The following is a 57,671-nucleotide window of genomic DNA, read 5'->3' on the forward strand; positions in this document are numbered from 1 at the left end:
GGAATCGCCCGACAGTTCGTTGAGGGTCGAAACAGCACGCTTGTGGCGCAGCAGTGACTTCGGCGTCATCATGATGAGCGGCTTACGGAAGTCACGCTTCATCTGACGGCGCAGAATATGGAAGTAATTAGCCGGCGTCGTAACGTTGGCGACCTGCATGTTATCTTCCGCACACATCTGCAACCAGCGTTCCAGACGAGCCGACGAATGCTCCGGTCCCTGTCCTTCATAGCCATGCGGAAGCAGGCAGACGAGGCCCGACATACGCAGCCACTTGCGTTCACCCGACGAGATGAACTGATCGAAGACAACCTGTGCACCGTTGGCAAAATCGCCGAACTGGGCTTCCCAGAGAACCAAAGCGCGCGGATCAGACAGCGAATAACCATATTCGTAGCCAAGCACCGCTTCTTCCGAAAGCATCGAGTTGATGGCTTCGTAGATCGCCTGTCCCTTCTGAATATTGTTCAGCGGGATATAGCGGTTCTGGGTTTCCTGATCATAGAGAACCGTGTGACGCTGCGAGAAGGTGCCGCGTTCCACATCCTGACCTGACAGGCGGATCGGGCTGCCTTCAGCGACCAGCGAACCAAACGCCAGCGATTCAGCAGTTGCCCAATCGATGCCTTCGCCAGTTTCGATCATCTTGGCACGGTTGTCGAGAAAGCGCTGGATAGTGCGATGGACGTGGAAGCCCTCTGGCACTTCAACAAGTTTCTTGCCAATTTCCTTGAGCGTCTTGATCGGAGCTCCGGTCTTGCCGCGGCGCTGTTCGTCAGCATTGTCTGCAGTGCGCAAACCGCTCCAGGCGCCATCAAACCAGTCTGCCTTGTTTGGCTTATAGCTCTGTCCGGCTTCAAATTCCTGCTCAAGCTTTTCACGCCAGTCAGCCTTCATCTTATCGATGTCAGCCTGCGTTACGAGACCTTCTCCGACCAGCTTTTCGCTATAAAGCTGAACAGTGGTCTTATGAGCGCGGATTTCCTTGTACATCAACGGCTGGGTGAAGGATGGTTCATCACCTTCATTATGGCCGAAGCGACGGTAGCAGAACATGTCGATGACAACCGGCTTGTGGAAGATCATACGGAATTCCATCGCAACCTTGGCCGCGAACACCACTGCTTCCGGATCGTCACCATTGACGTGGAAGATCGGCGCTTCGATCATCTTCGCCACATCCGATGGATAAGGCGACGAACGCGAGAAGGCCGGATTGGTGGTGAAACCGATCTGGTTGTTGATGATGAAATGCAGAGTACCGCCTACACGGTGCCCCTTGAGGCCCGAAAGGCCGAGGCACTCAGCGACAACGCCCTGACCAGCAAATGCGGCATCGCCGTGCAGCAGCAGCGGCAGAACCTTTGCGCGTTCGCTCAATGGCACCATGTCATCGCGGGTGCGGCCGACAAGCAGGTCCTGCTTGGCGCGCGCCTTACCCATGACAACCGGGTTGACGATTTCAAGATGCGATGGGTTTGCGGTCAGTGAAAGGTGAACCTTGTTGCCATCGAACTCACGGTCCGACGAAGCGCCAAGGTGATACTTCACGTCGCCCGAACCTTCCACATCGTCCGGCGTGTAAGAACCGCCCTTGAACTCGTGGAAAATAGCGCGATGCGGCTTGCCCATAACCTGAGAAAGTACGTTCAGACGACCACGGTGCGCCATGCCGAGCACGACTTCCTTGAGGCCCATCTGACCGCCACGCTTGACGATCTGTTCAAGCGCCGGGATCAGCGATTCACCGCCATCAAGGCCAAAACGCTTGGTGCCCTTGTACTTCACGTCAATGAACTGCTCGAAACCTTCCGCTTCGATCAGCTTCGACAGAATGGCCTTCTTGCCTTCTGCAGTGAAAGCATAGCCTTTATCCGGACCCTCGATGCGTTCCTGAATCCAGGCCTTTTCGACCGGATCGGAAATATGCATGAATTCGACGCCGATATTGCCGCAATAGGTACGCTTGAGGATATCAAGCATCTGCGGAACGGTCGCGTATTCGAGACCGAGCACGTTGTCGATGAAGATCTTGCGTGTGTAATCAGCAGGCGTAAAGCCATAGGTCGACGGATCGAGTTCGCTGAAGTCATTTGGCTTTTCAGCAAGGCCCAGCGGATCGAGATTGGCGTGCAGATGACCACGCATACGATAAGCGCGGATCATCATGATAGCGCGAACGCTGTCGCGTGCAGCCTGTGCAATCTCCTCAGCGGTCAGTGCAGCAGCCGCCGCATTTTTGGTGTCGCCGCCGGAATCACCCTTGCCGGCCTTGCCCTTCAGCTTGTCGGTAACGTGCTTTTCAACGTCAGCCCAATTGCCATCCAGCGCAGATACCAGCTCGCCATTCGCAGGAATGGGCCAATTCGGCTTTGTCCAGGATGCACCCTGCGCATTCTTGCGCACATCATCGGCATCATCTTTCAGCTCCGCGAAGAAATCGCGCCACTCAGGATCAACCGAGTTGGGATCATCCTCATACTTGGCGTAGAGCTCCTCGATATAGTCGGCATTGCCGCCATAGAGGAACGAGGTAAGGGCGAAAACGTCGTTGGCTTGTTCTTGCCTTGCCATAACCTAATCCGGAGCCTCCGCTCCGTCTCCTTGTAGTAGCTCATCATGCGCGGGCCGGAAGCTCTCTCAGCTTCATCCCTCACGCCGCCGGGGAGGAACCACAACAGACCCCGGCATAACTCGATCACAAACTCAATTCCTGCGGAAGAATGATGGCCAAAGCCTGACATTCTCTTAAACCGGCCGTCTCCGGTATCTGTATTAAACCCGGCAGCAGCTTTCGCCGCTGCCGGGGCATTTCAATCAGCAATGCGATCTCAGCCCTTGAGGACTTCGACCAGCGTCTTGCCAAGCTGTGCTGGCGAAGGAGACACGCGAATGCCAGCCGATTCCATGGCTGCAATCTTGTCTTCCGCGCCGCCCTTGCCGCCCGAAATCACGGCACCAGCGTGGCCCATAGTGCGTCCGGCAGGAGCCGTACGACCAGCGATGAAGCCGACCATTGGCTTGGAACGACCACGCTTTGCTTCATCCTTGATGAACTGCGCAGCTTCTTCTTCAGCCGAACCACCGATTTCACCGATCATGACGATCGACTTGGTTTCATCATCGGCCAGGAACATTTCCAGCACGTCAATGAACTCGGTGCCCTTGACCGGATCGCCGCCGATACCGACAGCAGTTGTCTGGCCGAGGCCTTCGTTCGAAGTCTGGAACACTGCCTCATAGGTAAGTGTGCCGGAGCGCGATACAACACCCACCGAACCCTTCTTGAAGATATTGCCTGGCATGATGCCGATCTTGCACTCTTCAGGGGTCAGGATGCCCGGGCAGTTTGGTCCGAGCAGGCGCGACTTCGAGCGTTCCAGACGCTCCTTGACGCGAACCATGTCCATGACCGGAATGCCTTCGGTGATGCAGACGATGAAGCTGACTTCAGCTTCGATCGCTTCGATGATTGCAGCCGCAGCACCTGCTGGCGGAACGTAGATCACCGATGCGTCTGCACCCGTGCGTTCCTTGGCTTCTGCAACAGTCGCGAAGATCGGAAGCTGTTCGCCCTTGGAGCCTTCCCAGGTCTCGCCACCCTTCTTAGGGTTGATACCGCCGACCATCTGCGTGCCGTAATAAGCAAGCGCCTGTTCGGTGTGGAAAGTACCGGTCTTGCCGGTCAGGCCCTGTACGAGAACCTTGGTGTCCTTGTTAACGAGAATGGACATGCCTTAATTCCCCTTCACTGCAGCGACGATTTTCTGCGCCGCATCGTCGAGATCGTCGGCCGAAATAACGTTGAGGCCGCTCTCGTTGATGATCTTCTTGCCGAGTTCAACATTGGTGCCTTCAAGACGGACAACCAATGGAACCTTGAGACCGACTTCCTTGACCGCAGCGATAACGCCTTCAGCGATCACGTCGCACTTCATGATGCCACCGAAGATGTTGACCAGAATGCCCTGGACAGCAGGATCAGCAGTGATGATCTTGAACGCCGACGTTACCTTCTCCTTGGTAGCGCCGCCACCAACGTCGAGGAAGTTAGCTGGCTCTGCACCGTAGAGCTTGATGATATCCATGGTTGCCATGGCAAGGCCTGCGCCGTTGACCATGCAGCCGATGTTGCCATCAAGAGCGACGTAAGCGAGATCGTGCTTGGAAGCTTCGATTTCTTTTTCGTCTTCTTCCGACAGATCGCGCAGTTCGGCAATGTCAGGATGACGGAACAGTGCATTGCCGTCGAACGATACCTTGGCATCGAGAACGCGAACGCGACCATTGGTCATGACGATCAGCGGATTGATTTCCAGAAGGCTCATGTCCTTCTCGGTGAAGGCCTTGTAGAGGATCGGGAACAGCTTGATGCCGTCTTCACGGGCTTCACCTTCAAGCTTCAGCGCGTCGGCGAGCTTGTTGGCGTCTGCATCGGTCACGCCCTTGGCAGGATCGATGGCAACCGTGATGATCTTTTCAGGGGTTTCTTCAGCGACAGCTTCAATGTCCATGCCGCCTTCGGTCGAAACGACGAAAGCAGGACGGCCAACGGTACGGTCGATCAGGATCGAGAGATAAAGCTCACGATCGATGTCTGCACCATCTTCAATGTAAAGACGGTTGACCTGCTTGCCAGCGTCGCCGGTCTGCTTGGTAACGAGTGTGTTGCCGAGCATTTCCTTTGCGTGGGAAACGACTTCTTCGATCGACTTTGCGAGGCGCACGCCGCCCTTGGCATCAGGACCGAGTTCCTTGAACTTGCCCTTGCCGCGTCCACCAGCATGAATCTGGCTCTTGACGACGTAAAGCGGGCCGGGAAGCGTCTTTGCCCATTCTTCCGCCTGTTCGACGGAATAGACAGCCACACCATTGGCGATCGGGGCGCCGAAGGTGTGAAGCAGGCGCTTGGCCTGGTATTCGTGAATATTCATCTGGTTGTCCTCTACGGATTCCCGGCCCTTTCAACTGAGCCGGTACGGCCCGAATCTTCGACCGATAATTGATAGCCGGAAAAGGCCGGAACTGCGTGTCTCGCAGCGATCCGGCCTTGTCTGGAATTATTTCAGTGACGGAGCAATGCCGATGCAGGCTTCGCAAAGACCGGCAACAGATGCGACCGACTTTTCGAACTCGGCCTTTTCGTCCTTATCGAGATCGATTTCGATAATACGTTCAACGCCATTGGCACCGATCACTGTTGGAACGCCGACATACATGTCCTTGACGCCATACTGACCGGAGAGCTGCGCTGCAACAGGCAGAACGCGCTTCTTGTCCTTGAGATAGGATTCAGCCATCTGAATGGCGGAAGCTGCCGGTGCATAGAAGGCAGAACCGGTCTTGAGCAGGCCGACGATTTCTGCGCCGCCATCACGGGTACGCTGAATGATCTTGTCGAGCTTATCCTGGCTGGTCCAACCCATCTTGACGAGGTCTGGCAGCGGGATACCGGCAACGGTCGAGTAACGAGCAAGCGGAACCATGCTGTCGCCGTGGCCGCCCAGCACGAATGCCGTGACGTCTTCGACCGACACGTTGAATTCTTCTGCAAGGAAGTAGCGGAAACGGGCGCTATCGAGAACGCCAGCCATACCGACAACCTTGTGTGCTGGCAGACCGGAGAACTTCTGCAGAGCCCAGACCATCGCATCAAGCGGGTTGGTGATGCAGATGACGAAAGCTTCAGGCGCATATTTCTTGATGCCTGCGCCGACCTGTTCCATGACCTTCAGGTTGATACCCAGAAGATCGTCGCGGCTCATGCCCGGCTTACGCGGCACGCCTGCGGTAACGATGACAACGTCTGAGCCTTCAATAGCGGCATAGTCGTTTGCACCGGTGAACTTCGCATCAAAACCGTCAACCGGTGAAGATTCTGCGATATCCAGTCCCTTACCCTGCGGAGTGCCTTCCGCAATGTCGAAAAGGACGACGTCGCCGAGTTCCTTCAGACCAGCAAGATGAGCGAGCGTGCCGCCGATCATGCCGGAGCCGATGAGGGCAATCTTGTTGCGTGCCATGATTGTTTCTTTCCTCAAGTTTGATCCAGAAACGCATGAAGCTATCCGGTTTCCTCCCGGAAAACGCGTCTGCGCTGCGAGGGTTCGATAGGACTCTTTGCAAAAAAACTCAACTCATTATTTTGCGACTAATGTTTTCAATCGTTTAGAATTATATGTTCTTACGTAAACGTAAGATATTTTGGCAAACTCAAGGCAATTCGCCGCCTTCGTCCGGCTGTTTTGCATTGCTCATAATGCGTCAGCCGGGCCGCAGATTAGTTTTACAGGCAAGGACATGCGATCAGGAAACAACCGCATTCAACCCAAGCTCTTGCCAGAGCAACATAGCCCGTACTTCCTATAAGTCGAGTCTGTGGCAGTTCAATGATAAGGAAGGAAAGACGGACACGCCCGTCTCATCCCTCTGTTTTCTCGGAAAATGCATCAAGATATTCAGCGCTCTGCATTTCAAACAGACGCGAGGCCGTACGGTCAAATTCGAAAGCTTCCACGCCCTGTTTGGCTTCATAAAGCTTTTCAGGCTCCGCTTCGGCAGAGATAAACAGCCGCGCGTGATGATCGTAAAGCACGTCGATCAGCAGAATAAAGCGCTTGGCTTCATTGCGACGTGAATAATCGAGCATAGGCACATCGTCGATAAACAGCGTCTGGTAGCGTGTGACGATGGCAATGTAGTCAGATGCTGCAAGCGGCTGCGCGCAAAGTTCGTCAAAGGTGAACCGTGCAGCCCCCGGCACTGCACTGCGCACGGGAATTTCACGGCCCTTAATGTGGATCACGTCGGGCTTTTCTTCCACACCGTTCTTATGGGCGGTCCATGCTGCATCCATACGCTTGGTGGTCTCGGAACCAAGTGGCGTCAGATAGACCGGCTGACGGTCGAGCTTTTCCAGACGGTAATCGGTGCGCGAATCGAGGTTGATCACATCGACATGCTGCTTGAGGTTACTGACGAATGGCAGGAAGAGCTGACGGTTGAGCCCATCGCGATAAAGATTATCGGGCGCAACATTGGATGTTGCAATCAGCACCACGCCGCGTGCGAACAGGGCGCTGAACAGACGCGACAGGATCATCGCATCGGCAATATCGGTCACGGTGAATTCGTCGAAGCAAAGCACCCAGGCCTGAGCAGCCAGTGCTTCTGCAACCGGCGGAATCGGATCTTCCTGCTTGGTTTCGCCACGCTTCAAAGCCTGACGATGCGCATTGATGCGCTCATGCGCGTCGGCCATGAAATCATTAAAATGCGCGCGACGTTTGCGTTCGACCGGCAAAAGCTGGAAGAACATATCCATCAGCATCGTCTTGCCGCGCCCGACTTCGCCGTGCACGTAAAGTCCCTTGACGATTGCGACTTCCTTGCGCTTGCCAAACAACCAGCCAAGGGCACTTGATTTGCGCGACAAACGCTTGGTGCAAATTTCCTCGATCAGGCGATCATAGCGTTTGGTGAGCTCAAGCTGCGCTGGATCGACTTCAACTTCGCCTGCCCTGACCAGCGCATCATAATGCTCACTGACCGAAGGAAACGCTTTCAGATTACCGTCGAAAGACATGATTGCTTCCGTTCACCGCTCTAATTGCAAAAACGGCGGAGCGTCTTGCGACTGCTCCGCCTGTCTTTAGCTTAATTGCCTTATCAGCGCGACAGCGAAACTGCCTGACCGCCTGTGGTCTGGCCATCGAAACGGCCCTGACCGGAAGAATAGAGCGTCGCAACGGTTCCGCCATTCGCATCATAGAGCGAAAGCTGCTTGCCACTGACCGACCACGAAGCAAGGCTGCCGAGTTCGCCCGGGCAGCGCAGCGGACCTGCGCGATAGCCCTGACCATACTTGGTCTGCGGCGTTGCAATCTTGCAGTTCTGACCGGCAAGCGATGCATTCCATACACCTGCGACGGTACCTGGCGTCAGATCAGGAGCCGATTCGGGCGGCAGGCTTGCCACTTGAGTGTTCCCATCCTGTGGAGCCGTATTGGTCATCGGCGCCGTCGGGAAGGAATTCGGAGCATTCAGATTACCAGACTGTACGGAACTGACGGGAGCAGATCTCAGTGGTGCTGGTGGCGGCGGCGATGCATTATTGTCAAAGCCTCCAACCCGGGAGCTCTGGCAACCCGCCAAAATGACGCCCGCTGCAGCAATGCTGAGCAAACTTGCTTTCGAAATTCCCATCCTGGTTCTCCAATTCCGCCATGTCCGTGGGGCGTGTTCGTGGGGCTGACTAATCGGGGGAGTGCCCCTCGCACCGTCGAGTATCAAGACTCAACTTAAAAACAATATTGCACTGATAAAATGGCGATATGGTTAAAAAATCAACCGTGCAATGGGGCAAATATCAGTGAGATGGCATCAAGAACGCTTGAAATAGCTTAGAAATTTTCAAAATGGCGCAGGAAGGACACAGTTTTTGAGTAATCTGCGGGCCTCAACGATGATGAACCAATACCGGTGCGGCCAATAGCGCGCCGGTACTGGCAATTTGTGGGCTTTTCCGCCATATAGAGCCTTTCCAGCATGAACGGGACCCGGAAGCAGCAATGAGCAAGGCCACTTTCGCCAAGATGAACGGACTGGGCAACAAGATCATTGTTGCCGATATGCGCGGACGCAGCGATCGTATCGCTCCGCTTGCAGCAATCCGTTTGGCCGCAGACGAAGCCACCTCGTTCGACCAGATCATGGCCATCCATGACCCCAGGACGCCCGACACCGATCATTATATCGAGATCATTAATTGTGACGGCACGCAGGCGCAGGCTTGCGGCAATGGCACGCGCTGCGTGGTGCAATGGCTTTCCAATGAAAGTGGCAAGCAGGATTATATTTTCCAGACACTTGCAGGCATCCTGACCGCCAACGAACATGAAGATGGTCTGATCACCGTTGATATGGGCAAGCCGCATTTCGATTGGCAGGAAATCCCTCTCGCGCATGAAGTGGCCGACACACGTGCAATCGAGCTTTCTGCTGGTCCGGCGGACGCGCCCATACTCCAATCACCATCGATTGCTTCCATGGGCAATCCTCATGCAATCTTCTGGGTTGAGAACGACGTCTGGTCCTATGCACTTGATCAATATGGACCGGGGCTGGAACATGATCCGATCTTCCCCGAACGCGCCAATATTTCCATCGCACAAGTTACATCGGCCGAAAGTATCAACCTGCGTACATGGGAACGCGGTGCGGGTCTAACCCTTGCCTGCGGCTCGGCTGCCTGCGCTGCTGCCGTTTCAGGCGCTCGAACTGGCCGCACTGAGCGCAACATCACAGTCAACGTCCCCGGTGGCCCGCTTAAAATCGAATGGCGCGAGGATGATCACGTCATGATGACTGGCCCTGCCGAATGGGAATTCGACGGCACATTTGATCCTGCAACCGGCGAATGGGAGTACGCCCCGGATAGAAATCTCGATCAGCATCAGGGAGCTGCCTGATGGGCGTGGAAGTTGTAACCTTCGGATGCCGTCTCAACACCTATGAATCCGAGGTGATGAAGCGCGAAGCAGATGCCGCGGGTCTGGGCGAACTGAAAGACGGCGCGATCATTTTCAACACCTGTGCAGTGACATCGGAAGCCGTGCGTCAGGCGCGTCAGGCAATCCGCAAGGCGCGTCGCGACAACCCGGAAGCCCGCATCATCGTGACCGGCTGTGCCGCGCAGACTGAATCGGCCAGGTTCGAAGCAATGGATGAAGTCGACCTCATTTTGGGTAATGAGGAAAAGCTCAAGTCCAACTCCTACCGCATGCTGCCTGATTTCGGCGTGAACCAGTTCGAGAAGGTTCGCGTCAATGACATCATGGAAGTGCGCGAAACTGCAAGCCACATGGTTGATGCCATTGAAGGCCGTGCGCGTGCTTTCGTTCAGGTGCAAAACGGCTGCGATCACCGCTGCACTTTCTGCATTATTCCCTACGGTCGTGGCAATTCGCGCTCGGTCCCCATGGGCGGCGTCATTGATCAGGTCAAGCGCCTTGTGGATAACGGTTATGCCGAAGTGGTTCTGACCGGTGTAGACATGACTTCCTATGGTCCTGATCTGCCGGGAAGCCTTCGTCTCGGAAAACTGGTGAAAACGGTTCTTACACAGGTGCCGGGTTTGCAGCGCCTGCGTCTGTCATCCATTGATTCCATCGAAGCTGATGACGATCTTATGGACGCCATCGCCAATGAAAAGCGCCTGATGCCGCATCTGCATCTGTCGCTTCAGGCAGGTGACGACATGATCCTCAAGCGCATGAAGCGCCGTCATCTTCGTGATGATTCGATCCGCTTCTGCGAAGATGTGCGCGCACTACGTCCCGATATCGTGTTCGGTGCCGACATCATTGCCGGTTTCCCAACCGAGACCGAAGACATGTTCGCAAACTCGATGAAGATCGTCGAAGAATGCGGCCTGACGCATCTCCATGTCTTCCCTTACAGTGCACGCGAAGGCACACCTGCCGCACGTATGCCGCAGGTTAAGCGCGAAATCGTCAAGGAACGTGCAGCCCGGCTGCGTGCTGTCGGCGACCGCGCTTATGAAAAGCATCTCGCTTCTCTCAACGGCACTCACCAGCGCCTGCTGATCGAGAAGGAAGGCATTGCCCGCACAGAAGGCTTTACGCTCGCCGTGATCGATCAGGGTAATCCCGGCGAAATCATCGATAGAATTGTGACGGGGCATGACGGTGAAAAACTCCTCACCCATCGCGCAGAGCCGCAAGCGGCTTAAAGCTTAAACAGGGCATCAGATTTCATGGCAATGGGTTTCATCAAGAAAATGTTCTCCTTCGGCAAGAAGGAGGTCGAGGAAAAGCCGGTCGAACAATCGGTCCCCGATACTGTTGAAGCTGCGGTTGAAACTGCCGTGGAAGCACTGGCACCCGAAAACCCAGAGCCTGTTGAGGCGCCCAAAGAAGCGGAAATCACTGTCGCTGAAGTGGTCGTAGCCGAACCGGAAGCACCTTTGGTCGTAGCCGAGCCGGTTGAAGAAGCTTCGGCTGAAACGGTGGAAGAAGAAAAGGCCGAGCCGGAACATCCGGTTGCCGAGATTGAAATTCCGATCGAACAGCCGCCGGTGATGGAACCGCTCGCAATTGAACCCGTCGTGGTTGAAGTGCCAGCGATTGAGCGGGTTGTTGAGCCTGAACCGGAAACTGTCGTCGAGCCGGATCAAGACGAAATTCCAGAGGTCCCCGAAACCATTGAGACACCTGTTGTCGAGGAAGTGGTTGAACCTGCACCTCAGCCAGAACCGGTAAAACCTAAAAAGGTCAAAGTCGCCAGGGCCGTTGAAGAACATCAGGATGAAACGCCTGTCGAAGCCGCGCCAGAGGCAAAGTTGTCGTGGTTCGAGCGTCTGCGTCGCGGATTGTTGCGTTCATCGAATTCGCTGAGTGATTCCATCGGCAGCATTTTTACCAAGCGCAAGCTTGATGAAGACACGCTGCAGGACCTTGAAGACGTTCTCATTCAGGCTGATCTCGGACTTGAAACCGCGATGCGCGTGACGGACGCGCTGTCATCGGGCCGCTATGGCAAGGATGTGACCGGCGAAGAAGTCCGCAACATCATGGGTGCTGAAATCGAGAAGGTGCTTGGCCCTGTTGCCAAGCCGCTGGAACTCGATCTTTCGCACAAGCCACATGTGATTCTGGTTGTCGGTGTTAATGGTACGGGCAAGACCACGACTATCGGGAAGCTGGCGGCAAAACTTACCGCAGGCGGCCTCAAGGTCATGCTTGCAGCAGGCGATACGTTCCGCGCTGCTGCTATCGAACAGCTCCACATCTGGGGCGAGCGCACCGGTTCGCCGGTTGTCTCGAGCAAGCTCGGTGCCGATGCGGCAGGTCTCGCCTATGATGCCTGGAACCAGGCGAAAGACGCAGGCAGCGACGTGCTCATCATCGATACCGCTGGCCGCTTGCAGAACAAGGCCGAGCTGATGGAAGAACTCGCCAAGATCGTCCGCGTTCTAGGCAAGCACGATCCGGAAGCTCCGCATACAGTCCTTCAGACGCTTGATGCCACCACCGGGCAGAATGCGCTCAATCAGGTTGAGATTTTCAAAAACATTGCTGGCGTCAACGGTCTCGTCATGACCAAGCTTGACGGCACCGCTCGCGGCGGCATTCTGGTGGCAATCTCAGCCAAACACAAACTGCCGATCTACTTCATCGGCGTCGGCGAAGGCGTCGACGATCTTGAACCATTTGCGGCCAAGGATTTTGCCCGCGCCATTGCAGGAGTTGCCTGATGCAGCATCCCGTTTTCGAACGCGACCCGTCGCAGAAGACAGAAGCCGAACGCAAAGAAGTTCCGCCGCTGCTCAAGCTTGCATTGGAACTTGGACCACTTCTGGTGTTCTTTTTTGCCAATGCACGCGGCGAAAGCCTGATTGAGCGCTTTCCCGTGCTCGGTCAGATCGGCGAGCCGATCTTTCTTGCTACAGCACTTTTCATGGTGGCTACAGTCATAGCACTTGCTGTTTCATGGTCGATGACGCGTACATTGCCAATGATGCCGCTTATCTCCGGCATCGTCGTTATGGTGTTCGGCGCACTGACGCTTTGGCTGCACAACGACACCTTTATCAAGATGAAGCCCACTATCGTGAACACGCTGTTCGGCGCGATCCTTCTGGGTGGACTTGTGTTCGGCAAATCCCTGCTCGGTTATGTGTTCGATTCGGCTTTCAAGCTTGATGCCGAAGGCTGGCGCAAACTGACCTTCCGCTGGGGACTGTTCTTTGTTTTCCTCGCGATTGTGAATGAAGTGGTTTGGCGCAATTTTTCGACGGATGCCTGGGTTTCCTTCAAGGTCTGGGGCATCATGCCGATAACTATTGTCTTCACGCTTTCACAAATGCCGCTTATCCAGAAGCACACTTTGCCAGAAGCCAAGACAGAATAAATCCAGATAAGGAGGACGCCATGCCCCAGATTGAAAAACGGCTCGATATCGAACAATTCATCTGCCGTAGCGATAATTATGGCGTTCTCATTCATGATCCTGAAAGCGCGCTGACGGCTGCGATCGATGCGCCCGATGCAAATGCCATTGAAGCAGCGTTAAAACGCCGTGGCTGGACGCTGGACTTCATCTTGACGACCCATCACCATCTCGACCACGTTGAAGGCAATGAGGCTCTGAAAGCCAAATTCGGCATCAGCATCATCGGACCAAAGGCCGAGGAAAGCAAAATCCCCGGCATTGATCGTACGGTTGCGGATGGCGACGAATTCACCTTCGGTCTGTTCAAGGTGCGGGTCATCTCGACACCCGGACATACGGCTGGCGAAATTTCCTACTATCTGCCGGAAGCAAAAGTGGTGTTCACTGGCGACACGCTTTTTGCGCTGGGTTGTGGTCGTCTGTTGGAGGGAACACCCGCAACCATGTTCCAGTCGTTGCAAAAGCTTGTGACGCTACCCGGTGACACAGCAGTTTATTGCGGTCATGAATATACCGAAAGCAATGCCCGCTTCGCATTGACCATAGACCCTGACAATTCGGCGCTCAAAGAGCGGGCACAGGATATTGCGCGGTTGCGCACGGCAGATAAAATGACCCTGCCCTCCAGCATCGCGCTCGAAATGGCCACCAATCCGTTCCTGCGCTGGCACGACGGCCGCATTCGCGCACGGCTTGGAATGCAGAACGCAACGGATGACGCGGTTTTTGCGGAAATCCGCAAGCGCAAGGACCTATTTTAGGATGTTCCCATGAAGAACTTTTCGCACTTCAAAAGCCTCCATGCAGCAGCCCTTTTCGGCTTATCGCTTATGATCCTGCCGCAGTCTGTGAAAGTGGCCGTGGCCGAAGATATTCTGGCAATCGCAACGCCACCGCAAACGCCCGCTGACATCAACAATTTTAAGCTGACCGAAGATCTTCTCGCCCGGATGGAAAAAATCCATAACAAGCTTGATGATATGCAGCTCTCACCAACGGCCGAAGAAGGGCAAGATGCCCAGCCTTCCATGGATTCCATGGTGAAGAGCATTGAATCGCGCCCGCAGGTTGTTGAGGTTATGAAGGCTGAGAATATCGAGCCACGCGATTATCTTCTCGGCTATTTTGCCATGATGAGCGCGCTTGCGGCCGCTGATGCCGAAGAAGAAGATCAGCTTGTCGATGAAGTGAAGCAGATCAATCCCGAGCATGTCGCTTTTGGCAAGCAATATGGCGAACGCATTCGCGAACTGATCGGCGAATAAAAAAGAGCCGGCGAAGTCACCTTCGCCGGTTTTGTATTTGGAGCATAATCCGACCGGAGTGAAACGGGGATCGATAAGATTATGCTTTAAATAAGGGGTTTAGAGCGCCGATCTGAGTCAATCAGATCGAAACGCGCTCTAAGAAGGCTGTCTCAACAACCGCAGCGCATTGATCGTCACCAGAACGGTCGCGCCTGTATCGGCCAGAATGGCAGGCCATAGGCCGGTAATTCCCAGCACCGTGGTCACAAGGAACACAGCCTTCAGCCCAAGCGCGATTGTGATGTTCTGATGGATATTGCGCATGGTCCGCTGGGAAAGATCGACCATCGCAGCCACATCCCCGACACGACCATGCAGCACGGCTGCATCTGCCGTTTCCAGAGCAACATCAGTGCCGCCACCCATGGCAATGCCGACATCTGCGGCAGCCAGCGCAGGCGCGTCATTGATACCGTCGCCAATCTTGGCAACGACCTGACCTTCATTGCGAAACTCACCAACGATGCGCTGCTTGTCTTCCGGCAGGAGTTCTGCGCGCACCTCGATACCGAGGTCTTTGCCGATGGCTTCTGCTGTACGACGATTATCGCCAGTCAGCATCACAGTACGAATGCCGGCATCTTTCAGCGTTTTCAGACCTGCAATCGCGTCAGCACGCGGCTCATCACGCATGGCGATAGCACCAGCTATCTTGCCATCCGCCACCAGCACCGAAACCGTCTTGCCTTCGTCGTTGCAAACTGCAATTCGAGCCGCAAGATCATCCGGAATGGCCGAGATGTCATTGGCAGCCCTGCGTGAGCCAAGGAACAGTTCTGTGCCAGCAGTTGTGCCTGACACACCCTTGCCGCCATGCGCTTTGCCAGCTGAAATATCCGAAAGCTTCAGGCCCCGCGCCTGTGCAGCGCCGACAATTGCCAAGGCCAGCGGATGACTGGAACCGGCATCAAGCGATGCAGCAAGACGCAGAACTTCTTCTTCTGAGCGTGTGCCCGGCAGAACATCCGTTACCTTCGGCTTGCCTTCAGTCAGCGTGCCGGTCTTGTCGAAGCAGGCGGTTGTGATCTTACCGATGGTTTCGAGAACCGCGCCACCTTTCAGCAAAAGACCACGACGTGCGCCAGCGGAAAGCGAAGCCGCGATGGCTGCAGGCGTTGAAATGACCAGCGCACAAGGGCAACCGATCAGCAGAATGGCAAGACCTTTGTAGATCCATTCATCCCATGCAGCACCTGCCACCAGTGGGGGCAGGATCGCAACCAGAGCTGCAACCACAACAACGCCCGGCGTGTAATAGGTCGAGAAGCGATTGATAAAGCGTTCGGTCGGCGCCTTGGCTTCCTGCGCTTCTTCAACCAGTCGCACAACACGCGCAATGGTGTTGTCTTCAGCTGCAGCCGTAACCTTTACACGCAGCAGTCCGTCACCATTGATGGTGCCAGCAAAGACGCTATCGCCCACAGCCTTACCCACCGGCGTGCTTTCACCCGTGACCGGCGCTTCATCGATAGCACTTTCGCCCGAAATGATTTCGCCATCCGCTGGCATGCGATCGCCGGGACGCACTGAAATCACATCGCCCACACTCAGATTTTCCGCTGGCACTTCTCTTGTCGAGCCATTGCTTTCAAGAAAAGCGGTCTTGGGTACCAGCGCCGTCAGCGATTGAATGCTTGCACGTGCCTTGCCTGCGGCAACACCTTCCAGCAACTCGCCAACGAGAAACAGAAATACGACAGCTGCTGCTTCCTCGGTTGCACCTATGACGACCGCACCGATCGCCGCAATTGTCATCAGCATTTCGATGGAAAACGGCGTGCCGTTGATGGCTGCCGAATAAGCGCGCCTGGCAATCGGTATAAGACCAATCAGCATCGCAGCCGTGAACGCCCATAATGCAATCGGCGGGTACAGATGACCGACAATATAGGCAACCACCAGACCGCCGCCACAGGCAAGCATCATCTGACCTTTGCCACTCTGCCACCAACGTTTGGGCCTTACGGGTGCGGTCGACGATGCCTTCCTGCCAACGGACTGCTGCGCACTGGCCTTGTAGCCAAGTGCAGTCACTTTTGCGGCGATCTCATCGGCACGCGCCGTTCCATCATGATTGACGGTCATAGTGCCATTGGTCACAGAAACCGAAACATCCTTCACGCCACCGACGCGACGCACCGCCGTATCGATCTTGGCTGCACAGGAAGCGCAATCCATACCATCGACCTGGAAACGGAAACTGTCAGTGCTTGAAGCAATCTGTTTTGCTTCTGCTTCTTCATGGCTGTGATCATGATCATGGTCGTGGTCATGATCGTGGCCGCTACAACCTGCATGATCGTGATCATGAGATTCATGCTTGGCGGGAGCTTTTTCATCAGCCACCGGCTCAACACGGTAACCGAGGCTGCGCACCTTTTTGGCAACGCTTTCCAGATCGCTGCTGCCATCATGGCGCACCGTCATCATGCCTGTTGTTACCGATACAGAAACATCTTCCACGCCTGAAACACGACGTACCGCTGTATCGATTTTCGTCGCACAGGAAGCGCAGTCCATGCCTTCCACACGAAATCGGTTTTGTTTCAGAATCTCGTTCATGACTTGCCCTTTTCAGAACGCCCTTGAATTATCTGAAACAAGGTCTACATCCTCTAGTGACTAGAGGAGCAAGCGAAAAAATGATTACCAATGTTCCCATTGGCGAGGCATCAAAAGCCAGCGGCGTAAAAGTACCAACCATCCGTTATTACGAGCAAATCGGGCTTCTACCGGTACCGCCACGCACTGAAGGCAATCGCCGTCTTTATGACAAGAGTGATGTTCAGCGGCTTCTGTTTATCCGTCATGCCCGCGATCTGGGTTTTGAGGTGGATGCGATCCGCACGCTTCTCGACCTTCAGGATAATCCCGACCAGTCCTGCGCTGCTGCTGATTCTATTGCACGCGTACGGCTGATCGATGTAGAAAATCGCATCGCAAAACTGATGTCTCTCAAGACGGAATTATTGCGCATGCTCGACTGCACGGCCCATGGCCGCATCGATCAGTGCAGGGTTATCGAAATTCTCGGCAATCACGAGGAATGCCTGCATCCCAGTCACTAACGTTGCCCGGCCAGAGCTTTACTCGGCCGGAACTTTACCCGGCCAGAACTTTACCCGGTCGGAACTTTACGCGGCCGGTACCGCTTCTTTGCGCCGCGAAAAAATCATGTCCTTTGCAGCCAGAGCCGCACCTGCCGTGATCAGCAGGCAAGCGGCGAGAATGCGCATGGACGGCTGAGCCGTACCCGCTGAAATCAGCACAAGCGTGGATAGAAGTGGCGCCGCGTAGCTTGCCGCGCCCAGCACCTGAATATTGCCGCGCTTCACCCCAAAATCCCAGGCATAAAACGCCGCTCCCACGGGTAGCAGGCCAAGTGCCAGGACACAAAGCCACTGCGTTACCGTTTCCGGCCAGACAGTCTGCTCAAGCACCAGATGGCAGATCAGTGAGAGGATGGCCGTTGCCACACAGAAGCCGGTCACAGTGTCCGTCGGTACACTTGAAAAACGGCGTGAGAGCAGCGAATAGCCCGACCATGTCAGCGCGCAAAGTGCCGCCATTGCATACCCAAAGCTGTAACGGGCCTCAAAGCCGAAGCCATTGCCTTTGCTCACAATCAGCACGGTCCCACCAAGGCCAAGAAGCGCACCAGCAATGTGATACCAGTGCAGCCGCTCGCCGGGCATCAGAGCAGATCCGACCACGATCAGCAGCGGCCAGAGATAGGCGATCAGGCTGGCATCAACCGCAGGCGCATTTCGGAGCGCTGTAAAATAGAGAAAATGATAGCCGAAAAGGCCAACCACACCGACGAGCCAGACGATTGGCGGTTGGCGCAGATGCTTCACAGCGTCCGGACGCCATAGCCAGGAAATGAGGCCGATGGATGCGCCGATTGAAAACGTCATGGCAGACAGTTGGAACGGAGGAACCTGACCGGAACCGGCAGTAAAAAGCGCTAAAAGCGCCCACATCGCTATGGCCGAAAAGCCGATCAGCGTCGCAACCTTCATGATCGATCCCCATTGTCAGGGATCGCTCGTTCGGCTCATGCCGTCTTTTGCGTCCCGTTACCTGATTTTCTCAAATCGCGTCGCCTCGATCTTCAGCGTTCCCAACTGTGTGCCGATGCGTGCCACAACGGGCGCATAGATACCGGAATCACCCAGCGATGCAAAGGAGATCGTGATCTTGCTGCGGGTGCTCAGATAATCGATGGCTTTCTTGCCCTTCTGATAGCCCGAGATGGGCGTGAACTTGGCAGAGCAGATCACCGATTCGCCCGTAAACCCCTCAGTCGTGAAAGATTCGGTGCCATTAAAGGCCAGCCGGATATCGGCGCGTGTCTGACCGTCAAAGACGCTCAGCGTGCGATTACAAACAGCTTTGGGGTCTTTGGTCGGAATCATAAGAGCGCTGAGCGGATCACTGACATTGACCAGATCGTTTGGTGCTGTCTCCACCCAGGGATCGCGTTTTTTGACCGGCGGCACATTTTCAGATTCAGTTACTTTGCCGCCCGCGAAACGTATCTTGGTGCTCTTGTTCTTTCGTCCATGCTTATAGGCAAGATCAAAGGCCGAGGGCGTCACCTTATCCTGAGCAGAGCTGCCGCCCACATATACCGTCCCATCCGTATCATCGAAAACGCGCGCAATACCGGATGTCTTAAAGCGTCCGTTGACGCCGTAATTGGCACCTTTGACAACGGTTTCGATCGCTGAACGTGCGATGGAAAGGCCAAACATCGAGATATCATATTCAGTTCGGTAGAGAGCGTCTGCCTTAGCGCTACTCACCGCAGCTATACTCGCAATCGTCACTCCGGTAAGAATTGCAAGTGCCCGCCGCTGTGCCCCATTCCTGATCATCTTGCTCTCAACCGGCTTGAAGAAATGCGATTGATCGATCATGCCAGATTTTCCTTTCGCGATATCCACTTTGATAGCACCGTACACCCGCACGGACAGTGCTCCAGCAAACCAATTATGCCCAAATCCATGCAACACGCCTGCAAAACGATTCTGTTTATCTGACCCATGCTCTGGTTTGTCTTTAGCCTTCTGACTATAAATGGCCCCAGATTCTCGTTTTACATTCCCTGTCGAACAGGAAAAACCGGCGAAGTTATGATCGGGCAGACCACCAGACACTTCAAAACGCTGTAAATGCGCGCCTTAGGGCCTTCACGATGGAATCTGTCTTGACTGTAATCGCTACTGTCACTATAGAAACGCGACTTTCCCAATAGGCCGCCTGTCCGAGATCGCGCGCCAGCAGCAGCAAACTGCTATGATTGCTTTGAATTCGGACATTCGGGTCGGGGCCTGAGAAACAAAAATTTGAAGGTGAGACCAAAATGTCCCGCGCTTGTGAATTGACCGGAACCTCGGTCCAGTACGGCAACAATGTGAGCCACGCGAACAACAGAACGCGTCGCCGCTTCCTGCCAAACCTCTGCAACGTTACGCTTATGTCCGAAGTTCTCGGCCAGAGCTACCGTCTTCGTGTTTCCGCTTCTGCTCTGCGTTCGGTTGAGCATCGCGGTGGCCTTGACGCTTTCCTTGCAAAGTCTGACGACAAAGAACTTTCGCAGCGCGCTCGCCTGCTGAAGCGTCAGATCGCGAAGAAGCAGGCTGAAGTTGCTGCATAAGCAATCAGCTTTTTAAAATTTGACAAAAAAGGCTGACTCGCGTCGGCCTTTTTTGCTGGTTCCATCACCCAGGATAAAAAAATGCCTGTTACAGGTCCTTCTTTTGCCCGGCTTATACCGGCAGTGCTGGCAATGTGTGCGGCAGTTGCCGCTTCGAACATCCTTGTCCAGTATCCTTTTCAGCATTTTGGCCTTGGTGAACTGCTCACCTATGGTGCCTTCACCTATCCGGTGGCATTTCTCGTCAATGATCTGACGAATCGCCGCTTCGGTCCTTCGGCTGCCCGCAAAGTCGTCTATGCAGGTTTTGTGCTCGGCGTTCTCATGTCGATCTGGCTGGCAACGCCGCGTATTGCCATTGCCTCTGGCTCGGCGTTTCTGATCGCACAATTGATGGATATCACAGTCTTCGACCGCCTGCGTCGCCAGACATGGTGGAAAGCACCCTTCGCAGCCGCCATGTTCGGGTCTGTCGTCGATACGATCCTGTTCTTCTCTATCGCTTTCGCAGCAAGCTTCGCATGGATCGACGCGATCACCGGTATGCCAGATTCTTCATTGACCGAGCCTGCCACTTTTCTTGGCCTTGGAATGCCGCTCTGGGCTTCGCTGGCAACGGGTGACTTCTTTGTGAAGGTTGTCATGGGGACGCTGATGCTGTTGCCCTACGGCGCTATTCTGGCCATTTTCGCCCCAACCCTTTATGCGCCGGATCGCACAGCATCAAACAAACATTGATTTTAGAGCGCGTTTCGATCTGATTGAATCAGATCGGCGCTCTAAACCCTTTTATTTGAAACATAATCTTATCGATCCTCGTTTCACTCCGGTCGGATTATACTCTAAAATAATCACGATCCCTTGATATAAATCAAAGCTGGTTTCTCTCAATTATAGAAACCTCTATGCACATCACTCCGATAGGTATGCAGAATTAAATGCATATTTATCTATCGGAGTGATTTTAGTTTTTTCCAAAAACAAAAAGACGCGACATTATTTTGAGTTACGGCATTATGTCGTTGTGTTGCATAATTTATATTTATATTTAGATAGGGATTAATTAGATGTCCTTGAACAAGGAAAAGCTTCCGCTTGTTATTATTACCGGCGCAAGCTCCGGTATCGGCCTTGCCGCAGCCAGAATGTTTTCAGATCGCGGTCATCCATTGCTGTTGCTTGCACGCCGTCTCGATGCAATGGAAAACCTCAAACTGCCAAACACGCTTTGCAAATCCGTTGATGTTACGGATCGTAACGCATTGCTTGCAGCAGTTCAGGAAGCCGAAGCAAAGTTCGGCCTTGCCGATGTCATCGTCAACAATGCCGGTGTGATGCTGCTGGGTGACGTGACCAAACAAAATCCCGAAGAATGGGATCGTATGCTTGAGGTCAATGTCAAAGGCTTGCTCAATGGCATTCATGCCGTTTCTGCTGGCATGGCTTCCCGCAAGCACGGCACAATCATCAACATCAGCTCAGTCGCGGGCCGCAAGACATTTGCCAGTCACGTCGCCTATACCGCCACAAAATTCGCGGTCCATGGCCTGTCAGAAAACCTGCGCGAAGAGCTGTCAGCACATGATGTGCGCGTGGTGACGATAGCGCCGGGTGCCGTTGAAACCGAACTGCTCAGTCACACCAATGATGCGAGCATCAAGGCAGGCTATGAGGCTTGGAAAAAGGATATGGGCGCGCCAGTACTGTCGGCCAATGATGTGGCGCGGGCCATTGTCTATGCCTATGACCAGCCGCAAGGCGTGTGCATCCGTGAGATTGTGCTGGCTGCCACCCGCCAGCAAGCATAAAAAAGGGGCCTTTCCGGCCCCTTTATTTTATCGCCTGCCTGCGCGGCGGCGTCCTTTACCAGACGCCTCTGCGCCTTGTTCCTCGAATAGAGAGGCAAGCTGTTCGGTCATTGCACCAGCCAGCTCTTCCGCGTCCACGATGGTCACAGCACGCTGATAATAGCGCGTAACGTCATGGCCAATACCAATGGCGATCAGCTCCACCGGCGAACGATTTTCGATCTCTTCGATCACAGCGCGCAGGTGACGCTCCAGATAATTGCCTGGATTGACCGACAGCGTGGAATCATCCACCGGCGCACCATCTGAAATCATCATCAGAATCTTGCGCTGTTCAGGACGCGCCAACAGGCGATGATGCGCCCAGATCAGCGCTTCGCCATCGATATTTTCTTTCAGCAGCCCTTCACGCATCATCAAACCAAGATTGCGCCGTGCACGCCGCCATGGCGCGTCAGCACTCTTGTAGATGATATGGCGCAAATCATTGAGACGACCCGGATTGGAAGGCTTGCCACGACCAAGCCATGCCTCACGCGATTGGCCGCCCTTCCAGGCTTTGGTGGTGAAGCCGAGAATCTCGACCTTCACACCGCAACGCTCAAGCGTACGGGCCAGAATATCGGCACAGGTCGCAGCAACCGTGATCGGACGCCCGCGCATTGAGCCGGAATTGTCCAGCACCAGTGTTACAACCGTATCGCGGAAATCTGTATCACGCTCCATCTTATAGGAAAGCGGCTGCGTCGGATCGATAACGATACGCACCAGACGGGCCGAATCGAGATAGCCCTCTTCCAGATCGAAATCCCACGAACGGTTCTGCTGCGCCATCAGGCGGCGCTGCAAACGGTTGGCAAGTCTTCCGACTACCCCCTGCAGATTGGCAAGCTGTTTGTCGAGGAACCCGCGCAGGCGCTCAAGTTCAGCTTCATCGCAAAGATCCGTCGCCTCGACCTCTTCATCAAATTCGCGCGTGAAGACATTGTAATCGACATGCTCGGAAAAATTGGCAAAAGGCTGGTTCTGGCGGCGTGTATCGCCCGGCGTTTCCGCGTCGACATCTTCGCTGTCGTCCATGTCGTCGGAGGCAGCATCGGCGGCGTCCATTTCGCCCTGCTCGCCCTCTTCACTGGAGCTGTCCGATTCGTCACTTTCGGCTGAATCAGAGCCTTCCTGACTTTCTTCGCCGCCATCCTCGTTTTCATCCGAATCGGGCGTCTGTTCGTTGTCCTGATCCTGCTCGTCGCTTTGCTCTTCCTGAGAAAGCTCTTCAGCCATATCCATCGAGGCCAGCATATCGCGCACGGTGCGCGCAAAAGCCTGCTGATCTTCCAGATTTTCGCCAAGACGCGCCAGGTCAGGACCAGCCTTCTGCTCAATCCATTCACGCCACAGATCGAGCACGGGGCCAGCTTCGGCAGGTGCCGCGCGCCCGGTCAGCTTTTCACGCAGGAGAAGCGACACAGCTTCTTCAAGCGGCGCATCTTCTTTGTCAGTGACGGAAGAGAAATTGGCGCGGGCATATTTATCCGCAAGCATTGTTGCGAGATTGTCCGCAACACCGGCCATGGCGCGGGCACCGATGGCTTCAACGCGAGCCTGTTCGACCGCATCGTAGATCGCCCGTGCCTGCTTGCCTTCCGGCGCGAGGTTCGCATGAATACGGGCATTGTGGCGCGCCTGACGCAGCGCCATGGAATCGCCAATGCCGCGCGTAACCGCAACATCATGGGCGGTTGGGCGCTTTGGCAGGTCAGGCAGGCGGGCACGCTTGGCAGTCAGCGCCGGGCGATCATTGCTGAAAGCAACTTCCAGCTCGTTCTCACCGGAAATGGCGCGCATTGTGGCCGTCATCGCACGCTTGAACGGTTCGGAATCCACCGGTCCGTTTTTACGCTCACGCGAATTATCGCCCATTCCTGACATTTGGCCCGACATCTGCCTATCCTGACTTCGCTCTACAGCACTGCCGCCCGTCATGGGCGGCAGGCATCATCCAGTCTTATGCCAAAACGATATTGGCAGCAGATTCTGGAAGTTCCTCACCAAAGGCACGCTGATAAAACTCGGCCACCGTCTGGCGTTCAAGTTCATCGCACTTGTTGAGGAAGGTCAGGCGGAATGCAAAGCCGACATCGTTGAAAATCGCAGCATTTTCAGACCATGTAATGACAGTACGCGGGCTCATAACAGTCGACAGATCGCCGTTGATGAAGGCCTGACGGGTCATATCGGCAACGCGAACCATCTTGTTCACGATCTCGCGGCCTTCTGCATTCCGGTAATGCTTGGCCTTGGCGAGAATGATGTTCACTTCGTTGTCGTGCGGCAGATAATTAAGCGTGGTCACGATCGACCAGCGATCCATCTGCGCCTGATTGATCTGCTGGGTGCCGTGATAAAGACCAGTCGTATCGCCGAGACCAACGGTATTGGCGGTCGCAAACAGGCGGAATGCCGGATGTGGACGGATCACGCGGCTCTGATCGAGAAGCGTCAGGCGACCCGACGATTCCAGAACACGCTGGATCACGAACATCACGTCCGGGCGACCCGCATCATATTCGTCGAAGACCAGCGCAACATTGTGCTGATAGGCCCAAGGCAGAATGCCGTCCTTGAATTCGGTGATCTGCATGCCGTCCTTGACGACGATTGCATCCTTACCGACGAGATCAATACGGCTGACATGGCTGTCGAGGTTGACGCGAACGCAAGGCCAGTTGAGGCGCGCTGCGACCTGCTCGATATGGGTCGACTTACCCGTACCGTGATAGCCTGAAACCATCACGCGGCGGTTAAAAGCAAAACCTGCGAGAATCGCGAGCGTCGTCTGACGGTCGAAAATATAATCCGGATCCGTTTCCGGCACATAGGAATCGCCCGCCGCATAGGCTGGCACGCGCATGTCGGAATCAATTCCAAACACTTCACGTACCGAAACCGTCGTATCCGGCAAATTGGCTATATCCCGCTCAACCTTGTTCATCATGCCTCCAGAGCGGCAGGATTGTCCCGCCGCGACATTCAAATTCGATCAGGGAGCCAGTTTCCGGCGAGCCAGATGACGCCCCTTCTGTTCAGTTGCGGGCATCCGTACTTGCGTCCGCACAAATGCGCGGCAGATGAATGTCCGTTAGAGCCTTAAAACAGTTTCAGGAAAAGTGGAAACCGGTTTTCCGTAGAAACTGCATCAAAACAAAGAGACAGAGTGGTTCAACGATCCAGTATCAACTGAAACCGCTCTGGATTAGCCGCTATAGGGAAACCAGTCCCACTTTTCGCGACACGCACCAATCACTCCGACACCCGGCTCATAAAGCTCACACAGGCTTTAGCAAAAACCTGCCTGCTTGAGCAATTGATAAGCCTGAATGACATCGCGAAATCTTTCTTCAGACCCGCGGTCGCCACCATTCGCATCGGGATGATGTTGCTTCACGAGTTCTTTATAGCGCGCCTTGATCTTATCGCTAGTCGAATTTGGTTCAAGACCAAGCGTAGCAAGCGCTTTTACTTCCAGCGTCCGTGGCTTGCGAAGCGCGGTTTTACCCGCAGGCGCTGCTTTTGCTTCCTTCACAAAATTGAAAGGATCGCGCAGACGGTTGTGATAGGCAGCCGAACCCGAACGCTTCTGCGCCATATCGGGCGAAGTGTGTTTCGTGGCTGTGGTGTTGGATGCGGTCGACCAGGTCGGACGATTTCCAGTAATGGCGTCCTTCTGGAACTTGGAGATATCCTTGTCCGACAAACCCGAGAAATAATTGAAAGTCTTATTATATTCCCGGACGTGGTCGATACAGAAATGAAGATACTCGCCCTCGCGCATGCGCCCCACCGGCGCACGATGGGTGCCCGGCTTATCGCAACCATCCCACTGGCAGCAGGGACCGCTGGACTTCTTTTCCGCTTCCTTCTTGGGACGGATGCGGATGCTGTCGAAAAATTTTGAGTTCGTTGTCATCGAATCGGATTATGCGAATTAAGAGGAACTAAACAAGAATTGACATTTCGTCCCGACTGGTTTTGGCCATTCTTCAGGGCGAAATTTTGATGCATACTGCATTTCCTGTGCGGATTTGCCCCACCAATTGCCGCCGAGGCGACGTCTATATGAAGCACAGCACCTATATGGGGAGAACTGGCGCGAATGTCCATTCACAATAGCAAACAATCTTCAATGGAAGCGAAGCTTAAGGCCGCTTTCACGCCCGAACGGCTTGAAATCATAAATGAAAGCCATCTCCATGCTGGTCACCACCATGAAGATAGTGGTCATCACGAAACTTACGACGGTACCGGCGAAACACATTTTCGTGTGCGTATTGTATCGGGCAAGTTTGAAGGACTGAGTCGCATTGCCCGCCATCGCGCTATCAATGAACTTCTGAAAGAAGAACTCGACACCGGTGTTCATGCATTGGCGCTTGAGCCTTCCGCTCCCGGTGAACCAACCCGGCGCTGATCTTTTTTACGCCTGAGCTTTAAGCCATTTGCGCAGACGACCCCGCGCATTGGCATAAGGCGAAGACGTGTTGAACTGGATCATACGTCCCAGCGTATATTTCTCATACCAGGCAACACCATAAAGCTCAGCATCGGTGCGTGCCTCGATCAAAGCGATCAGCGCATTTTTCGCAGCCTCCAGGCGCAGCAGCAATTCTGCGAAGGGCAAGGTCTGGTAGTCACGATAAAACTTTGATGCCAGATTGCCGAGTTCATTCCATTTGAAGCCGGTTTCAGGAAAATCAACGGGCTGCCCCTGCTCGCGCAGCGCGCACCATTTCAGAACCAGTTCGTTCCATCCAACCAGATAGGAAACAAGATCATGCACGCTCATCAGCGTGCCTTTGGCATGGCCTTCCATGGTTTTTTCCATGGCCCGCCCGGGTGTGACACGTGCAAGATCGAGTGCCAGCCGGGCATAGTTGGTTTGGATTGCTTGAACGAGTTCCTGCCTGGTCGCCGGAACACTCATCAGTTTGAAACCTTTGCGGCGATAACACCTGAAATGGGCTTGCCGTCAGCATCAAGCGGCACAATGCGCAGACGTGTCAGACGGTTCTTTTCCTTCTTAAGCACGGAAAAGCGCTTTCCATGGAAGGTAAAGGCCTGCTTCACTTCCGGTATTGTCTGCGTTTCATGAATCACAAGACCGGCAATTGTTGTCGCTTCCTCGTCGGGGAGATTCCAGCCCAGTGCACGATTGAGATCGCGGATCGGCAACGACCCATCAACCAGAACTGAACCATCCGGTTGCAGTCTTACACCCTGCATGTCCAGATCATGCTCATCGGAAATATCGCCTACAATCTCTTCCAAAATGTCTTCAAGCGTCACCAGTCCCTGCACATCGCCATATTCATCAACGACGATGGCAATATGCGCCTTGCGACGAAGGAATGCGTCAAGCTGATCCTGAAGCGTCGTCGTATCGGGCACAAACCACGGCTTGCGCGCCACCTTCATGATGTCGATACGCGTAAAATCATTATCGACATCGTAAAGCGTGCGCAGCAGATCCTTGGTGTGGATGATGCCGATAATATTATCGATCTCATCGCGCCAGACCGGCATGCGGGTGTGCGGGCTTGCCAGAATTTCGCGCACCACCTGCTCGGCAGGCGCATCGGCATTGATCGTACCCATAGATGTGCGATGCACCATAACATCGCTGACTTCCAGTTCTTTGAGATCAAGCAATCCGCCCAGCTGGTCACGATCTTCCTTGATCAGCGACTTGTCACGATGCAGCACTTCCACCGCGCCACGCAATTCTTCCTGTGCCGAAAGCATCGAGCGGCCAGCCGCCAGATTGATGCCGAACAGTCTCAGGATGACACGCACGATCCAGTTTACAACGCCGGAGATGAAACCCAGCAGAGCCACAACAACTGAAACCGGACGCGCAACATGCAGTGCAAAGCGGTCCGGGTTTGAGATCGCCCAGGACTTTGGCAGAACTTCCGCAAAAATAACCAGCAGAATGGTCATCGCCAAAGTCGAATAGGCAACACCCGCATCGCCGAACAACGACAGAAAAATGCTGGTGGCGATTGAGGAAGCAAGAATATTGGCGAGATTGTTGCCAATAAGCAGCGCACCGATCAGACGGTCACGCTTTTGGATCAGGTGCTGTACAACTGTCGCGCGTTCATCGCCATTATACTCATAGCCCAGCATTCGGGCGCGAGAGGCGGCAGTCAGCGCCGTCTCCGATCCGGAAAAAAAGGCAGAGAGAACGATGCAGAGCAGGATGATGCCGCACATGACCCAAAGCTCGAAACCCATTCTTTCGTCCTTTCCTCATTCTTTCGTTCAATCACAACGTATCGCGAAAAGTGTGAAGCTATTTTCGGACGAGATGCGCACCAAATCAAAGGTTTTATGCTGTCAGACGTTCTTTCAGAAATTCAAGCACTGCCGCAGGCGGCACGTCCCTGGCAATGAAAGACTGGCCAATACCGCGCGTCAGAATGAAGGTAAGAGCGCCGCGCGCCACTTTCTTGTCCTGCGCAATATAGTCCATCAGCTTTTCAGCATCCGGCAAGCCACCCGGCACATCATTGAGCGCGGTCGGCAGACCGACAGTCTTCAGATGCGCTTCAACACGTTCCGCATCTTCAATACCACAAAGGTTCATCCTGACCGAGAAACGATGCGCCAGAGCCATGCCAATGGCAACGCCCTCACCATGCACCAGACGGCTTGAATCGTAGCCTGTCGCGGTTTCAAGCGCATGACCGAATGTGTGACCGAGATTAAGCAGCGCGCGGTCGCCGGTTTCGCGTTCGTCACGCGCCACAACTGCAGCCTTCGAGCGGCAGGATTCGGCAATAGCTTCTGCGCGTGCAGCACCGCCCGCAAAAATGTCCTGCCAGTTTTTCTCAAGCCAGGCGAAAAAATCCGGCCGGTCGATCAGTCCGTATTTTGCCACTTCCGCATAGCCTGCACGAAATTCGCGCGGGCTCAGCGTATCAAGCACTTCCGTGTCCGCCAGCACCAGCTGTGGCTGATAGAAAACGCCAACAAGGTTCTTGCCATGTTGCGTGTTGATGCCTGTCTTTCCGCCAACGGACGAATCCACCTGCGCCAGAAGCGAGGTCGGCATCTGCACGAAGTTCATGCCACGACGCACAATGCCAGCGACAAAGCCGGAAAGATCGCCCACGACACCGCCACCAAAAGCCACAACTGCATCGCCACGCTCAAGCCTTGCAGCAAGCACGGCATTGGTTACGGTTTCGAGCGTGGAGAAGGATTTCGATTTTTCACCGGGTGCCACGATCACCGGCGTGGATTCAATGCCTGCGCGCGCAAAGCTGTCGGTCAATGCTTCAAGATGGGCCTTTGCGACATTCTCATCGGTGACAATTGCCACACGAATGCCCGGAAGACGCTTAGCAAACTCTTCGCCTGCACGGGCAACAAGCCCTTTGCCGATCAGGATCTCATAGGATCGGTCGCCCAGCGAGACGGGAACCGTAACAGTATCGGCAGCGGTCATAATGCACTCCAAAGCGGTCTAAACCCAGTTTCAGGGCCTATTTCTTATCCAGATGCTCGGTCAGAACGTCGATGAGTTCTCCGGCGATCACTTCTTTTTTGTCATCACGCGTCATCACATGCAGATCAGCGAGCGCGTAAACCGGATAGCGCTCATTCATCAGCCGCTGCATCACGCCACGCGGATCATCATTTTTAAGAAGCGGACGGTTCTGACGGCGCGAAACACGATCCATCAGCACATCAAGCTCGGCATTGAGCCAGATTGAAACGCCAGCCTGGGCGATTGCCTCGCGGGTCTCCGCATTCATGTAAGCGCCGCCGCCGGTTGCCAGCACCATCGGACCATCATCGAGGAGCCGCAGGATCACCCGGCGTTCGAGATCGCGAAACTCTTCTTCGCCATAGGTTTCAAACAGTTCGGGGATGCTCATGCGTGAGACGGTTTCGATTTCCGTATCCACATCGCGAAAAGGCAGGCCGAGCATCGTTGCAGCCTTGCGACCGACCGTCGACTTGCCTGCGCCCATCAGCCCAACAAGAACAACCACTTTCGCACCAAGAAGCTGACGGACAGCATCCGCCTTCTCGTTAAGATTTGTCTGTTTTGTTGTACTGCTCATAAACCTCATCCATTTCCTCCGGTTCCACATGAAAAACCGCGCGGCGTCAATCGCTTTCATCGCCTGAACTGCACCAAATACGGCTTTTTATGCCCGGACTTTGGCCGTCCTTGCTTTCGTCTCAATAGCACAGCATAAACAGATCATGCCCACGCTGACGCGCATTCTTCTCCTGCTTGCTGTGATCGCTGCCATTGTCTATGGCGCAATGTTCTCGCTCGCCAATTTTGTGAAGCCGGTCATGCATGAGATCACAATCGAAATCCCGACGTCAAAACTGAAGCAGACAGTCGTGGCCCCACCTCCAGCATCGGCACCGTTAGAAACCGTCACAGACGGCCAGACAGATGGACCCGATACGGCGGATAAGCAGGAGTAGACATGCGGGCATCTTTGGCGATTGAGAATTTTCTCGAAATGATGAGTGCCGAACGCGGGGCCGCGCATAATACGCTTGAATCCTATCGCCGTGATCTGGAAGCCTGCGCTGACGTCATGAGCGCACGCGGCATCAATATGACTGAGGCAAAGACCGACGATATACGCCATGTACTTGATGGCATGGCCAATGAAGGCTTTGCCGCGACATCTCAGGCGCGCCGCCTTTCCGCAATCAGGCAGTTTTTCCGCTTTCTCTATTCGGAAGGGTTCAGGCAGGATGACCCCACCGGCGTCATCGATGCACCAAAGAAGCAGAAACCGCTGCCGAAAATCATGAGCGTCGAAAACGTCGGGCGACTTCTGGACCGGGCCACGCTTGAGGCGAAAGAAGCGCTTGAGCCGGCAGACCGTATCAAAGCGCTTCGCCTTCACGCGCTGCTTGAAACGCTTTACGCGACCGGCTTGCGTGTTTCAGAGCTTGTTGGTCTTCCAGTGAGTGTCGCCCGGACCGATCATCGCTTTCTGATTGTGCGCGGCAAGGGTTCCAAGGATCGCATGGTGCCATTATCGCAAAAAGCGCGCGAGGCATTGCAGGTCTTTCTGTCGCTGCGCGATTCCCTTCCGGGCTACGACGACAATCCCTGGCTCTTTCCGGCATTTTCCGAAAGCGGCCATCTGGCGCGCCAGGTTTTTGGTCGGGAACTCAAAACTCTCACTGCCCGCGCCGGTCTTTCGAGCGCCTCCATCTCGCCGCATGTGCTGCGTCATGCCTTTGCCAGCCACCTTTTACAAAACGGCGCAGACCTCAGAACAGTACAGCAATTGCTTGGACATGCAGATATTTCTACGACCCAAATCTACACACATGTTCTGGAAGAAAGACTGCATAAGCTGGTAAGTGAACATCATCCGCTTGCCGATTAGGCGCGCGGCGGGTAAGAGAAATTCAGAAAAATTTGCAAGATGCGCGCGAAGTAAATATGTAAGGCGTCGTAAAACAGCCTCTATTGGGCTTGTTCTATGGCCAACATCTCTGGAAACGCACAATAGTCAGGCCCGATGTACAACTATCTCGATTTTGAAAAACCCGTCGCAGACCTCGAAGGCCAGATCCTTGAGCTGAAAAAGCTCGCACAGGAACAGGGCAGCGTCGAGATGAGCGACGAGATCAGCCGTCTCGAGAAGCGATCGGCCGATGCGCTCAAAGATATCTATCGCAAGCTGACGCCATGGCAGAAGGCACAGATCGCCCGCCATCCGGATCGTCCGCATTGCCTTGATTATATCAACCGGCTGTTCACCGAGTTCACGCCGCTTTCCGGCGACCGCCAGTTTGCCAATGACGAAGCCATTCAGGGCGGCTTTGCCCGCTTCAATGGCCAGCCCGTTGCCATTCTCGGTCAGGAAAAGGGTTCGGACACCAAGACGCGCCTCAAGCACAATTTCGGATCAGCCCGTCCTGAAGGCTACCGCAAAGCCGTCCGTATCATGGAAATGGCTGACCGTTTCCAGCTGCCGCTGATTACTCTGGTTGATACAGCAGGCGCTTATCCGGGCGTCAGTGCAGAAGAACGCGGTCAGGCAGAAGCCATTGCGCGCTCCACCGCTGAGTGCCTGAAGCTGCGCGTGCCTGTCATCTCGATCATCATCGGCGAAGGCGGTTCGGGTGGTGCAATCGCGATTGCAGTCGCCAACCGCGTCTACATGCTCGAACATTCAATTTATTCGGTGATCTCGCCGGAAGGTGCTGCTTCTATCCTCTGGCATGATTCGACCCGTGCGAAGGACGCAGCCTCCAATATGCGCATCACTGCGCAGGACCTGTTCGATCTCAAGGTTATCGACGGCATCATTCCGGAGCCGCTTGGTGGCGCTCATCGCGGCAAGGAATCCACGATTGATGCCGCAGGCGACATCATTACTGCTTCGCTGCGCTCGATGAAGGATATCGATGGCGAGACGCTCAAACAGGAGCGTCGCCAGAAATTCCTAGACATCGGCCGTAACCTTTAATTTACCATATATGCCAGTTTTTAGCTCCGGCGCGCCTTTGGTGCGCCGGATTTGCATCATGCCGTCATTTCCGCCATATTGCGGACACGGTGTTTTTTAGGTAATTGAGCAACGGTTTATCAACGATACCGAAAGGTTTAGTTGTTAATATCCGGGCACCGAAAAGTCAGGTTTGCTCAAATGCGTCAGACGACGCGGCTTCGTGCAGGCTCTGATTAAAGCTGAGTACTCGTTGCTCTACCTATTTGTTTTTACGCATTATCCGATGCAAAATCGCTTCGCACTTTTGCTGGAAATGCTCTGACAGGCTCGATGCGATATGAAGATCAGAACCGCACTTCTTGGAACACTCCTGGCATCCGCTCTGCTTGCGGGCTGTCAGGGCTCGTCCGTTTCCGATCTCAGCTTGCGTGCTGAAAAGCCACTTTCTGAGAAAATGGTTGCCAAGATGAAGACGAAGGGCATGAGCCGCACTTCGCCAGTCATGGTTCGCATTTTCAAGGAAGAAGGCGTCCTTGAAGTCTGGAAACAGAAGAACAACGGCAAATACGACCAGATTGCCTCTTATGAAATCTGCAAATGGTCAGGTAAACTTGGACCGAAATTCGTTGAGGGTGATCGTCAGGCGCCCGAAGGCTTCTACAATGTGCGCCCGGCACAGATGAACCCGAATTCGCAATACCATCTTGCCTTCAACATTGGCTTCCCAAATGCCTATGACCGCGCCCATAACCGCACCGGCCAGAATCTGATGGTGCATGGTGCCTGTTCTTCTTCGGGCTGCTATTCCATGACTGATGATAGCGTCAGCGAGATATATGCGTTTGGTCGCGATGCCTTCAGAGGCGGCCAGCGTGATTTCCAGATTCAGGCCTTTCCGTTCCGTATGACCGCGGCCAATATGGCGCGTTATAAGAGCGATCCAAATTTCGGCTTCTGGAAAATGCTCAAGCAGGGCTACGATTCGTTTGAAACGACCAAGGTGCCGCCGAAAGTCGATGTCTGCGAAAAGCGTTACGTGTTTAACGTGCCAACCGCAGATGGCCAGCCGCTATCGCCAACAGGTGCATGCCCGCCTTCGGCAAGTGCTGAATCCATGGCTTACACGTCATCTTATGAAAAGACGTTCCAGAGCGCATTCAGTGCAGCTCAGAAAAAGCCAGCGCCATCCATTCAGGGCATCACCGAAGCGAAGCTCGTCTCCGACTGGAGTGCAGCGCGTGCACGCGGCGAGAAGGTAACGCGCGAACCGCCATCGCTTTCACCTGCATCGGCTGAAACGCCAAATGCGCCGGATATTCGCCCTGCAGCTACGCCAATTTCAGTGCAGCCAACAGCCATTGCCGCAACGCCAGCCGTTGCTGATCCGACACAGACAGCTTCTGTGCCTGTTCCGCAAGCAAATCCGGCAGTCGTTTCGCCCATGACCACCGCCAGCACGGTTACGGATAATGTCGCGGCACCCGCGCCTGAAAAGAAAAAGGCGTGGTGGAAGCTGGGCGGTAATTAACAGCAGATGGATAAAGACGTTCCCGTCTACGATCTGAGAGGGCTTAAGTGCCCTCTTCCTGTTTTAAAAACACGCAATCGCCTGCAAGATATGCCCAGCGGTGCGCTTCTCTGGGTGGAAGCAACTGATCCGCTGTCCGGTATCGATCTTCCACATTTCTGCACGCAGGAAGGCCACGCTCTGCTTACGCAGGAACGTGACGAAAAACTGCATCGTTTCCTTATTCAGAAAAAATAAAGCGGCTCCGATTAAAACCCGAATCCGCTTTTATCTCTTTGTTTTTACGCATTATTCTACGAAAAACCGCTTCGCAATTCTGGCTCAGACGCTTTAACGCGTTGAATAACCCGGAATAGCCAGCGGATTGTCCATCATTGCTGCACGATCGGGACGATCAATCCCAGCCTTACCCAGAAACGCGTCGAAAAGCTCACGCACATATGTTTCCGGTAAATCCTTTACAATCATCACCAGAAGCGTTTCGCGCTCATCCTTGGGCCATTTTGGCAATCGTGCTGGCGGATGGAAGATTTTCTGCACACCATGGATGACCAGCGGACGATCAGGGTCTTCGGCAATCTGCACAATCCCCTTCACGCGTAACAGCTTCTCGCCATGGGTCGAACGCAACAGATCGAGAAACATCTCGAAAGTCGAAAACGGTATCGGCTCCTTATGCCGCAGCGAAAAGGAACGAATTGCGTCGTCATGATGATGGTGGTGGTGCGCATGATGATGGTCATGATCGTGACTATGCCCGTGATCGTGCCCGTGACTATGCCCGTGATCATGATTGCAATCCGGTCCGCACTCATGATCGTGGTCATGGTGATGAGCATGGTTATGGTCGTGGTCTTGATCATCCTCATAGGCTTCCGCCTTCAGCCAGCGCTGCACGTCAGCCGTCTTGGTTTCAGGATTATACAGACCGCATTCAAAAAGCGCTGCATAGCCCGTGCGCGTGTCGGAAGCTTCCAGTATATCCGCACCCGGGTTGAGCAGGTGCAGCCGTGCTTTAAGAGCTGCCAGACTCGTCTGCGCTTCTGGCATATCCGCTTTTGTGATAATGATGCGGTCGGCCATTGCAGCCTGCTTGACGGCTTCCTCGTGGTTGTCGAGCGTTGCCATCCCATTGACAGCATCAACGGTCGCAAGCACGCCATCAAGGCGTAAAGCCTGCATCAGCACCGGATGTCCCATGATCGAATGCAGTACCGGCGCGGGATCAGCAAGGCCAGTCGTCTCGATGATAATCCGCTTCAATGCTTTGATGCGCCCGGTCTGAAGACGGTCGATCAGATCGGCCAGCGTATCCACCAATTCGCCGCGCACCGTGCAGCACAGGCAACCATCGGCAAGCTCGATAACCCCTTCACTGGCCTCTTCGACCAGCAGGTGATCGATGCTCACTTCACCAAATTCATTGATGATGACTGCTGTGTCCGTCAATGCGGGATCTTTCAGCAGACGATTGAGCAGCGTTGTCTTGCCCGAGCCCAGAAAGCCGGTCAGCACAGAAACAGGAATTGGATGCGGCATGGATCTATTCTTAATTTATCGTGGCTGTGGCGCCTGCAGCCGCACGCTGTGGGCGCGGCATTGGCACAGGGACCTGCGAAATATCAAGCTGCCCAACTCTGGTCACCTTGGCAGGCGGAGTCGAAACAAGCCCGACCTGAACCGGCACCGGCTCACGGGTCAGCGCATGGATATAAGGCGAATTGATCTGCAGACGTCCTTCGACATCACGACCATCCCAGCGGTCAGCCATTGCTTGCTGGCTACAGATGGCTTTGCGCATATCCACTGCCTGATTGACGGCACTGCTTGCAGGTGGAACCATTCCGCCCAGCGTCGGCGCACCGGCACCATTGCTGCGGAATGCGTCGGTCATCAATTGTGCAGCCTGTACGGCGCGCACTTCCTGACGATCCGCACCCAGAACAACGGCCAGAATGGTGCGGCCCTGACGGGTTGCGGAACTTGCAAGATTGAAACCTGAAGCGCAGACAAAGCCTGTCTTCATGCCATCGGCACCATCAAAACGACCGAGCAGAATATTGTAATTGGCCTGTGGCTTCTTGCCGTCTCCGGTATCAATGGCCTCAGTTCCGAAATAATGCGCATATTGCGGAAATTCGCGTCTGAGCTGCACACCAAGCACGGCGAGATCATGTGCCGTCGAATAGTTGTTCGGATCATGCAGACCATTTGGATTGGCAAAATGCGAACCGCTCATGCCAATGCGCTGCGCTTCAGAATTCATGCGCTGCACAAAAGCAGATTCCGTGCCGCCAACAGCTTCGGCAACTGCAACAGCCACGTCATTGGCGGATTTCACCAGCATGATCTTGAGCGCAGTATCAAGCGTCATCACCGAACCCGGGCGATAACCCATCTTGCTCGGCGGCTCTTTCGAGGCATTGACCGTCATGCGAACTGGAGATTCAAGCGTCAGCTGTCCTGCCTGAAGGGCACGGAAGGTAACATAGGCCGTCATCATCTTGGTGAGTGAAGCCGGATACCAGCGCTGGAAAGGATCCTGCGCGGAATAAACCTTGCCACTTGCAACATCCACCGCAATTGATGGATTTGCTGAAGCAGCAGATAAAGCACCAGCGAAGGCCAGGCCAGAAATCGCCGCAGTTGCAAACCAGATTTTCAACGACTTCGAAATCATTTCGTAGTTCCAATCAACAAGAGCCGCAATTTCTGCGGGTTATCGGTTCCGCTTCCTGTTGTATCGACCTGCAAAAGCCACAACGGCTTGCGAATACACCAGTCAAAAAGGAGAATTTGTACTGCTCTTATCTATGCCATGTGGCAAGGAAAAGGCAAATAGGGATTGCCCGCTTTCACCGAAACGTCATATTCTCGTTTCTTCTGAATAAAGAGAATCTGCAGGATATTTCCGAAATGCCAGTGCTCAATCGTGCCGTCGAAACTCAAGCGGAGATCGCCGCATGGCGTCGTCATCTGCACCAGAATCCCGAACTTCTTTACGATGTTCACGAAACGGCACGCTTTGTCGAAGAAAAACTGAAATCATTCGGTTGCGATATCGTTGAAACCGGCGTTGGGCGCTCAGGCGTTGTCGCGGTTATTAAAGGACGCCATGGTGACGGCCCGGCCATCGGCCTGCGCGCCGATATGGATGCATTGCCGATCACCGAAACCAGCGGCGTCGAATGGGCATCGAAAAATCCAGGCAAAGCGCATTCCTGTGGCCATGACGGCCACACATCCATGCTGCTTGGTGCTGCACAATATCTGGCCGAAACCCGTAATTTCCGCGGCTCTGCCGTGTTGCTTTTCCAACCGGCGGAAGAAGGCGGTGCCGGAGCACTCGCCATGGTGAAGGACGGCGTGATGGACCGGTTTGGTATCGCGGAAGTCTATGGCGTTCACAATTTGCCAAGCCTTGCAGTGGGCCAGTTCGCCATGTGCAAGGGTCCGATCATGGCCGCAACCGACGAATTCGACCTGTCCATCAAAGGTCGCGGCGGCCATGCGGCACAGCCACACCGCACGATTGATCCAATCCTTGCCGGTTCGCAGCTCCATCTTGCCATTCAGAGCATTGTCGCACGCAATATCGATCCGCTGGATTCGCTCGTTATTTCCATCACGAAGTTCCATGCCGGCGAAGCCTATAATGTCATCCCGGAAACGGCAAAACTGTCGGGTACCGTGCGCACGCTGAGCAAGGAAACCCGCGCCTATGCCGAACGTCGCATCCGCGAGGTGGCAGCTGGCATCGCAACCGTTACCGGTGCGGAAATCACCGTGCGTTATAAGAACAACTATCCTGTCACCTATAACCACGATGACCAGACCGACTTTGCGGCGCGCGTTGCAAAGAATGTGGCAGGCGAAGGCAAGGTGAAAACCGATGTCGCGCCGATGATGGCTGCGGAAGATTTCTCCTACATGCTGGAGGCACGTCCCGGCGCTTACATCTTCCTTGGTAATGGCGAAACACCGGGCCTGCATCATCCTGCTTATGATTTCAACGACGAAGCCATTCCATATGGCGTGAGCTATTTCGTATCTGTGATTGAAACAGCTCTCGCTGCCTGACACTTTTTAATGTGCAAAGAAATGCGCCTGCCCCGCTTTTTGCGGGGTTGGCGAAAGCCATGAAAAACAGTATGTGTCGGAAAATGCTCCGGTTCATTACAGCGCCGGGCGTTTTTGATGACTGGTCCCGTAGCTCAGTAGGATAGAGCGCAAGATTCCTAATCTTGAGGCCACTGGTTCGAATCCAGTCGGGATCACCATTCATCCTTCAGCAACGACTGATCCCGCCCCGCTCAAATTATCTTGAAGTCCTGTGATTTACGGCCATTTGTGCTATACCCGCCGGCGGTCTCATGGTGGTCTCATGGCGGACTCTCGTCTCTCCAACGGCTTGGTACATCCCCTCAATGCACGTGTATCCGTTCCTGAAACACCAAGCCTGACCTGTAAGTTCATCCCCCCAGGGTCATCACAAATGATCTACCCTATATGCTGGCCGTTTTGACAGACGGATCGGTGCGTTCGCAAAGCTGAAACCGTCATGACTATCATCCAGGAAACTGAAACGTCGGCCAGTGAACAAAGCGCTTCACTGGAAGCGAAAAGCAATTTCCGGATCATCGCCCTCATCGTTGCGAGTGCTATGCTGATGGAACAGCTCGACGCCACGATCCTGGCAACCGCTCTGCCAACTATGGCCAGGGATTTCGATGTCGCCGCCCCCTCGATGAGTGTCGCGCTCACATCATATCTTCTCAGCCTCGCCATTTTCATTCCGGCAAGCGGCAAGATCGCCGATCGCTTCGGTACACGAACGGTATTCCGCTTCGCCATTGGCATTTTCATTGCCGGCTCCATTCTCTGCGCACAGGCGCCGAACCTTCCCTTCCTTGTCTTTGCCCGCCTGTTGCAAGGTGCGGGCGGTGCCATGATGCTGCCAGTCGGGCGTCTGGTGCTGATCCGCTCTGTCGAGCGCAAAGACCTCATCTCGGCAATGTCGTGGATGCTGGTGCCTGCGCTGATGGGCCCGATCCTCGGACCGCCCATTGGGGGCCTGTTCGTGACCTGGCTCGATTGGCGCTGGATCTTTTACATCAATGTGCCGATTGGTATTCTGGGCATGATTTTCGTTTCGCTCTATATCGGAGAATATAAAAGCGAAGCGAAAGAGTCCTTTGATTTCGTGGGGTTGATCCTGTCAGGGATTGCTCTCGGTGCGCTGCTTTTCGGCCTGGAGAGTGCCACCACCAACACGGGTCTGGCGGCCAGGTTCTTTGTGGTGGGCATCGTGTTTGCGATAGCGACCGTTATCCATTCCCGCCGCCATCCAGCACCGCTTCTTGATTTTTCGCTGATGCGGATTGAGAGCTTCGGCACTTCAATGATTGCCGGGTCGATCACCCGTATCACGCAAGGAGCCCATCCATTCCTTTTGCCTTTGATGCTGCAGGTTGCCTTCGGTATTTCAGCCGTGTCGGCCGGTAATATGGTTTTGGCGACAGCACTCGGCTCCATGGCGATGAAAGCCTTTGCGCCTAAAATTATTCGCCGGTTCGGCTTCCGCTCGTCACTGGTTGTGAACGGCATATTCTCGTCATGCAGCTACGCAATCTGCGGTTTGTTCAGCCCTGAATGGCCGCATTGGCTGATCTTTGCCGTGCTGTTCATGTCCGGTTTTTCGATGTCGTTTCAGTTCACAGCCTATAATACGGTTGCCTATGACAAGATTGATGAGAAGCAGATGAGCTCGGCCAACAGCTTCTATTCAACCTTCCAGCAGCTTATGCTTTCTTTCGGCGTTTGTATCGGCGCACTCGCGCTTCACACGTCCATGGCCTGGCATGAACGCGACGTGCCGTTATCGTCGGATTTCTCGATGGCTTTCTTTATTGTGACCGGCATATCGCTGATGGCCACGTTCTGGAACCTTCGTTTCTCAAAGGACGCGGGCGCACAAATGCGCGGGCGATAAAGCGCATCCCGAAAAGTGGAAACCAGTTTTCAAAATAAGATGCGCGTTAAGATAAAGTATCAGAACACCGATCTGATATGTCTCACGCCCCATAAGGCCAGTTGGCCTGCGAAAACAGACCACCATCGACCCAGATCGTCTGGCCCGAAACAAAAAGCGCAGCATCAGACGCCAGAAACAGCACTGGGCCGGAGAGGTCCTCCACCGTTCCGACCCGCCGCAGTGGCGTGATCCGGCCCCATGTTTCTGCATAATCCGGCTGTTCCTGCGCAGTGCGCTCATTATAAATCGCACCGGGAGCCACGCAATTGACCCGGATGGCATGCGGCCCAAGTTCCACGGCAGACACCTTGGTGAACTGCTCAATCCCGCCCTTGGATGCCGTGTAAGAAACGAGTTTCGGGAAAGCGAGCTTATTGCAGCCCGAGCCTATATTGATAATAGCTCCGCCCTTGCCGACATCCACCATTCGCTTGGCAGCAGCTTTCGTATTCAGAAAACAGCCCTTCATATTGGTGCGGATCACATCGTCCCAGCCTTCCTCGGAAAGTTCCAGCAAAGGCGCCCATGTCTGAATACCGGCATTGTTGACGAGCACGTCCGGGGCATCGCCATACCAGCTGCAGACTTCGTCGAAGAACTCTTCGACCTCAACTCCAGAGCCGACATCGCATTCGATCCCCAGCGCCTGACCGCCCGCAGCTTCGACTTCTTCCATAAGTGTATTTGCAGCTTCGTCATCACCTCTGAAGCTGAAAGCAACCGCATAACCGGCTTCCGCAAATGCAGAAACAAGATGCCGGCCAATGCCGGTGCTTCCACCCGTGACAATCGCAAACCCACTCATAAAATTCCCTCCCAAAGGATCTCGAAAGGCAATTTAATCAACTTCAAGCAATGGTAAAGCTGTGAAAATGGAATTATCAGTTTTCCTGAAAGAGGAGACCAGCATGAACCCCGATATCAAAGTCGCCAACGGTGCCTGTCACTGCGGAACAGTGCGCTTTCGCGTCAAACTTTCCGATGGCCTTAACACGGCGCGCCGCTGCACCTGCTCCTATTGCCGGATGCGCGGTGCTGTTGCTGTTTCCGCCGATCTGGATGGACTGGAAATTCTCGAAGGCGAAGATGCGCTGACGCTCTACACGTTTAATACGGGTGCGGCGAAGCACTTTTTCTGCTCGAAATGCGGGATTTATACCTTCCACCAGCGCCGCTCCAGCCCCCACCAGTTCGGCGTGAATGCAGCCTGCCTCGAAGGTGTTTCACCCTTCGATTTCAAGGTTATTCCGGTCAATGACGGCGTGAACCACCCATCCGACAATCCAAACTATAAAGGTTCTGGCATCGCTGGCTATCTGCGTTTCGAACCATATGATGAAGCGAAGGCTGACTAAATCCTTGCGCGCCGCTTCTGCTCGTTTTTCTCCCATGAAAACACGACGGGCGGCAGCGGATCGAAGCCGCGAATAATGTCCGCACCCTTTTCGCCGACCATAATCGTCGGCGCATTGGTGTTACACGAAGGAACACGCGGCATGATCGAACTGTCGCAGACGCGCAGACCTTCAAGCCCGCGTACCCTCAAATCAAGATCGACAACAGCCATAGCGTCCGTGCCCATCTTGCAGGTGCCGACCGGATGATGATCGGTCTTGGCATTGGCGCAGGCATAGTCGAACAGATCATCATCGCTTAAGACCTTGGGTCCCGGCAGACGTTCCGCCATGACATAAGGTTTCAACGCATCCTGCTGCATGATTTCACGAGCGATCTTCAGCCCTTCCAGCGACATCTTGCGGTCATGTGGATCACTCCAGTAATTGGGATCAATGAGCGGCGCTGCTGCCGGATCGGCTGAAGCCAGCCGCACAGTTCCACGCGACCGCGGATGCAGATAGGCGGAGTTAAGCGTTACACCGGCATTTTTGAGCTTCTCAACACCCGCCTCAATGCCGGACCCGAGTCCCAGATGAAACTGGATATCGGGTGAGCGTGCATTGGGATCAGCGTACCAGAAGCCGCCGGTTTCAAAGAGGCTCGACGCCACAGGGCCCGAGCGCAACAGCATATATTGCAAACCTGCTCCAAGCGTCCGATGCAGCTTCGCCACACCATCATAAGTGTGATCGCCAGTGCATTCGGCAATGACAAACAAATCGAGATGATCCTGCATGTTTTCGCCCACACCCGGAAGATCATGCCTGACCGCGACGCCTGCTTTTTTCAGATGATCAGCAGGACCAATACCCGATTGCAGCAGAAGTTTCGGCGAACCAATCGCACCTGACGACACAATCACCTCACGCGCCGCGCGTAAAACTTCGCCGTTCATCAGTGTTACGCCGGTCACACGTGTTTTTTCCAGCACGATATTGCGTACCGGCGCATTCATCTGCACGGTGAGGTTCTTGCGATCCCTGATGGTGGACAGATAAGCAAGCGACGCCGACGAGCGGCGGCGGTTGCGCTGAGTGAGCTGATAAAAGCCCACGCCTGCCTGTTCGCGACCGTTGAAATCCGGATTATACGGAATTCCCAGTTCCTGCCCTGCGCGGATATAGGCGTCGCAGATCGGCAGCGGCGAAGACGGCATCGAAACGCCGAGCGGCCCGCCATAAGAATGGTAGTCATCGTTAAAACGCTGATTGTCTTCCGCTCGTTTGAAATAGGGCAGCACATGGCGATAATCCCAGCCGGTGCAACCATCCTCATCAGCCCAGAGATCATAATCGGCAGCATTGCCGCGCGTATAAATCTGCGCATTGATGCTGGAGCCGCCGCCGATAACTTTCGCCTGCGTATAGCGAAGCACACGATTTTTCAGGTGTTTCTGCGGCACGGTTTCCCAGCCCCAGCTCGCCACGCCCTTGGTCATCTTGGCAAAACCGGCGGGCATATGAAACAGTGGGTTCCAGTCACTGCCACCAGCTTCGAGCAACAGCACTTTAACCGACGCATCTTCGCTCAGACGATTGGCGAGAACACAACCGGCAGGCCCACCACCAACAATGATATAATCGTAATCCATTCGTTTCTCCTCCCGAGAAACTAAAGCTTTGCAATCGACAAGCCGCCATCGGCATTGATCACCGAGCCTGTCGCAAATATGAAATCACCGCCAGCAAGCCCGGCTACAATCGCGCCGACATCACCCGCCTCGCCCCAGCGCTTCATCGGCACCAGACCACCTTCGATCAGCGCGTCATAACGCTCAGTAACCCTGGCCGTCATGTCAGTGCGGATGATGCCGGGACGCACTTCAAACACGCCGATCCGCGCTTCGGCCAAACGCAATGCCAGCCCTTGCGTGAATGCCGTCAGCCCCGCTTTACTGATGCAGTAATCAAGCCGCTCGGGCGACGTCATCACTGATGAAACCGAACTGATCGTCACAATGCTACGCGAGAACCGGACTTCACCTGTAGCCAGCATGGCCTTCACCACAGCCTGGGTGAAAAACACAGTACCGCGCAGGTTCACTCCCATAATCGTGTCGAAGTTCTCAGGCATAAGCCCAAGAAAATCTCCGCGCTCAACCGAGCCCATGCCAGCATTGTTGACCAGACAATCGATGCCGCCGAGCTCTGCAATAACTGCGGCAACAGTTTCCTCATGCGTTTCGATAGCAGCAAGATCGCTTTCAAAGAATGCCACTTTTCCGCCAAGGCCGCGCAATTCATCAATGACGGCATCGTCGCTTTCGCGGTCAGTAATGGCGAGATCAAAACCTTTGGCCAGTAACGCGCGGGCAATGCCAAGCCCGATACCGCGTCGCCCGCCAGTCACCAGTGCAACAGGTCTTTGACGGTTCATACCAGCGCCTCTCGATTCAAGTGGTCCGCCACGCGCAAGGCTTGCGCAGCAACGGTCAGCGCCGGATTGACTGCCGCCGAGGTCGGCAGAAATGATGCATCGACCACATAGAGATTGGGATGATCATAAGCGCGGCAATAAGGATCAAGCGGCGCTGTCGCGGGATCATTACCGATGCGAACTGTCCCGCATTGGTGTGATGGTGTGCGCCGGTCGAAGGCTCGTGAAAGTACCACCGGAAACCCTGCCTGTTTGAGCGCAGCTTTCAGCTTATCAACCAGCATCAGATGCGCTTTCCAGTTGGTGCGCACCCAATGCAAAATGATGCGGTCGCCATCCACTGTCACGCGGCTTTCCGGCGATGGCAAATCCTCGCTCATCGCGTAAAAATCGATTGTGTGCCCGGCAATGCGGTTCAGCAACCATTCCGGCACACGCGGCATACTCGATTTCAGAACGGCTCCCGACACGCGGCCCAGCAATTGTACATTGCCAAGTGGTGGGCCGCCTGCACCGTCCGAGAGATAGTAATCATTGAAGCCAAAAGTCTTCTGATAGACGCTGTCATTGCGGTAACGCGGATCGAACCCGATCACAGCACTGGCATTGTGGTTCATGAAGTTGCGGCCCACCTGATCCGAACGGTTCGCCACTCCTGAGCGCAACAAAAGTGCAGCCGACTGCACCGATCCAGCAGACAGAATGACGAGCTTGGGACGCAGGACCAGCGCCTCACCGTTCTTCAGATAATGAACTGCGGTGATGGTTTTGCCATCCGGCCCGGTTTCCAAATGCGTCACCCGTGCCGATGTTTCAAGCCGAACATTCGGATGCTTGAGCGCTTCCGCAAGCGGACAGGTTTCCGCATCCATCTTGCCATCATTGCTGTTTGGATGTGCATCCCACGGCGTTTTGGCCCTGGCCAACCAGCGCTCGATATCGACACCCAGCGGCAATGAAGCCGGATGTAACCCGGCTTTTTTCAACCGTGCGCGCGCATCGGCAATCGGGCGTTCGTCACTGATAGAAGGGTAAGGATATGGCTTGGAATGACGCGGCTCGCTCGGATCATCGCCCAGCTCGCCTCGAACCTGAAACAGCTCCTCAGCCTTGCAATACCATGGCTCAACTTCGTCATAGGAGAAAGGCCAGGCCGGTGACACGCCTTCGAGATGCGCGAGCTCGTCGAAGTCTTCACGGCGATAGCGCACAAGCACCGCGCCATAGAATTTGGAATTGCCACCAACATTATAATAATTGCCGGGATTGAACGGCGTGCCATCCGTCTCATACCAGAACTCTTTCGGGCGAAAGAAACCACGCTGAAAGATAGCGCGCGGGTCGCGGTTTTCTGGCCTGTCAGCAAGCCGTTCGCCAGCCTCCAGAATAAGAATGTCAGCACCCGATACGGCCAGACCGGCGGCCATTGTCGCGCCGCCGATACCCGATCCGATGATGACGATATCCGGCTGTCCTCCCAAAGCCGTCACTCCTACTTTGCTTGCGGCATCCACCAGCCCGTGCGCGCGCCGATATGCATGTTGAGCGTCTTGGTTTCGGTATAATCCTCAACCGCATGACGGCCCAGCTCGCGACCCAGACCCGACTGGCGATAACCGCCAAAAGGCAGTTCCGGTGTGCCGTCCATGAAAGTGTTCATCCACACAGTACCGGCACGCACCTTGCGACCAATGTTCATGCAGGTGTCGAAATCACGGCTCCACACACCTGCCGACAAGCCATAATCGACCGCATTGGCAATCGAAATCGCTTCATCGACAGTATCAAAGGAGAGCACCGACAAGACTGGTCCAAACACTTCCTCACGCGCCACGGCCATATCGGCCTTCACGCCCGCAAGAATAGTCGGCCCCATATATTGACCGAGCCCGAGATCAAGCACATCGCCGCCGTGAGCAAGCGAAGCACCCGCCTTCTTTGCCTGATCAACGTAGGAACCAACTTTGCTCAAATGTTGCGGTGTGATAATCGCGCCCACCTGCGTGCTGACATCAAGCGGATCGCCAACGATCACCTTTTTCGACAAATCAGCAACACGCCCAACGATCTCATCAACAATGGAGCGGTGCACGATGAGACGCGAACCGGCATTGCAGCATTCGCCCGCGTTGAACCAGGCACCGAACACGGCCGCATCAATGAATGCATCCATATCCGCATCCGGGAAAAGGATTTGCGGGTTTTTGCCGCCAAGCTCCAGCGATACTTTTTTGAGCGTTTGCGCGGCATTGGCCATGGTGAGTTTGCCGACGCCCGTCGAACCAGTAAAGGACACCATATCGACGTCCGGATGCGTGCTCATATGCTGACCGACATCAGCACCCGTTCCGGTGATGATGTTTACCACACCATCCGGAACACCTGCTTCAGCCAGAATTTCGCCCAGCAACAATGTCGAACCAGACGTGAGTTCCGACGGTTTCACCACAGCCGTGCAACCGGCAGCGAGTGCGAAAGGCAGTTTCTGCCCGACGATCAGGAACGGGAAGTTCCAGGGCGTGATGATGGAAACAACACCAATCGCCTCGCGCAATACAACACCCAGCGTGCCGTCACCCAGCGTGTTGTAGCTCTCGCCGTGCAGATCGCGTGCGAGTGCCGCCGCATACCGCCAAATATCAACAGAACCGGCGATCTCGCCGCGCACCTGGCTGATTGGTTTGCCGGCTTCAATGGCATCGAGATAGGCTAATTCTTCAGCCCGCGCTTCAATCAGATCGGCAGCTTTCAGCAATACCAATGATCGTTGTGAAGCAGTCTTCGAGGTCCAGCGGCCATCGTCAAAAGCTCTGCGCGCGGCGGAAACAGCGCGGTCAACATCAGCCTTGTTGCCCGCCGGATAACGGCTCACGGTTACGCCATGGCCGGGAGCCACCCGTTCAATGCTCTCGCCGCTCTGACTTTGAACCCATTTGCCATCAATCAGCATTGAGAATCCACGAACTTCCAGCCCGGTCAGCGGTTGCGGTTTTACGACGACGCTCATCACCATTTTCCTTCAAATTTTGCTTCGCGCTTTTCGCTGAAAGAGCGCACGCCTTCTTTCAGATCGCCGGTCTTGGCAGCCAGAATGGAGCCCAGTGCTTCCACCGCCGTGCCGTTATCTTCGCCATTGGCGACAGACAGCATAAGTTTAGAAATCTCGAGTGCGGCGGGCCCGCGTTTTGCCACCCGTTCCGCATAATCCCTGGCAGCTTCAAGTGCAGTGCCCGTATCCACAACACTATCGACCAGACCATGCAACAGCGCTTCTTCGGCAGTGAATATCTCGCCGCCCAGCACCATGCGGCGGACAATCTGCGGACCAAACCGGCGCACCAGACGTTGCGTGCCAGACCAGCCAGGAATCATACCAAGCGAGGTTTCCGGCAGACCTATCTTTGCCTGTCGTTCAACAATGCGGATATCGGCAGCACCCGCCAATTCCAGACCACCGCCCAAAGCATGGCCGTTCATCGCCGCAATCAACGGCATGCGCAAAGTCGCAAGCCGCTCGAAAACGCGATGCCCATAGCGCACCCATGCATGGCCAAACTCTTGCGGCTCCATGCCGCCCCATGCCTTGATATCGCCACCCGCTGAAAAGGCCTTGCCCTCGCCGGTCAGGATTGCAACGCGGATGGAAGCATCAGCCTCGACATGATCACAAGCTGCTGACAGTTCCTGTAAAAGTTCAATATCCAATGCATTGAGCTTTTCAGGCCGTCTGATGGTCATCACAGCTATATGGTTCTCAACCAGAATTTCCACGCGTCCAATATTTACGTTTTCTGGCATTTAAGCCTCCAGCTTTCTGGCAGGCTTTTCGGGCAACGTAAGCCCAATCGGTTCATCGCGGAACAGGGCTTCATCCATCCGTTTGAGTCTGTCCGAAACGATCAGCGGAAATTCTGCCTGATCGAGAATATGTGTCTGCAAATCGACGCCCGGCGCGATTTCCGTCAACACGATGCCCTCAGGCGTCAGCTTCAATACGGCACGTTCTGTGACATAGGTGATGTCTTGTCCCTGTTCGACACCACGCGGACCTGAGAAGGTGACATGCTCGACCTCATTGACGAGCTTCTTGAGCTTGCCTTCCTTCTCGATCACCAGCTTGCCATCAGCGACGGAGAGCTTCGCGCCAGCATTAAACATGCCGGAGAACACGATCTTCTTTGCTCTCGCGGTAATGTCGACAAAGCCACCGGCACCCGCTGTCACATGCGGCCGAAACGACAGTTTCGAAACATTGACCGAGCCGTCGCGCCCGATCTCAAGGAAAGACAGAAGCGAGGCATCGAACCCCGCGCCTTGGAAATAAGTGAACTGATAGGGCGAAGGCATATAGGCGTCGGCATTCGCCGCGCAGCCGAAGGCAAAATCCAGAAGCGGCACACCGCCAACCGCACCCTGCTCGATCACCCACGTCACTGCACCATGCAAGCCTTCTTCAAGCAGAATGCGTGGCACATTGGCGGAAATGCCAAAGCCCAAGTTTACCGCACTCCCCGTCTGCAACTCCTGCGCCACGCGGCGGGCAATCGCTTTCTGGATATTGAATTCGGGCAAACGAAATGTATCGAGCGGGCGGAAAATCTCCCCGGATATCGCCGGATCGTAAAGTGTCTGGGTGGTCTGTTTCTGGTCCGGATCAACCACGATATAATCAACCAGAACACCCGGCACGCGAACATCATGCGGCTTCAGCGTGCCTTCTTTGGCAATACGTTTCACCTGCGCAATGACGATGCCGCCATTGTTGCGTGCAGCAAGTGCCTGATCGAGACCGCCAAGATAAGCACCCTCATGTTCATAGGTAAGGTTGCCACGTTCATCAGCCGTGGTGGCACGAATGATCGTGACATGTGGCACGATATTGGGGAAATAGAGCCAGTCTTCGCCTTCAAAACTGACATGTTTAACGACAGGCTCCTGTGTGGCCTTTTCGTTCATCGCCGTGCCCTGTCGCTTGGGATCAACGAAAGTATCAAGCCCCACCCTGGTCAGCACGCCGGGGCGCTTGGCAGCAGCTTCGCGGTGCATATCGAACAGGATACCGGACGGAATATTATAGGCCGGGATCTCGTTATTGGTGATCATCTGCCAGATCAGCGGTGGCTCGGCGCTTGATGGCCCGGACGGGTAAGAACCGCCGATAATCTTTTTCAGAAGCCCTTTTTTGGCAATGTAATCGACGCCTTTGATACCGCTCATATCACCCGCAGCAATCGGGTGCAGCGTGGTGATGTCTTTGGGATGGCCGGTCTCGTCAAAACGCTCGCCGATGGCTTTCAGCATCATATCGGGACAGCCAAGACCGCTCGACGAAGACACCGAGACGACGGCGTTATCAGGAATGAGTGCGGCGGCTTCTGCAAATGAAATATGTTTGCTCATAGCTCTAAAGTCCCGACTGAACGGCTGTTGCTTTGCCGGTCTTTGCAGCCTCAGCCACGGCAAGCCCCGTGGCTAGCGACCAGATACCGTCTGCCAATGTTGCAGAAGGCTGCCCTTTGCCAGCAATCGCGTTGTGAAAAGCGCGCAAGGCAATTTCGTAGAGGTTCTTGTGATCAAGTGGCAGTTCGTGCTCGCCATCCTTGTCCCGCAGCACGACAGTGCCAACGGGCTTTTGCGTCATGACATTGCGTGCAATCAGAGAACCTTCGCTTCCGTGCACTTCAAAGCCGGTCTCGGCATATTTCGTTGTAAAAGCATCATGGAACTGGGCGATGGCACCAGACGGGAAGCGCAGCACACCCATAACGCCGTCTTCCAGCCCCTCGCCACTTAAGCCGCCCTGCTGACTGAAAGCCACAGCCTCAACCGGATTTTCGCCCAGCACAAAACGCAGCGTATCGGCATCATGCACAGTGATATCGAGGATCACACCGCCACCTGCATCGGGCCGTTCAATGCGCCATCCCTGCAAATGCGGTGGCAGATAAACCGCATGAAAAACGCGCGCGCCAAGCACTTTGCCGATCTTCCCACTGGCGACCGCATCGCGCATGGCATGGTGGCTTGCGGCATTGCGCAAATGATGATTGGTACCCGCCACCACGCCCGCTTCACGCACGGCTTTCAACATGGCGTGTGCATCAGTAAGCGTGAGCGCAAGCGGCTTCTCACAGAGTATATGCTTGCCGGCTTTGGCTGCAGCTATTGCCTGATCGCGGTGCAGCTCATTGGTGGTGGAGATATAGACGGCATCGATTTCCCCATCGGCCAACAGCGCTTCAAGGCTTGTCTCGGCGCGTGCTATGCCGTTCTCGCGAGCATAATTTTCGCCGCGTTCGGCATTGGTGCTGTATAGGGAAACGACTTCACCACCGGTGGCGCGGATGGCCCCTATCACCCATTCTTTTGCAATGGTGCTTGCGCCTATAAGTCCCCATCTTGTCATGCCGAAACCTCCCTCAACTGTCGCAAAGGCGCGCCACAACTTGCACGTATCGCAAGACGTACGGACAAGCGCTGTGCCTCTGCCTCCACCCGTTCCGAATTAATTTGCTTCAGCAAAAGCTGAGCCGCCCGTTCTCCCAGACCTTGCGGATCAACAGCCACAGTCGTCAGTGCCGGAACAGCCGTTTTGGCCTCAATCACATCGTCAAAACCGACCACACCAAAATCGCGCCCTGGCTCCAGATTGGCTGCACGCAAACCATCGCAAACACCGAACGCCACAGCATCATTGAAGCACACGGTTGCTGTCGGTTTCATCCCATGCAGCAACATGCGCTCAAGCGCCTCGACACCACCTGCGCGCGAAGGAGCGCTTGTGAAGACCAGCGCATCATCAAACACTATTTGAGCCTGCTCAAGTCCCGCACGATAGCCAGCAACACGTTCGGAAAACACCGCTGTATCCGCGTATCCGCCCATGAATGCGATTGCCCGATGCCCAAGCGAAACAAGATGCTCGACCGCTTTCGCTACCCCACCGCGATTATCGGACACGATGGAAGAAACACCTGACCCCGGCACATCGCGCACCATCTGCACAACCGGCAGGCCGCTTTTCGCCAAAGGTTTCAGATCACTCGCCTCGGTACCACGTGCCGGTGAAACAATCAGTCCGGCAATGCCATGCTCACGCATGGAAGCGATTACCTCGCGCTGACGGTCAATGCTTTCGGCAGTATTGGCCAGAAACTGCACATAGCCAGCCGACTGCATGACGCGATCAACGCCGACTGCAAGCTCGGCAAAGAAGCTGTTGGTAAGATCATTGACCACCAGACCAATGATCTTCGATTTCGACTGGCGGAGATTTGCGGCCGAGCGATTATAGACATAGCCGAGCTTCTCAATCGCTTCCTGAACTTTTGTGCGGGTCGCTGCATGAACCAACGGGCTGTCACGCAGAACAAGCGAAACGGTCGACTTCGACACGCCTGCCTCGCGTGCAATATCGATAACCGTAATGCTGCTCTTGCTCATACCAATCTCCTGTTCCTTTCATTTAATTGGAACGTTCCAAATTTGTCAACGGTTTTGGATGACCACAGAATAATCGCGAAACGGCGCCGAAAATACCGATGAAAACTCAACATCTGGCTGCTGATTCTTAGTTTTCTCACAGAAACAGCCGTCATTTTACGTGTTTCACAGAAAAACCGCTATTGCTGCACAATTTTGCCTTAATTGGCTTCGTCTTGATAATTGGAACGATCTAAATTATGAGTACTGCCATTGGTATGGAGGAGTGACATGAGCGCATTATCCGAAAACGTGTTGGTCCTTCCCTTCGCGGATGGAAGCCTCAAGCCCCACCGCCTGATTGGCACACCAACGCCGCGACCGGCTTCAACTCCCCGTTTCAACCGCATTGCCTACGCTGCAGCGCATGTCGTCTCCGACCCGCTCAAAGATACTCGCCCCTGGAATAGTTCCCTGATTGACTGGGATGCAACCATGGCCTTCCGGCATCACCTCTGGAGCCTTGGCTTCCAGATTGCGGAAGCAATGGACACATCACAACGTGGCATGGGACTGGACTGGACGGGAGCGCAGGAACTGATCCGCCGCTCGCTGGCTGAAGCCAAAACCGTGCCGGGTGCCGATCTCGCCAGCGGTGCGGGCACCGATCATCTCGATCCGGCGGAAGCAAAAGAGCTTGATGACATTATCAAAGCCTATGAAACACAGGCCGAATTCATCGAAAAGCACGGCGGGCGTTTCATTCTGATGGCTAGCCGGGCACTGGCACGCATTGCTCGTTCACCGGACGATTATGCCAGAGTCTATGGTCATATTCTCACTCATGCGCGCGAAAAAGTCGTGCTGCACTGGCTGGGCGATATGTTCGACCCGCAACTCAAAGGATATTGGGGGTCAACGAAATTCGAGGATGCGCTTGAAACAGTGATCAGCATTATCAAAGCCAATCGCGACAAGGTGGAAGGCATCAAAATCTCGCTGCTGGAAGAGCGTTATGAGATTGCGCTTCGCAACCGCCTCCCCGAAGGCGTTCTGTGTTTCACAGGCGATGATTTCAATTATGCGCCATTGATCGAAGGCGATGGCCAGAAACACAGTCACGCTCTGCTTGGCATTTTCGATGCGGTTGCACCGCAGGCCTCAGCCGCGCTTGTAGCACTGGCCGAGGGCGACAATGCGCGCTTTCGTGCAATCATCGAACCAACCGTGCCGTTGTCGCGGAAAATCTTTGAAGCTCCCACACAATATTACAAGGCAGGCGTCGTGTTCCTGGCCTGGCTCAACGGGCACCAAAGCCATTTTACGATGCCCGCCGGCATGCAATCAGCCCGCGGCATTGTCCATTATGCCGATATTTTCCGGCTTTCTGATGAAGCAAATGTGCTCGCCAATCCGGATATGGCTATCGCCCGCATGCGGCAACTTCTGGCAGTCTACGGCGTGAAATAGTTTCCGAAATTCTGAGTACCGGCAGAGACATACAAATTTTCTGATGTTTCAGAAACCGCGCTGCAACATGGCTGCGCGGCAAATACGCTCGTCTAAATCTTCAGAAAAACTCTGCTTCCCGTAGACATTTCCATGTAACGCATCTGGAAGAATCAATATATACTACAAATAATGTGTTTTTTACTATTTTATAATATTATAATGGGGAATTATTATTATAATGAAAAAATATAAGTTACTTATAAAATCAACAATACTTTCCGCAATCTGTTCGCAAGCTTGGGCGGAAACACCGGTTTTCGAGGTGCATGGTTCGTTCGGCGGAGCGAGAGCCGATGCTGCGAGCATATCCGCCGACGGCAAGACAATTGGTATCCGTCGCATGTCTGCCGGCGGTGCCTATGACAAGTCATTTATCGTCACTCCGGACGGCATAACCGATATCGGCTCACTCAGCGGTTCTGATGCGACGGCCCTGCTTGAGGTTTCGGCAAACGGGCTTGCAGCGATTGGCAGCAGTGCGATCTACTCAACACAATCGCATGCGTTCTGGTGGTCGCGTGAAACCGGTATCCGCGATATCGGCACATTGGGCGGTTCTGTTTCATCGCCCAAAGGTATTTCGGCCAGCGGAACGGTTGTGGCCGGTGACAGCTATCTTGCTGGCGACACTATAACGAACTCATTTCGCTGGACCCTTCAGGACGGTATTACCAACCTCGGTCATTTGGGGGGCGATTCATCGTTCACCAATGCAATCTCAGCCGATGGCAGCACAATCATCGGCTATAGTTCCAATGCAAACTTCAACACCCATGCCTTCCGTTGGACCCAAGCGGCCGGCATGGTCAGCCTTCAGACACTTGGTGGCAACAATTCATCTGCACGAGGTGTATCAGCGGATGGAAGCGTGGTTGTTGGTGCAAGCGATACTGCCAACAATCAGCAACACGCTTTCCGATGGACGGCCAACACAGGCATGATCGATATCGACACTCACGGAAACCAGGAAAGCATTGCCAATCTTGTTTCGGGCGATGGCATGGTTGTGGTCGGAAGTGCCACCTTCAATGGCGGCTTCAATCAGGCTTTCCGATGGACCCAACAATCCGGCATGATCAGTTTGAACTCACTCGGTGGTGGTCTTTCTCATGCTCTCAGCATGACAACCGACGGCTCCGCGGTGGTTGGCTACAGTTACACAGACACAATGGCACTGCGCGCTTTCCGCTGGACTGCAAGCGATGGCATGATTGATTTGGGTACGATAGGAGGCAACAGCGCGATCGCTTGGGATGTTTCCAGCGACGGCAGCGTTATTGCAGGAACTGCCGAAACTGCGAGTGGCGAGCTTCACGCAACTCTGTGGAAGTTCCCAAAACCTGATACCGGGACACCACCGACAAATCCGGGAACCAATCCGGAAACGCCCACAAATCCCGGTACTAATCCAGGCTCCAACCCCGGTTCTGATCCGGGTTCCAATCCGGGCACACCGTCAGTGGAAAATCCCCCTGTAAAAGAGCCGGAAGTGGCTCCGAAGATTATAGATGTCGACCACACTGTAGCGACTGTCTTCACTCTGGCGAGTAACAGTTTCTCTGCGATGGAAGCACAGCGTTTGACACTCAACAAGTTGCAGGGCTTCTGCGATGTCGAGAGAGCAGGCCAAACCTGCTATTCGCTGTTTACCGATATCAGCGGTTTTGGTGACCAGAAGGATCTGCTTTCAGGTTTCACACTTGGCCACGGTTTTACCGATAATTTCTCGGCAGGCGTCACCATAGCACACTCCTTCTGGCGCGATCAGCCTGACGGCTTTGATGCAGGGAACGACAATTTCGGCGGTGGTCTCTATGCGCAATGGAAGGACAAGACTGCCATCGGTGACTGGTACATGCGGGCGAGTCTTGCAGCCAATCGCTATGATACGGATATAACGCGACCGGTGCTTGCCTATACCGAAGCCGGAACTGGTGAAAGCAGGCTGCAAGGCTGGAGCACAGCCCTGGAGCTGGGACGTACAGACAGTCTCAGCTTCCGGAACGCCCGCATCGGCTATTATGGCGGTTTGCGTTACAGCCATCTTTCGATGGACGGTTATACGGAAAGCAATGCACTGTTCCCATTCACCTATGGGGATATGAAATACGAATTGACGACCGCCTATGCCGGCGCCAACTACTCGATGCCTTTGACCGAAAGAATCCGGTGGTCCATTAATCTTGAGATCGAACAGGACCTTGCGCACAACGATCCGGAATTTAGCGCTAAAGCTGAGTATATCGGGGCCTTAGCACTCGACCCGGATTTTTCTCATGCCAGAGGCTCCGCATGGACGAGCCTGAGTTATGCCGTCAATGAAACTGTCGATCTTTCGTTGACGCCTTATGTCACCCGGACAGCATCACGCGACAATGCTTTCGGAGCCATGGTCAGGATTTCGGGAAAGTTCTGACCCAAAAACAAAAAGCCTCGCGGCAAAACGTGCCGCGAGGCTTTTCAACTCTTATAAGCCGGTCTCAGCGCCAGCCAAGCGCCGGTGCAACATGCTTGAGGATCGACTCGATCACATGGGCGTTGTACTCAACCCCGAGCTGGTTCGGTACAGTCAGAAGCAGGGTGTCGGCTTCGGCAATCGCCTCGTCCTTTTCGAGCTGCTTAATGAGCTTATCCGGTTCAGCCGCATAGGACCGGCCAAAGACGGCTCGCAAATCCTCTTCAATGTAGCCGATCGAATCCTGCTCATTGCTGCCGCCACCAAAATAAGCGCGATCGCGATCATCAACGAGCGCGAAGATGCTGCGGCTTATCGAAACGCGTGGCGTGCGGGTGTGTCCTGCTTCTTTCCATGCTTCGCGATAAGCGCGGATCTGCCTTGCCTGCTGAATATGCAAAGGCTCGCCGCTTTCGTCCTTTTTCAAGGTCGAACTTTGCAGATTCATACCGAGTTTTGCAGCCCAGATTGCCGTGGCATCCGATGCAGCACCCCACCAGATACGATCCCGAAGGCCTTCAGAATGTGGCTCGATCTTCAGAAGCCCCGGAGTGTTCGGAAACATAGGACGCGGGTTTGGCTGGGCAAAGCCTTCTCCTTTGAGAGCTTCAAAAAAGGCTTCGCCATGCTTACGGCCCAGATCAGCATCGCTCATGCCCTCTTCCGGCTCGTAACCGAAGTAGCGCCAGCCATCGATAACCTGTTCCGGCGAACCGCGGCTGATGCCAAGCTGCAAACGGCCCTTTGAAATGAGGTCAGCTGCACCGGCATCTTCCACCATATAGAGCGGGTTCTCATAGCGCATATCGATCACGGCAGTGCCAATCTCGATCTTGCTTGTCTTGGCGCCAACAGCGGCAAGCAGCGGAAAAGGCGAAGCTAGCTGACGTGCAAAGTGATGGACGCGGAAATATGCGCCATCTGCGCCGAGTTCTTCAGCAGCAACGGCCAGATCAATCGACTGCAGCAAAGCATCACCCGCGGAACGGGTTCCAGACTGTGGCGAAGGCGACCAGTGGCCGAATGAAAGAAAGCCTATCTTCTTCATGACTATGATCCTCAGGGCATAACCCGCCAAAGTGAAAAGAGAAGCGGCAGGACTATGCTTCAGGTTTTGTGCAGGGGCACTTTTCAACTGTTCTGTCAGAATATGGCGGTGGGCGATAGCCATTGAAAGGCCGCTGAACACTGTGTTCATGAAACCGAATATAACGGGCAACAGATTGGCTGCGATCACAACACGTTGACAGCCCAAACAGACCAGATTAAGCCTCGATATGAGGCGGATTGGCCTTCAATCCCGACATAGAGTTGGGATTGGGTATAAGGTCGATATCCACAAAATGCCCAAACAGGCAATGCACTAAAACAGGGGAGATATTTATGCGTTCTATGCTTCTGGCCTTGCTGGCCGCAACGGCTATCGCCACTTCGGCACAGGCCAAGGATGTAACGGTTGCCGTTACTGCTATCGTTGAACATCCGGCACTCGACGCTGCGCGCGACGGTGTGAAGGACGCACTGGCTGCAGCCGGCTTCAAGGAAGGCGAAAACCTCAAATTCGTCTATCAGTCCGCTCAGGGCAATCCGGCAACGGCCGCACAGATCGCACGTCAGTTCGTTGGCGAAGCACCAGACGTGATCGTGCCGATCTCGACACCTTCGGCACAGGCTGTTGTTTCTGCAACGCGTGATATTCCGATTGTCTTTACCGCTGTTTCCGATCCTGTTGGCGCACAGCTCGTCAAGGACATGGCAAAGCCGGGCGGCAACGTGACCGGTCTTTCCGATATGTCGCCGGTTGTCGAGCACATCAAGCTCATCAAAGAAGTGATGCCGAACATCAAGAAGCTCGGCTATCTCTACAATTCCGGTGAAACCAACTCCGTATCGCTTCTGGCAGCGCTGAAAGAAGCCGCTTCCGCAGAAGGCATCGAAATCGTTGAATCGGCTGCAACCAAGTCGGCAGAAGTTCAGGGTGCAGCCCGCGCCCTCGTGGGCCGTGCGGATGCGATGTATGTTCCAACCGACAACACCATCGTTTCGGCTCTTGAAAGTGCCGTTGGTGTTGCTGAGGAAAGCAAGCTTCCGCTCTTCACCGCTGATACGGATTCGGTCAAGCGTGGTGCGCTCGCTGCTCTCGGCTTCAACTATTACGACGTTGGCAAGCAGACCGGCGCAGTCGTGGTCAAGATCCTCAATGGCGAAAAGCCAGGCGATATCGCTGTCGACATCGCCAAGGGCACCGACCTCGTTATCAATCTTTCTGCAGCCAGGAAGATGGGCATCGAATTCCCACAGGCTGTTATCGACCGCGCCACCAGCAAGGTCGAATAATAGGTCTCAGGATTGTAACTACAAAGGGCGGGATGAATTCCCGCCCTTTTCTTTGAAACCTCTTTCCAACATTTGAGCTTTTAAAATGCCCGCCATTCGTATCCTTCCCGCTGATGACAACACCAATGGCTGGAGCAAGATACTGCCTGCCCGCACGCCGCGTGCAGCACTCAAAGGTGACATCAGGGCCGACTGGATTGTGCTCGGTGCGGGCTATTCAGGTGTTGCCGCCGCAAGAAGGTTGGCAGAGAACCGCCCGAACGACCAGATCGCATTGATTGATGCGCAGGAGGTCGGAAAAGGCACGTCCGGGCGCGCTGCGGGTTTTGCCATTGATCTGCCGCACAAT

General features: G+C 54.6%; 51 protein-coding genes and 1 tRNA gene (2 of these 52 cut by a window edge). 24 read left to right on the top strand and 28 right to left on the bottom strand.

Features of this window, described 5'->3' with window-relative positions; genetic code table 11:
- The 6 genes from CEV32_RS17660 to CEV32_RS17685 form a co-directional block, all read right to left on the bottom strand.
- Positions 1–2,574: the 5' portion of a 2-oxoglutarate dehydrogenase E1 component gene (locus CEV32_RS17660; RefSeq protein ID WP_094578431.1), read on the bottom strand. It extends 444 nt beyond the left edge of the window; the window shows 2,574 of its 3,018 coding nt (coding positions 1–2,574); it begins with the start codon at positions 2,572–2,574; the stop codon falls past the left edge of the window.
- A 257-nt stretch (positions 2,575–2,831) separates the two neighbouring features.
- Positions 2,832–3,734, bottom strand: a complete 903-nt coding sequence (sucD, locus tag CEV32_RS17665) for a succinate--CoA ligase subunit alpha (protein ID WP_094578432.1) — start codon at positions 3,732–3,734, stop codon at positions 2,832–2,834.
- Positions 3,735–3,737: 3 nt separating this feature from the next.
- Complete coding sequence (gene sucC / locus CEV32_RS17670) at positions 3,738–4,934, bottom strand: ADP-forming succinate--CoA ligase subunit beta (RefSeq protein ID WP_094578433.1); 1,197 nt, start codon at positions 4,932–4,934, stop codon at positions 3,738–3,740.
- 126 nt (positions 4,935–5,060) lie between these two features.
- On the bottom strand, positions 5,061–6,023 hold the full coding sequence (gene mdh, locus CEV32_RS17675; RefSeq protein WP_094578434.1) for a malate dehydrogenase: 963 nt from the start codon (positions 6,021–6,023) through the stop codon (positions 5,061–5,063).
- Between the two features lie 398 nt (positions 6,024–6,421).
- A complete protein-coding gene (gene zapE / locus CEV32_RS17680) occupies positions 6,422–7,585 on the bottom strand; it encodes a cell division protein ZapE (protein WP_094578435.1) in 1,164 nt (387 codons plus the stop codon).
- Positions 7,586–7,668: 83 nt separating this feature from the next.
- Positions 7,669–8,205, bottom strand: coding sequence for a protease inhibitor Inh/omp19 family protein (locus tag CEV32_RS17685; RefSeq protein WP_094578436.1), 537 nt, complete (start codon positions 8,203–8,205; stop codon positions 7,669–7,671).
- Between the two features lie 365 nt (positions 8,206–8,570).
- On the opposite strand from CEV32_RS17685, the gene dapF reads away from it, so the two are divergent.
- The 6 genes from dapF to CEV32_RS17715 are packed head-to-tail and all read left to right on the top strand — an operon-like array spanning position 8,571 to position 14,240.
- The gene (gene dapF / locus CEV32_RS17690) at positions 8,571–9,470 is read left to right on the top strand and encodes a diaminopimelate epimerase (RefSeq protein ID WP_094578437.1); all 900 of its coding nucleotides are present in this window, start codon (positions 8,571–8,573) and stop codon (positions 9,468–9,470) included.
- Positions 9,470–10,753 carry a tRNA (N(6)-L-threonylcarbamoyladenosine(37)-C(2))-methylthiotransferase MtaB gene (gene mtaB / locus CEV32_RS17695; protein WP_094578438.1) on the top strand — a complete coding sequence of 428 codons (1,284 nt, stop codon included), beginning with the start codon at positions 9,470–9,472 and terminating at the stop codon, positions 10,751–10,753. Before dapF ends, mtaB begins: the two co-directional genes overlap by 1 nt.
- A 24-nt stretch (positions 10,754–10,777) precedes the next feature.
- On the top strand, positions 10,778–12,277 hold the full coding sequence (ftsY, locus tag CEV32_RS17700; protein WP_094578439.1) for a signal recognition particle-docking protein FtsY: 1,500 nt from the start codon (positions 10,778–10,780) through the stop codon (positions 12,275–12,277).
- Positions 12,277–12,933, top strand: a complete 657-nt coding sequence (locus tag CEV32_RS17705) for a septation protein A (RefSeq protein WP_094578440.1) — start codon at positions 12,277–12,279, stop codon at positions 12,931–12,933. Before ftsY ends, CEV32_RS17705 begins: the two co-directional genes overlap by 1 nt.
- A 20-nt stretch (positions 12,934–12,953) precedes the next feature.
- Positions 12,954–13,736, top strand: a complete 783-nt coding sequence (gloB, locus tag CEV32_RS17710) for a hydroxyacylglutathione hydrolase (protein WP_094578441.1) — start codon at positions 12,954–12,956, stop codon at positions 13,734–13,736.
- 9 nt (positions 13,737–13,745) lie between these two features.
- Positions 13,746–14,240, top strand: coding sequence for a hypothetical protein (locus CEV32_RS17715; RefSeq protein ID WP_094578442.1), 495 nt, complete (start codon positions 13,746–13,748; stop codon positions 14,238–14,240).
- A gap of 138 nt (positions 14,241–14,378) precedes the next feature.
- Here CEV32_RS17715 and CEV32_RS17720 read toward each other — a convergent pair whose 3' ends face one another.
- A complete protein-coding gene (locus CEV32_RS17720; protein ID WP_456236584.1) occupies positions 14,379–16,832 on the bottom strand; it encodes a heavy metal translocating P-type ATPase in 2,454 nt (817 codons plus the stop codon).
- A gap of 95 nt (positions 16,833–16,927) precedes the next feature.
- Between CEV32_RS17720 and CEV32_RS17725 the strand changes: the two genes are divergently transcribed.
- On the top strand, positions 16,928–17,350 hold the full coding sequence (locus CEV32_RS17725) for a MerR family transcriptional regulator (RefSeq protein ID WP_208620881.1): 423 nt from the start codon (positions 16,928–16,930) through the stop codon (positions 17,348–17,350).
- A gap of 66 nt (positions 17,351–17,416) precedes the next feature.
- Here CEV32_RS17725 and yddG read toward each other — a convergent pair whose 3' ends face one another.
- Positions 17,417–18,304 (bottom strand): aromatic amino acid exporter YddG, encoded by an 888-nt coding sequence (yddG, locus tag CEV32_RS17730; protein ID WP_094578445.1) that lies wholly within the window; start codon positions 18,302–18,304, stop codon positions 17,417–17,419.
- A 57-nt stretch (positions 18,305–18,361) separates the two neighbouring features.
- Positions 18,362–19,204 carry a DUF3108 domain-containing protein gene (locus CEV32_RS17735; protein ID WP_094578446.1) on the bottom strand — a complete coding sequence of 281 codons (843 nt, stop codon included), beginning with the start codon at positions 19,202–19,204 and terminating at the stop codon, positions 18,362–18,364.
- A 446-nt stretch (positions 19,205–19,650) separates the two neighbouring features.
- Here CEV32_RS17735 and rpmB point away from each other — a divergent pair, with 446 nt between their 5' ends.
- The 3 genes from rpmB to CEV32_RS17750 all read left to right on the top strand — a co-directional run bounded on the left by rpmB (position 19,651) and on the right by CEV32_RS17750 (position 21,752).
- Positions 19,651–19,944, top strand: a complete 294-nt coding sequence (gene rpmB / locus CEV32_RS17740; protein ID WP_094578447.1) for a 50S ribosomal protein L28 — start codon at positions 19,651–19,653, stop codon at positions 19,942–19,944.
- A gap of 81 nt (positions 19,945–20,025) precedes the next feature.
- Positions 20,026–20,682, top strand: a complete 657-nt coding sequence (locus CEV32_RS17745) for a VUT family protein (protein WP_094578448.1) — start codon at positions 20,026–20,028, stop codon at positions 20,680–20,682.
- Positions 20,683–21,011: 329 nt separating this feature from the next.
- The gene (locus CEV32_RS17750; protein WP_094578449.1) at positions 21,012–21,752 is read left to right on the top strand and encodes an SDR family oxidoreductase; all 741 of its coding nucleotides are present in this window, start codon (positions 21,012–21,014) and stop codon (positions 21,750–21,752) included.
- Between the two features lie 27 nt (positions 21,753–21,779).
- On the opposite strand, the gene cobT is transcribed toward CEV32_RS17750, so the two are convergent.
- From cobT to CEV32_RS17765, 3 genes are all read right to left on the bottom strand, one after another.
- A complete protein-coding gene (cobT, locus tag CEV32_RS17755; protein WP_094578450.1) occupies positions 21,780–23,693 on the bottom strand; it encodes a cobaltochelatase subunit CobT in 1,914 nt (637 codons plus the stop codon).
- Between the two features lie 64 nt (positions 23,694–23,757).
- Positions 23,758–24,744, bottom strand: coding sequence for a cobaltochelatase subunit CobS (cobS, locus tag CEV32_RS17760; protein ID WP_094578451.1), 987 nt, complete (start codon positions 24,742–24,744; stop codon positions 23,758–23,760).
- A 345-nt stretch (positions 24,745–25,089) separates the two neighbouring features.
- Entirely contained in the window at positions 25,090–25,719 is a 630-nt protein-coding gene (locus CEV32_RS17765) for a J domain-containing protein (protein ID WP_094578452.1), read from the bottom strand.
- A 186-nt stretch (positions 25,720–25,905) separates the two neighbouring features.
- On the opposite strand from CEV32_RS17765, the gene CEV32_RS17770 reads away from it, so the two are divergent.
- Positions 25,906–26,220: a BolA family protein gene (locus CEV32_RS17770; RefSeq protein WP_094578453.1), complete on the top strand. Its 315-nt coding sequence runs from the start codon at positions 25,906–25,908 to the stop codon at positions 26,218–26,220.
- Between the two features lie 6 nt (positions 26,221–26,226).
- Here the strand turns inward: CEV32_RS17770 and CEV32_RS17775 are convergent, their stop codons facing one another.
- From CEV32_RS17775 to CEV32_RS17790, 4 genes are all read right to left on the bottom strand, one after another.
- Positions 26,227–26,733 (bottom strand): ClbS/DfsB family four-helix bundle protein, encoded by a 507-nt coding sequence (locus tag CEV32_RS17775; RefSeq protein WP_094578454.1) that lies wholly within the window; start codon positions 26,731–26,733, stop codon positions 26,227–26,229.
- Positions 26,733–28,046 carry an HlyC/CorC family transporter gene (locus tag CEV32_RS17780; RefSeq protein WP_094578455.1) on the bottom strand — a complete coding sequence of 438 codons (1,314 nt, stop codon included), beginning with the start codon at positions 28,044–28,046 and terminating at the stop codon, positions 26,733–26,735. The genes CEV32_RS17775 and CEV32_RS17780 overlap by 1 nt, the downstream gene beginning before the upstream one ends.
- A gap of 94 nt (positions 28,047–28,140) precedes the next feature.
- Positions 28,141–29,262, bottom strand: a complete 1,122-nt coding sequence (gene aroB / locus CEV32_RS17785; RefSeq protein ID WP_094578456.1) for a 3-dehydroquinate synthase — start codon at positions 29,260–29,262, stop codon at positions 28,141–28,143.
- A gap of 37 nt (positions 29,263–29,299) precedes the next feature.
- On the bottom strand, positions 29,300–29,884 hold the full coding sequence (locus CEV32_RS17790; protein ID WP_094578457.1) for a shikimate kinase: 585 nt from the start codon (positions 29,882–29,884) through the stop codon (positions 29,300–29,302).
- Between the two features lie 145 nt (positions 29,885–30,029).
- On the opposite strand from CEV32_RS17790, the gene CEV32_RS17795 reads away from it, so the two are divergent.
- The 5 genes from CEV32_RS17795 to CEV32_RS17815 all read left to right on the top strand — a co-directional run bounded on the left by CEV32_RS17795 (position 30,030) and on the right by CEV32_RS17815 (position 34,025).
- Entirely contained in the window at positions 30,030–30,263 is a 234-nt protein-coding gene (locus tag CEV32_RS17795) for a hypothetical protein (RefSeq protein ID WP_143128854.1), read from the top strand.
- Between the two features lie 2 nt (positions 30,264–30,265).
- Positions 30,266–31,189 (top strand): site-specific tyrosine recombinase XerD, encoded by a 924-nt coding sequence (gene xerD, locus CEV32_RS17800; RefSeq protein WP_094578459.1) that lies wholly within the window; start codon positions 30,266–30,268, stop codon positions 31,187–31,189.
- Between the two features lie 135 nt (positions 31,190–31,324).
- Positions 31,325–32,278: an acetyl-CoA carboxylase carboxyltransferase subunit alpha gene (locus CEV32_RS17805; RefSeq protein WP_094578460.1), complete on the top strand. Its 954-nt coding sequence runs from the start codon at positions 31,325–31,327 to the stop codon at positions 32,276–32,278.
- Between the two features lie 319 nt (positions 32,279–32,597).
- Complete coding sequence (locus CEV32_RS17810) at positions 32,598–33,788, top strand: L,D-transpeptidase family protein (RefSeq protein WP_094578461.1); 1,191 nt, start codon at positions 32,598–32,600, stop codon at positions 33,786–33,788.
- Positions 33,789–33,794: 6 nt separating this feature from the next.
- The gene (locus tag CEV32_RS17815) at positions 33,795–34,025 is read left to right on the top strand and encodes a sulfurtransferase TusA family protein (protein WP_094578462.1); all 231 of its coding nucleotides are present in this window, start codon (positions 33,795–33,797) and stop codon (positions 34,023–34,025) included.
- Between the two features lie 93 nt (positions 34,026–34,118).
- Here the strand turns inward: CEV32_RS17815 and CEV32_RS17820 are convergent, their stop codons facing one another.
- Positions 34,119–35,327, bottom strand: a complete 1,209-nt coding sequence (locus tag CEV32_RS17820) for a CobW family GTP-binding protein (protein WP_094578463.1) — start codon at positions 35,325–35,327, stop codon at positions 34,119–34,121.
- A gap of 10 nt (positions 35,328–35,337) precedes the next feature.
- Positions 35,338–36,468, bottom strand: coding sequence for a D-alanyl-D-alanine carboxypeptidase family protein (locus CEV32_RS17825; RefSeq protein ID WP_094578464.1), 1,131 nt, complete (start codon positions 36,466–36,468; stop codon positions 35,338–35,340).
- 236 nt (positions 36,469–36,704) lie between these two features.
- Between CEV32_RS17825 and CEV32_RS17830 the strand changes: the two genes are divergently transcribed.
- From CEV32_RS17830 to CEV32_RS17840, 3 genes are all read left to right on the top strand, one after another.
- Complete coding sequence (locus CEV32_RS17830) at positions 36,705–37,868, top strand: M20 aminoacylase family protein (protein ID WP_094578465.1); 1,164 nt, start codon at positions 36,705–36,707, stop codon at positions 37,866–37,868.
- 123 nt (positions 37,869–37,991) lie between these two features.
- A tRNA-Arg gene (locus tag CEV32_RS17835) sits at positions 37,992–38,068 on the top strand.
- A gap of 281 nt (positions 38,069–38,349) precedes the next feature.
- Entirely contained in the window at positions 38,350–39,780 is a 1,431-nt protein-coding gene (locus CEV32_RS17840; protein WP_094578466.1) for a DHA2 family efflux MFS transporter permease subunit, read from the top strand.
- Between the two features lie 82 nt (positions 39,781–39,862).
- On the opposite strand, the gene CEV32_RS17845 is transcribed toward CEV32_RS17840, so the two are convergent.
- A complete protein-coding gene (locus CEV32_RS17845; protein ID WP_094578467.1) occupies positions 39,863–40,627 on the bottom strand; it encodes an SDR family NAD(P)-dependent oxidoreductase in 765 nt (254 codons plus the stop codon).
- Positions 40,628–40,730: 103 nt separating this feature from the next.
- Here CEV32_RS17845 and CEV32_RS17850 point away from each other — a divergent pair, with 103 nt between their 5' ends.
- Positions 40,731–41,177, top strand: a complete 447-nt coding sequence (locus CEV32_RS17850) for a GFA family protein (protein WP_094578468.1) — start codon at positions 40,731–40,733, stop codon at positions 41,175–41,177.
- Here CEV32_RS17850 and CEV32_RS17855 read toward each other — a convergent pair.
- Genes CEV32_RS17855 through CEV32_RS17890 form a run of 8 tightly spaced genes read right to left on the bottom strand, consistent with a single transcriptional unit; the run spans position 41,174 to position 51,039 of the window.
- On the bottom strand, positions 41,174–42,811 hold the full coding sequence (locus CEV32_RS17855; RefSeq protein WP_094578469.1) for a GMC family oxidoreductase: 1,638 nt from the start codon (positions 42,809–42,811) through the stop codon (positions 41,174–41,176). The genes CEV32_RS17850 and CEV32_RS17855 overlap by 4 nt on opposite strands.
- Positions 42,812–42,831: 20 nt before the next feature.
- Positions 42,832–43,596 carry a 3-ketoacyl-ACP reductase gene (locus tag CEV32_RS17860; RefSeq protein WP_094578470.1) on the bottom strand — a complete coding sequence of 255 codons (765 nt, stop codon included), beginning with the start codon at positions 43,594–43,596 and terminating at the stop codon, positions 42,832–42,834.
- Positions 43,593–45,077, bottom strand: a complete 1,485-nt coding sequence (locus CEV32_RS17865; RefSeq protein ID WP_094579151.1) for a GMC oxidoreductase — start codon at positions 45,075–45,077, stop codon at positions 43,593–43,595. The genes CEV32_RS17860 and CEV32_RS17865 overlap by 4 nt, the downstream gene beginning before the upstream one ends.
- 11 nt (positions 45,078–45,088) lie before the next feature.
- On the bottom strand, positions 45,089–46,609 hold the full coding sequence (locus CEV32_RS17870) for an aldehyde dehydrogenase family protein (protein WP_094578471.1): 1,521 nt from the start codon (positions 46,607–46,609) through the stop codon (positions 45,089–45,091).
- A complete protein-coding gene (locus CEV32_RS17875; RefSeq protein ID WP_094578472.1) occupies positions 46,603–47,394 on the bottom strand; it encodes an enoyl-CoA hydratase/isomerase family protein in 792 nt (263 codons plus the stop codon). Before CEV32_RS17875 ends, CEV32_RS17870 begins: the two co-directional genes overlap by 7 nt.
- A complete protein-coding gene (locus CEV32_RS17880) occupies positions 47,395–48,996 on the bottom strand; it encodes an acyl CoA:acetate/3-ketoacid CoA transferase (protein ID WP_094578473.1) in 1,602 nt (533 codons plus the stop codon).
- 4 nt (positions 48,997–49,000) lie between these two features.
- Positions 49,001–50,002 carry a Gfo/Idh/MocA family protein gene (locus CEV32_RS17885; protein WP_094578474.1) on the bottom strand — a complete coding sequence of 334 codons (1,002 nt, stop codon included), beginning with the start codon at positions 50,000–50,002 and terminating at the stop codon, positions 49,001–49,003.
- Positions 49,999–51,039: a LacI family DNA-binding transcriptional regulator gene (locus CEV32_RS17890; RefSeq protein ID WP_094578475.1), complete on the bottom strand. Its 1,041-nt coding sequence runs from the start codon at positions 51,037–51,039 to the stop codon at positions 49,999–50,001. The genes CEV32_RS17885 and CEV32_RS17890 overlap by 4 nt, the downstream gene beginning before the upstream one ends.
- A gap of 270 nt (positions 51,040–51,309) precedes the next feature.
- On the opposite strand from CEV32_RS17890, the gene CEV32_RS17895 reads away from it, so the two are divergent.
- Both CEV32_RS17895 and CEV32_RS17900 read left to right on the top strand, forming a co-directional pair.
- Positions 51,310–52,488 (top strand): dihydrodipicolinate synthase family protein, encoded by a 1,179-nt coding sequence (locus CEV32_RS17895; protein WP_094578476.1) that lies wholly within the window; start codon positions 51,310–51,312, stop codon positions 52,486–52,488.
- 220 nt (positions 52,489–52,708) lie between these two features.
- Positions 52,709–54,946 (top strand): autotransporter domain-containing protein, encoded by a 2,238-nt coding sequence (locus CEV32_RS17900; RefSeq protein WP_094578477.1) that lies wholly within the window; start codon positions 52,709–52,711, stop codon positions 54,944–54,946.
- 64 nt (positions 54,947–55,010) lie between these two features.
- Here the strand turns inward: CEV32_RS17900 and CEV32_RS17905 are convergent, their stop codons facing one another.
- A complete protein-coding gene (locus CEV32_RS17905) occupies positions 55,011–56,033 on the bottom strand; it encodes an LLM class flavin-dependent oxidoreductase (protein ID WP_094579152.1) in 1,023 nt (340 codons plus the stop codon).
- A 335-nt stretch (positions 56,034–56,368) separates the two neighbouring features.
- Between CEV32_RS17905 and CEV32_RS17910 the strand changes: the two genes are divergently transcribed.
- Both CEV32_RS17910 and CEV32_RS17915 read left to right on the top strand, forming a co-directional pair.
- A complete protein-coding gene (locus CEV32_RS17910) occupies positions 56,369–57,322 on the top strand; it encodes an ABC transporter substrate-binding protein (protein ID WP_094578478.1) in 954 nt (317 codons plus the stop codon).
- Positions 57,323–57,407: 85 nt separating this feature from the next.
- Positions 57,408–57,671, top strand: the start of a protein-coding gene (locus tag CEV32_RS17915; RefSeq protein ID WP_094578479.1) for an NAD(P)/FAD-dependent oxidoreductase. 1,056 nt of this gene lie beyond the right edge of the window; 264 of the gene's 1,320 nt are visible here — the first part of the coding sequence; its start codon is at positions 57,408–57,410; its stop codon lies off the right edge, out of view.

Origin of the sequence: Brucella rhizosphaerae (assembly GCF_002252475.1) — a bacterium.
GTDB classification, from domain to species: domain Bacteria; phylum Pseudomonadota; class Alphaproteobacteria; order Rhizobiales; family Rhizobiaceae; genus Brucella; species Brucella rhizosphaerae.

Coding starts and splice junctions, on each gene's coding strand:
- CEV32_RS17715 (WP_094578442.1), top strand. CDS start 13,746: ATGAAGAACTTTTCGCACTTCAAAAGCCTCCATGCAGCAGCCCTTTTC.
- CEV32_RS17845 (WP_094578467.1), bottom strand. CDS start 40,627: ATGAGTGGGTTTGCGATTGTCACGGGTGGAAGCACCGGCATTGGCCGG.
- CEV32_RS17890 (WP_094578475.1), bottom strand. CDS start 51,039: ATGAGCAAGAGCAGCATTACGGTTATCGATATTGCACGCGAGGCAGGC.
- ftsY (WP_094578439.1), top strand. CDS start 10,778: ATGGCAATGGGTTTCATCAAGAAAATGTTCTCCTTCGGCAAGAAGGAG.
- CEV32_RS17775 (WP_094578454.1), bottom strand. CDS start 26,733: ATGAGTGTTCCGGCGACCAGGCAGGAACTCGTTCAAGCAATCCAAACC.
- CEV32_RS17735 (WP_094578446.1), bottom strand. CDS start 19,204: ATGATCGATCAATCGCATTTCTTCAAGCCGGTTGAGAGCAAGATGATC.
- cobT (WP_094578450.1), bottom strand. CDS start 23,693: ATGTCGGGCCAAATGTCAGGAATGGGCGATAATTCGCGTGAGCGTAAA.
- CEV32_RS17810 (WP_094578461.1), top strand. CDS start 32,598: ATGAAGATCAGAACCGCACTTCTTGGAACACTCCTGGCATCCGCTCTG.
- CEV32_RS17815 (WP_094578462.1), top strand. CDS start 33,795: ATGGATAAAGACGTTCCCGTCTACGATCTGAGAGGGCTTAAGTGCCCT.
- mdh (WP_094578434.1), bottom strand. CDS start 6,023: ATGGCACGCAACAAGATTGCCCTCATCGGCTCCGGCATGATCGGCGGC.
- CEV32_RS17805 (WP_094578460.1), top strand. CDS start 31,325: ATGTACAACTATCTCGATTTTGAAAAACCCGTCGCAGACCTCGAAGGC.
- sucD (WP_094578432.1), bottom strand. CDS start 3,734: ATGTCCATTCTCGTTAACAAGGACACCAAGGTTCTCGTACAGGGCCTG.
- CEV32_RS17830 (WP_094578465.1), top strand. CDS start 36,705: ATGCCAGTGCTCAATCGTGCCGTCGAAACTCAAGCGGAGATCGCCGCA.
- gloB (WP_094578441.1), top strand. CDS start 12,954: ATGCCCCAGATTGAAAAACGGCTCGATATCGAACAATTCATCTGCCGT.
- CEV32_RS17750 (WP_094578449.1), top strand. CDS start 21,012: ATGTCCTTGAACAAGGAAAAGCTTCCGCTTGTTATTATTACCGGCGCA.
- sucC (WP_094578433.1), bottom strand. CDS start 4,934: ATGAATATTCACGAATACCAGGCCAAGCGCCTGCTTCACACCTTCGGC.
- rpmB (WP_094578447.1), top strand. CDS start 19,651: ATGTCCCGCGCTTGTGAATTGACCGGAACCTCGGTCCAGTACGGCAAC.
- yddG (WP_094578445.1), bottom strand. CDS start 18,304: ATGAAGGTTGCGACGCTGATCGGCTTTTCGGCCATAGCGATGTGGGCG.
- CEV32_RS17745 (WP_094578448.1), top strand. CDS start 20,026: ATGCCTGTTACAGGTCCTTCTTTTGCCCGGCTTATACCGGCAGTGCTG.
- CEV32_RS17685 (WP_094578436.1), bottom strand. CDS start 8,205: ATGGGAATTTCGAAAGCAAGTTTGCTCAGCATTGCTGCAGCGGGCGTC.
- CEV32_RS17905 (WP_094579152.1), bottom strand. CDS start 56,033: ATGAAGAAGATAGGCTTTCTTTCATTCGGCCACTGGTCGCCTTCGCCA.
- CEV32_RS17875 (WP_094578472.1), bottom strand. CDS start 47,394: ATGCCAGAAAACGTAAATATTGGACGCGTGGAAATTCTGGTTGAGAAC.
- CEV32_RS17895 (WP_094578476.1), top strand. CDS start 51,310: ATGAGCGCATTATCCGAAAACGTGTTGGTCCTTCCCTTCGCGGATGGA.
- CEV32_RS17850 (WP_094578468.1), top strand. CDS start 40,731: ATGAACCCCGATATCAAAGTCGCCAACGGTGCCTGTCACTGCGGAACA.
- CEV32_RS17765 (WP_094578452.1), bottom strand. CDS start 25,719: ATGACAACGAACTCAAAATTTTTCGACAGCATCCGCATCCGTCCCAAG.
- aroB (WP_094578456.1), bottom strand. CDS start 29,262: ATGACCGCTGCCGATACTGTTACGGTTCCCGTCTCGCTGGGCGACCGA.
- mtaB (WP_094578438.1), top strand. CDS start 9,470: ATGGGCGTGGAAGTTGTAACCTTCGGATGCCGTCTCAACACCTATGAA.
- CEV32_RS17790 (WP_094578457.1), bottom strand. CDS start 29,884: ATGAGCAGTACAACAAAACAGACAAATCTTAACGAGAAGGCGGATGCT.
- CEV32_RS17770 (WP_094578453.1), top strand. CDS start 25,906: ATGTCCATTCACAATAGCAAACAATCTTCAATGGAAGCGAAGCTTAAG.
- cobS (WP_094578451.1), bottom strand. CDS start 24,744: ATGAACAAGGTTGAGCGGGATATAGCCAATTTGCCGGATACGACGGTT.
- CEV32_RS17885 (WP_094578474.1), bottom strand. CDS start 50,002: ATGACAAGATGGGGACTTATAGGCGCAAGCACCATTGCAAAAGAATGG.
- CEV32_RS17860 (WP_094578470.1), bottom strand. CDS start 43,596: ATGAACCGTCAAAGACCTGTTGCACTGGTGACTGGCGGGCGACGCGGT.
- dapF (WP_094578437.1), top strand. CDS start 8,571: ATGAGCAAGGCCACTTTCGCCAAGATGAACGGACTGGGCAACAAGATC.
- CEV32_RS17880 (WP_094578473.1), bottom strand. CDS start 48,996: ATGAGCAAACATATTTCATTTGCAGAAGCCGCCGCACTCATTCCTGAT.
- CEV32_RS17825 (WP_094578464.1), bottom strand. CDS start 36,468: ATGATTTCGAAGTCGTTGAAAATCTGGTTTGCAACTGCGGCGATTTCT.
- CEV32_RS17840 (WP_094578466.1), top strand. CDS start 38,350: ATGACTATCATCCAGGAAACTGAAACGTCGGCCAGTGAACAAAGCGCT.
- CEV32_RS17910 (WP_094578478.1), top strand. CDS start 56,369: ATGCGTTCTATGCTTCTGGCCTTGCTGGCCGCAACGGCTATCGCCACT.
- CEV32_RS17820 (WP_094578463.1), bottom strand. CDS start 35,327: ATGCCGCATCCAATTCCTGTTTCTGTGCTGACCGGCTTTCTGGGCTCG.
- CEV32_RS17900 (WP_094578477.1), top strand. CDS start 52,709: ATGAAAAAATATAAGTTACTTATAAAATCAACAATACTTTCCGCAATC.
- CEV32_RS17870 (WP_094578471.1), bottom strand. CDS start 46,609: ATGGTGATGAGCGTCGTCGTAAAACCGCAACCGCTGACCGGGCTGGAA.
- zapE (WP_094578435.1), bottom strand. CDS start 7,585: ATGTCTTTCGACGGTAATCTGAAAGCGTTTCCTTCGGTCAGTGAGCAT.
- CEV32_RS17795 (WP_143128854.1), top strand. CDS start 30,030: ATGCCCACGCTGACGCGCATTCTTCTCCTGCTTGCTGTGATCGCTGCC.
- CEV32_RS17780 (WP_094578455.1), bottom strand. CDS start 28,046: ATGGGTTTCGAGCTTTGGGTCATGTGCGGCATCATCCTGCTCTGCATC.
- CEV32_RS17855 (WP_094578469.1), bottom strand. CDS start 42,811: ATGGATTACGATTATATCATTGTTGGTGGTGGGCCTGCCGGTTGTGTT.
- CEV32_RS17705 (WP_094578440.1), top strand. CDS start 12,277: ATGCAGCATCCCGTTTTCGAACGCGACCCGTCGCAGAAGACAGAAGCC.
- xerD (WP_094578459.1), top strand. CDS start 30,266: ATGCGGGCATCTTTGGCGATTGAGAATTTTCTCGAAATGATGAGTGCC.